This is a genomic window from Variovorax sp. RTB1 (assembly GCF_035018765.1).
Taxonomy (GTDB): domain Bacteria; phylum Pseudomonadota; class Gammaproteobacteria; order Burkholderiales; family Burkholderiaceae_C; genus Variovorax.
The window spans coordinates 1-56939 of sequence record NZ_JASJXG010000024.1; the positions used below are offsets into that span (position 1 = coordinate 1).

The 56939-nt window shown below is 63.5% G+C and carries 55 protein-coding genes and 2 pseudogenes (1 of these 57 running past the window's edge); 21 read left to right on the forward strand and 36 right to left on the reverse strand.

Annotated elements, in window-relative coordinates:
- Nucleotides 1-194 precede the first annotated feature (194 nt).
- From pglX to brxL, 3 genes are read left to right on the forward strand one after another with little or no spacing between them, the layout of a single operon-like run.
- Nucleotides 195-3707, forward strand: coding sequence for a BREX-1 system adenine-specific DNA-methyltransferase PglX (gene pglX, locus QN397_RS15555; RefSeq protein WP_323501358.1), 3513 nt, complete (start codon nucleotides 195-197; stop codon nucleotides 3705-3707).
- Nucleotides 3700-6318, forward strand: coding sequence for a BREX-1 system phosphatase PglZ type A (pglZ, locus tag QN397_RS15560; protein ID WP_323501359.1), 2619 nt, complete (start codon nucleotides 3700-3702; stop codon nucleotides 6316-6318). Before pglX ends, pglZ begins: the two co-directional genes overlap by 8 nt.
- Before the next feature lie 8 nt (nucleotides 6319-6326).
- Nucleotides 6327-8393 (forward strand): protease Lon-related BREX system protein BrxL, encoded by a 2067-nt coding sequence (gene brxL / locus QN397_RS15565; RefSeq protein ID WP_323501360.1) that lies wholly within the window; start codon nucleotides 6327-6329, stop codon nucleotides 8391-8393.
- An 18-nt stretch (nucleotides 8394-8411) separates the two neighbouring features.
- On the opposite strand, the gene QN397_RS15570 is transcribed toward brxL, so the two are convergent.
- The 4 genes and pseudogenes from QN397_RS15570 to QN397_RS15585 all read right to left on the reverse strand — a co-directional run bounded on the left by QN397_RS15570 (nucleotide 8412) and on the right by QN397_RS15585 (nucleotide 10579).
- A complete protein-coding gene (locus QN397_RS15570; protein WP_323501361.1) occupies nucleotides 8412-8810 on the reverse strand; it encodes a hypothetical protein in 399 nt (132 codons plus the stop codon).
- 12 nt (nucleotides 8811-8822) lie between these two features.
- Nucleotides 8823-9172, reverse strand: a pseudogene (locus tag QN397_RS15575) (phospholipase D-like domain-containing protein); the annotation flags it as partial.
- 281 nt (nucleotides 9173-9453) lie between these two features.
- Nucleotides 9454-9750, reverse strand: a complete 297-nt coding sequence (locus tag QN397_RS15580) for a hypothetical protein (protein ID WP_323501362.1) — start codon at nucleotides 9748-9750, stop codon at nucleotides 9454-9456.
- Between the two features lie 145 nt (nucleotides 9751-9895).
- Complete coding sequence (locus tag QN397_RS15585; protein WP_323501363.1) at nucleotides 9896-10579, reverse strand: NUDIX hydrolase; 684 nt, start codon at nucleotides 10577-10579, stop codon at nucleotides 9896-9898.
- An 80-nt stretch (nucleotides 10580-10659) separates the two neighbouring features.
- Between QN397_RS15585 and QN397_RS15590 the strand changes: the two genes are divergently transcribed.
- Entirely contained in the window at nucleotides 10660-11583 is a 924-nt protein-coding gene (locus QN397_RS15590) for a metallophosphoesterase (RefSeq protein ID WP_323501364.1), read from the forward strand.
- Between the two features lie 26 nt (nucleotides 11584-11609).
- Nucleotides 11610-11741 carry a hypothetical protein gene (locus QN397_RS15595; RefSeq protein ID WP_323501365.1) on the forward strand — a complete coding sequence of 44 codons (132 nt, stop codon included), beginning with the start codon at nucleotides 11610-11612 and terminating at the stop codon, nucleotides 11739-11741.
- Nucleotides 11742-12191: 450 nt separating this feature from the next.
- Here the strand turns inward: QN397_RS15595 and QN397_RS15600 are convergent, their stop codons facing one another.
- The 12 genes from QN397_RS15600 to QN397_RS15655 all read right to left on the reverse strand — a co-directional run bounded on the left by QN397_RS15600 (nucleotide 12192) and on the right by QN397_RS15655 (nucleotide 22543).
- Entirely contained in the window at nucleotides 12192-12845 is a 654-nt protein-coding gene (locus QN397_RS15600) for a hypothetical protein (protein WP_323501366.1), read from the reverse strand.
- A gap of 160 nt (nucleotides 12846-13005) precedes the next feature.
- The gene (locus QN397_RS15605) at nucleotides 13006-13641 is read right to left on the reverse strand and encodes a hypothetical protein (protein ID WP_323501367.1); all 636 of its coding nucleotides are present in this window, start codon (nucleotides 13639-13641) and stop codon (nucleotides 13006-13008) included.
- On the reverse strand, nucleotides 13638-15512 hold the full coding sequence (locus QN397_RS15610) for a DUF927 domain-containing protein (protein WP_323501368.1): 1875 nt from the start codon (nucleotides 15510-15512) through the stop codon (nucleotides 13638-13640). Before QN397_RS15610 ends, QN397_RS15605 begins: the two co-directional genes overlap by 4 nt.
- Entirely contained in the window at nucleotides 15509-16420 is a 912-nt protein-coding gene (locus QN397_RS15615; protein ID WP_323501369.1) for a toprim domain-containing protein, read from the reverse strand. The genes QN397_RS15610 and QN397_RS15615 overlap by 4 nt, the downstream gene beginning before the upstream one ends.
- On the reverse strand, nucleotides 16417-16608 hold the full coding sequence (locus tag QN397_RS15620) for a hypothetical protein (RefSeq protein WP_323501370.1): 192 nt from the start codon (nucleotides 16606-16608) through the stop codon (nucleotides 16417-16419). Before QN397_RS15620 ends, QN397_RS15615 begins: the two co-directional genes overlap by 4 nt.
- Nucleotides 16605-17102 (reverse strand): DUF3102 domain-containing protein, encoded by a 498-nt coding sequence (locus tag QN397_RS15625; protein ID WP_323501371.1) that lies wholly within the window; start codon nucleotides 17100-17102, stop codon nucleotides 16605-16607. The genes QN397_RS15620 and QN397_RS15625 overlap by 4 nt, the downstream gene beginning before the upstream one ends.
- A gap of 48 nt (nucleotides 17103-17150) precedes the next feature.
- The gene (locus QN397_RS15630) at nucleotides 17151-17282 is read right to left on the reverse strand and encodes a hypothetical protein (protein WP_323501372.1); all 132 of its coding nucleotides are present in this window, start codon (nucleotides 17280-17282) and stop codon (nucleotides 17151-17153) included.
- Nucleotides 17275-17409, reverse strand: a complete 135-nt coding sequence (locus QN397_RS15635) for a hypothetical protein (RefSeq protein WP_323501373.1) — start codon at nucleotides 17407-17409, stop codon at nucleotides 17275-17277. The genes QN397_RS15630 and QN397_RS15635 overlap by 8 nt, the downstream gene beginning before the upstream one ends.
- A complete protein-coding gene (locus QN397_RS15640) occupies nucleotides 17406-17657 on the reverse strand; it encodes a hypothetical protein (protein WP_323501374.1) in 252 nt (83 codons plus the stop codon). The genes QN397_RS15635 and QN397_RS15640 overlap by 4 nt, the downstream gene beginning before the upstream one ends.
- A 106-nt stretch (nucleotides 17658-17763) precedes the next feature.
- Entirely contained in the window at nucleotides 17764-18903 is a 1140-nt protein-coding gene (locus tag QN397_RS15645) for a hypothetical protein (protein ID WP_323501375.1), read from the reverse strand.
- 65 nt (nucleotides 18904-18968) lie between these two features.
- On the reverse strand, nucleotides 18969-20303 hold the full coding sequence (locus QN397_RS15650) for an integrase family protein (RefSeq protein ID WP_323501376.1): 1335 nt from the start codon (nucleotides 20301-20303) through the stop codon (nucleotides 18969-18971).
- Between the two features lie 503 nt (nucleotides 20304-20806).
- Complete coding sequence (locus QN397_RS15655; RefSeq protein WP_323501377.1) at nucleotides 20807-22543, reverse strand: molybdopterin-dependent oxidoreductase; 1737 nt, start codon at nucleotides 22541-22543, stop codon at nucleotides 20807-20809.
- A gap of 513 nt (nucleotides 22544-23056) precedes the next feature.
- Here QN397_RS15655 and QN397_RS15660 point away from each other — a divergent pair.
- Nucleotides 23057-23158: pseudogene (locus tag QN397_RS15660) on the forward strand (transposase); the annotation flags it as partial.
- Between the two features lie 215 nt (nucleotides 23159-23373).
- Here QN397_RS15660 and lplT read toward each other — a convergent pair.
- From lplT to QN397_RS15690, 6 genes are all read right to left on the reverse strand, one after another.
- The gene (lplT, locus tag QN397_RS15665) at nucleotides 23374-24543 is read right to left on the reverse strand and encodes a lysophospholipid transporter LplT (protein WP_323495298.1); all 1170 of its coding nucleotides are present in this window, start codon (nucleotides 24541-24543) and stop codon (nucleotides 23374-23376) included.
- Complete coding sequence (locus QN397_RS15670) at nucleotides 24540-24881, reverse strand: hypothetical protein (RefSeq protein WP_323501378.1); 342 nt, start codon at nucleotides 24879-24881, stop codon at nucleotides 24540-24542. The genes lplT and QN397_RS15670 overlap by 4 nt, the downstream gene beginning before the upstream one ends.
- Nucleotides 24850-25317 (reverse strand): GNAT family N-acetyltransferase, encoded by a 468-nt coding sequence (locus QN397_RS15675; protein ID WP_323501379.1) that lies wholly within the window; start codon nucleotides 25315-25317, stop codon nucleotides 24850-24852. Before QN397_RS15675 ends, QN397_RS15670 begins: the two co-directional genes overlap by 32 nt.
- Before the next feature lie 7 nt (nucleotides 25318-25324).
- The gene (locus tag QN397_RS15680; protein WP_323501380.1) at nucleotides 25325-26152 is read right to left on the reverse strand and encodes a hypothetical protein; all 828 of its coding nucleotides are present in this window, start codon (nucleotides 26150-26152) and stop codon (nucleotides 25325-25327) included.
- A gap of 278 nt (nucleotides 26153-26430) precedes the next feature.
- Nucleotides 26431-27372 (reverse strand): class I SAM-dependent methyltransferase, encoded by a 942-nt coding sequence (locus QN397_RS15685; protein WP_323501381.1) that lies wholly within the window; start codon nucleotides 27370-27372, stop codon nucleotides 26431-26433.
- 20 nt (nucleotides 27373-27392) lie between these two features.
- A complete protein-coding gene (locus QN397_RS15690; RefSeq protein WP_323501382.1) occupies nucleotides 27393-28238 on the reverse strand; it encodes an iron-containing redox enzyme family protein in 846 nt (281 codons plus the stop codon).
- 322 nt (nucleotides 28239-28560) lie between these two features.
- Here QN397_RS15690 and QN397_RS15695 point away from each other — a divergent pair, with 322 nt between their 5' ends.
- A complete protein-coding gene (locus tag QN397_RS15695) occupies nucleotides 28561-29403 on the forward strand; it encodes a hypothetical protein (protein WP_323501383.1) in 843 nt (280 codons plus the stop codon).
- Between the two features lie 15 nt (nucleotides 29404-29418).
- Here the strand turns inward: QN397_RS15695 and QN397_RS15700 are convergent, their stop codons facing one another.
- Genes QN397_RS15700 through QN397_RS15710 form a run of 3 tightly spaced genes read right to left on the reverse strand, consistent with a single transcriptional unit; the run spans nucleotide 29419 to nucleotide 32014 of the window.
- Nucleotides 29419-30756, reverse strand: coding sequence for an ATP-binding protein (locus tag QN397_RS15700; RefSeq protein ID WP_323495304.1), 1338 nt, complete (start codon nucleotides 30754-30756; stop codon nucleotides 29419-29421).
- Between the two features lie 4 nt (nucleotides 30757-30760).
- Nucleotides 30761-31417, reverse strand: a complete 657-nt coding sequence (locus tag QN397_RS15705) for a response regulator (RefSeq protein ID WP_323501384.1) — start codon at nucleotides 31415-31417, stop codon at nucleotides 30761-30763.
- 24 nt (nucleotides 31418-31441) lie between these two features.
- A complete protein-coding gene (locus QN397_RS15710; RefSeq protein ID WP_323501385.1) occupies nucleotides 31442-32014 on the reverse strand; it encodes a hypothetical protein in 573 nt (190 codons plus the stop codon).
- A gap of 155 nt (nucleotides 32015-32169) precedes the next feature.
- On the opposite strand from QN397_RS15710, the gene QN397_RS15715 reads away from it, so the two are divergent.
- The gene (locus QN397_RS15715; protein WP_323501386.1) at nucleotides 32170-32937 is read left to right on the forward strand and encodes a hypothetical protein; all 768 of its coding nucleotides are present in this window, start codon (nucleotides 32170-32172) and stop codon (nucleotides 32935-32937) included.
- A 43-nt stretch (nucleotides 32938-32980) separates the two neighbouring features.
- On the opposite strand, the gene QN397_RS15720 is transcribed toward QN397_RS15715, so the two are convergent.
- Nucleotides 32981-33256 (reverse strand): phosphopantetheine-binding protein, encoded by a 276-nt coding sequence (locus QN397_RS15720; protein WP_409053358.1) that lies wholly within the window; start codon nucleotides 33254-33256, stop codon nucleotides 32981-32983.
- A gap of 104 nt (nucleotides 33257-33360) precedes the next feature.
- Between QN397_RS15720 and QN397_RS15725 the strand changes: the two genes are divergently transcribed.
- The 11 genes from QN397_RS15725 to QN397_RS15775 all read left to right on the forward strand — a co-directional run bounded on the left by QN397_RS15725 (nucleotide 33361) and on the right by QN397_RS15775 (nucleotide 41953).
- Entirely contained in the window at nucleotides 33361-33978 is a 618-nt protein-coding gene (locus QN397_RS15725; protein ID WP_323501387.1) for an ABC transporter ATP-binding protein, read from the forward strand.
- A complete protein-coding gene (locus QN397_RS15730; RefSeq protein ID WP_323495309.1) occupies nucleotides 33975-34775 on the forward strand; it encodes an ABC transporter permease in 801 nt (266 codons plus the stop codon). Before QN397_RS15725 ends, QN397_RS15730 begins: the two co-directional genes overlap by 4 nt.
- Nucleotides 34776-34836: 61 nt before the next feature.
- On the forward strand, nucleotides 34837-35130 hold the full coding sequence (locus tag QN397_RS15735; protein ID WP_323501388.1) for a hypothetical protein: 294 nt from the start codon (nucleotides 34837-34839) through the stop codon (nucleotides 35128-35130).
- A complete protein-coding gene (locus QN397_RS15740) occupies nucleotides 35127-35696 on the forward strand; it encodes a cytochrome b (protein WP_323495311.1) in 570 nt (189 codons plus the stop codon). The genes QN397_RS15735 and QN397_RS15740 overlap by 4 nt, the downstream gene beginning before the upstream one ends.
- Nucleotides 35693-36394, forward strand: a complete 702-nt coding sequence (locus QN397_RS15745; RefSeq protein WP_323495312.1) for a VIT family protein — start codon at nucleotides 35693-35695, stop codon at nucleotides 36392-36394. The genes QN397_RS15740 and QN397_RS15745 overlap by 4 nt, the downstream gene beginning before the upstream one ends.
- Nucleotides 36395-36531: 137 nt before the next feature.
- On the forward strand, nucleotides 36532-36981 hold the full coding sequence (locus QN397_RS15750) for a hypothetical protein (protein WP_323495313.1): 450 nt from the start codon (nucleotides 36532-36534) through the stop codon (nucleotides 36979-36981).
- A gap of 83 nt (nucleotides 36982-37064) precedes the next feature.
- Nucleotides 37065-37658, forward strand: coding sequence for a phosphatase PAP2 family protein (locus tag QN397_RS15755; protein WP_323501389.1), 594 nt, complete (start codon nucleotides 37065-37067; stop codon nucleotides 37656-37658).
- The gene (locus tag QN397_RS15760) at nucleotides 37655-38719 is read left to right on the forward strand and encodes a glycosyltransferase family 2 protein (RefSeq protein WP_323495315.1); all 1065 of its coding nucleotides are present in this window, start codon (nucleotides 37655-37657) and stop codon (nucleotides 38717-38719) included. Before QN397_RS15755 ends, QN397_RS15760 begins: the two co-directional genes overlap by 4 nt.
- A complete protein-coding gene (locus QN397_RS15765; protein ID WP_323501415.1) occupies nucleotides 38719-40341 on the forward strand; it encodes a glycosyltransferase family 39 protein in 1623 nt (540 codons plus the stop codon). Before QN397_RS15760 ends, QN397_RS15765 begins: the two co-directional genes overlap by 1 nt.
- Entirely contained in the window at nucleotides 40338-41261 is a 924-nt protein-coding gene (locus tag QN397_RS15770; RefSeq protein ID WP_323501390.1) for a ChbG/HpnK family deacetylase, read from the forward strand. The genes QN397_RS15765 and QN397_RS15770 overlap by 4 nt, the downstream gene beginning before the upstream one ends.
- Nucleotides 41262-41551: 290 nt before the next feature.
- A complete protein-coding gene (locus tag QN397_RS15775) occupies nucleotides 41552-41953 on the forward strand; it encodes an HdeA/HdeB family chaperone (protein ID WP_323495317.1) in 402 nt (133 codons plus the stop codon).
- Nucleotides 41954-41983: 30 nt separating this feature from the next.
- Here the strand turns inward: QN397_RS15775 and QN397_RS15780 are convergent, their stop codons facing one another.
- Complete coding sequence (locus tag QN397_RS15780; protein WP_323501391.1) at nucleotides 41984-42436, reverse strand: PaaI family thioesterase; 453 nt, start codon at nucleotides 42434-42436, stop codon at nucleotides 41984-41986.
- A 287-nt stretch (nucleotides 42437-42723) separates the two neighbouring features.
- On the opposite strand from QN397_RS15780, the gene QN397_RS15785 reads away from it, so the two are divergent.
- Complete coding sequence (locus QN397_RS15785; protein ID WP_323501392.1) at nucleotides 42724-43092, forward strand: DUF4148 domain-containing protein; 369 nt, start codon at nucleotides 42724-42726, stop codon at nucleotides 43090-43092.
- 26 nt (nucleotides 43093-43118) lie between these two features.
- Here the strand turns inward: QN397_RS15785 and QN397_RS15790 are convergent, their stop codons facing one another.
- The 4 genes from QN397_RS15790 to chrA all read right to left on the reverse strand — a co-directional run bounded on the left by QN397_RS15790 (nucleotide 43119) and on the right by chrA (nucleotide 47833).
- On the reverse strand, nucleotides 43119-43973 hold the full coding sequence (locus tag QN397_RS15790; protein WP_323501393.1) for an AraC family transcriptional regulator: 855 nt from the start codon (nucleotides 43971-43973) through the stop codon (nucleotides 43119-43121).
- A 55-nt stretch (nucleotides 43974-44028) separates the two neighbouring features.
- Entirely contained in the window at nucleotides 44029-45231 is a 1203-nt protein-coding gene (locus tag QN397_RS15795; RefSeq protein ID WP_323501394.1) for an acyl-CoA dehydrogenase family protein, read from the reverse strand.
- 72 nt (nucleotides 45232-45303) lie between these two features.
- A complete protein-coding gene (locus QN397_RS15800) occupies nucleotides 45304-46359 on the reverse strand; it encodes a phosphotransferase (protein ID WP_323501395.1) in 1056 nt (351 codons plus the stop codon).
- Nucleotides 46360-46483: 124 nt separating this feature from the next.
- Nucleotides 46484-47833 carry a chromate efflux transporter gene (chrA, locus tag QN397_RS15805; protein ID WP_323501396.1) on the reverse strand — a complete coding sequence of 450 codons (1350 nt, stop codon included), beginning with the start codon at nucleotides 47831-47833 and terminating at the stop codon, nucleotides 46484-46486.
- Between the two features lie 323 nt (nucleotides 47834-48156).
- Here chrA and QN397_RS15810 point away from each other — a divergent pair, with 323 nt between their 5' ends.
- Nucleotides 48157-48891, forward strand: a complete 735-nt coding sequence (locus QN397_RS15810; protein ID WP_323501397.1) for a GntR family transcriptional regulator — start codon at nucleotides 48157-48159, stop codon at nucleotides 48889-48891.
- A gap of 12 nt (nucleotides 48892-48903) precedes the next feature.
- On the opposite strand, the gene QN397_RS15815 is transcribed toward QN397_RS15810, so the two are convergent.
- From QN397_RS15815 to QN397_RS15835, 5 genes are all read right to left on the reverse strand, one after another.
- Nucleotides 48904-50130, reverse strand: coding sequence for a serine hydrolase domain-containing protein (locus QN397_RS15815; RefSeq protein ID WP_323501398.1), 1227 nt, complete (start codon nucleotides 50128-50130; stop codon nucleotides 48904-48906).
- A gap of 32 nt (nucleotides 50131-50162) precedes the next feature.
- Nucleotides 50163-52346 carry a 3-hydroxyacyl-CoA dehydrogenase NAD-binding domain-containing protein gene (locus QN397_RS15820; protein ID WP_323501399.1) on the reverse strand — a complete coding sequence of 728 codons (2184 nt, stop codon included), beginning with the start codon at nucleotides 52344-52346 and terminating at the stop codon, nucleotides 50163-50165.
- Nucleotides 52347-52423: 77 nt separating this feature from the next.
- Nucleotides 52424-54037 (reverse strand): long-chain fatty acid--CoA ligase, encoded by a 1614-nt coding sequence (locus QN397_RS15825; RefSeq protein ID WP_323501400.1) that lies wholly within the window; start codon nucleotides 54035-54037, stop codon nucleotides 52424-52426.
- Nucleotides 54022-54825 (reverse strand): enoyl-CoA hydratase/isomerase family protein, encoded by an 804-nt coding sequence (locus QN397_RS15830; RefSeq protein ID WP_323501401.1) that lies wholly within the window; start codon nucleotides 54823-54825, stop codon nucleotides 54022-54024. Before QN397_RS15830 ends, QN397_RS15825 begins: the two co-directional genes overlap by 16 nt.
- A gap of 75 nt (nucleotides 54826-54900) precedes the next feature.
- Nucleotides 54901-56939, reverse strand: the 3' portion of a protein-coding gene (locus QN397_RS15835) for an acetyl-CoA carboxylase biotin carboxylase subunit (RefSeq protein ID WP_323501402.1). 4 nt of this gene lie beyond the right edge of the window; the window shows 2039 of its 2043 coding nt (coding positions 5-2043); the start codon falls outside the window, past its right edge; its stop codon occupies nucleotides 54901-54903.

Consider the following 56939-nt stretch of genomic DNA (forward strand, 5'->3'; position numbering starts at 1 on the left):
CACCCGCGCCGCCCGCCGCCAAGCCGATCCGCGTGGTTCGCATCGCAGACCTGGGCGCCAAGACCTACTTGGAAACCGAACAGGAGGTTGACGACTACGTGGCCAAGCTCCGTGCCGAGCTGATGGCGGCCATCGCTTCGGGTCACCGTGCCCGCATCCAGTAGGCACGACAAGAACGACAGCCAGGGACAGACGTGAACAAGGCCAACCTCAAGAGCTACGCGCCCAAGGCGCGGCTGGACTTCATCAAGGCGGTGACCGAGCGCGCCAACGTGCTTGGCATCTCAGCCGCTGGCACCGTGCCCGCCCAGCTGCGTGGCGATGTTGCCATCATCGACGGGCGGGAGTGGCCCGCAAAGGTGGCCGGGCAGTGCGATGAACTCGTCACCCGCATCAAGCGGCATGGCTTCGAGCAGACCATGGACGAGGTGGCCTACACCTGGTTCAACCGCTTCGCCGCGCTGCGCTATATGGAGATCCACGACTACCTGGGCCACGGCTGGCGCGTGCTGTCCAGCCGTGATGGTGGCCTGCCGGAGATCTTGCGCCATGCCAGCGAGCTGACGCTGCCGGGCCTGAACGCAGACCGTGCGCGCGAGATGCAGTTGGCCGGCAACCAGGACAACGAACTCTACAAGTTGCTGCTGGTGGCCCAGTGCAATGAGCTGTCGCGGGTGATGCCCTTCCTGTTCGAGCGCATCGACGACGAGACCGAACTGCTGTTGCCAGAGAACCTCCTGCGCACGGATTCCATCGTGGCGAAGCTGGTCGAGTCGGTGCCCGAGGAAGATTGGCAAGAGATCGAGGTCATCGGCTGGCTGTACCAGTTCTACATCAGCGAGAAGAAGGACCAGGTCATCGGCAAGGTGGTGAAGAGCGAGGACATCCCCGCCGCCACCCAGTTGTTCACGCCCAACTGGATCGTGCAGTACCTGGTGCAGAACAGCGTCGGCCGCCTGTGGCTGATGGCCAACCCGACGAGCACACTGGCTAGCATGTGGCCGTACTACATCCATCCGGCGGAGCAGACATCAGAGGTACAGGCGCAGCTGGATGCGCTGATCCAGGCGCGGATCAGCGAGGACGGCGAGACGCTGGACCCCGAGGCCATCACAGTGCTGGATCCGGCCTGCGGAAGCGGACACATCCTGGTGGTGGCCTATGACCTGCTGAAGGCCATCTACCTGGAGCGCGGCTACCAGCCCCGTGCTATTCCGCGCTTGATCCTGGAGAAAAACCTTTACGGTCTAGACATCGACGACCGGGCCGCCCAACTTGCCGCCTTCGCCCTGCTGATGAAAGCGCGAGCCGACGACCGGCGACTCTTTGACGATCCGCCCAAGGTCAATGTCTTGAGCCTGCAGGAGAGCAAAGGACTCGAACTGGATGAATTGGGCCGTTCCCTTACGCCTTTCGGACTCTCGCGCCCGTTGCTCAAGATGATGCTTGAGACCTTCGAGAACGCCAAGACATTCGGCTCGCTGATCGAAGTCCCGCCAGCGCTAGTCGGGCAATTGTCAGAGGTAACCGCAGGTCTGCAAACGGCGCTTCTGAATGGCGACCTGTATGCACAGCAGGCAGCGAGAGATGTGCTACCGCTAGTTCGCCAGACCTTGGTGCTGAGTACCCGGTTTGACGCAGTTGTTGCGAATCCGCCGTACATGGGGGGAAAGAACCTACCGAGTTTTCTGAAGGACTGGGCCGAGCAGCACTTGGGGCCAGGAAAGGCTGATCTGTTTGCGATGTTCATCCTCAGATCAATGGGGCTCGCGAAGGACGGCCTTGGCATTTCTTCACTCGTCACAATGCAGAGCTGGATGTTCATCTCCACGTTCGAAGAACTTAGGCGTCAAATCCTAGAAGGCGCCACGATAAGCTCGCTAGTGCAAGTTGGTTTCAATAGTTTTCCCGAGATGAACTCGAAGATTGCGCAAGCATGCGCATTCTCAATATTTGACTCAAAGTTGAAGGCCTATCACGGCTCCTACGTGAACCTGAATTCCGCGGCCAAGAACGCAGATAAGCAACAGGTCTTCCTAGATCGCAAAACGGATGACGACTTCGTAAGGCATCAAGAGAGCTTTTCCGATGTCCCCGGGCATCCCTTGGCTTACTGGGCTAGCGACAGAGTGCGATCTGCGTGGAAGGGCGGGGTTTTGATTCAAACCGTATCCGAGCCGCGGAAGGGACTGGACACCGGCGAGAACGACAGATTTTTGCGACGATGGCACGAGGTGTCATTTGCGGAAGTTACCCCGCTTGGGCCTGATCGCGCGGTTGCCCACTGGGTTCCAATTCAAAAGGGTGGTTCGTATCGGCGCTGGTACGGCAACAATGAATATGTTGTTGATTGGCGCAGGAATGGGGAGGAGCTGAGGGCCCACCCCGGATCGTCGATCCGCAATGAGAAATACTATGGTCGAGCCGGCGCCACGTGGTCCACCTTGACTTCAAGTGACTTCTCAATGCGCTACTCCCCGGAGGGATTCATTTTTGAATCAAAGGGGGCCGTCTGCTTCCCACGCAGTGGATTTGACATCAATGACTTGTTGGCATTTGGGAACACCAAGGTTGCACAGCAATTCTTTGGCGCTCTGTCGCAAACCATGGATTACCACGAGGGGCCCTTCGGCCTTTTGCCCTACATCGCGCCTGTTGATAGGAGCGATGTTTCGAGGCGCGCACAAGCGGCTGTTCAGATCGCAAAGGCGGACTGGGACTCAAGCGAGGAGTCGTGGGACTTTCAAGGAATTGTCGGGGCGTGGGATTGTGCAGGTTCTGAAAGTGTTGCTGGCTCATGGTCGCGATGGGAGCATCTATGTACTCAGCGACTTTCAGGCCTCCGAAAGATCGAAGAATCCAACAATCAGTCCTTCATCGAGGCGTATGGACTTCAGGATGAGCTTTCTCCAGCAGTTCTCGACACTCAAATCACTTTGGTGCGCGCCGCTCGCGACAAGGACTGCCAGCGACTGATTTCAAACGCCATCGGCTGCATGATGGGCCGCTACAGCTTGGACGAACCGGGACTGGTATACGCGCACGCCGGCAGTGCTAGGTTCGATCCGAGCCGCTATGAGAAAAAGTTCCCCGCCGACGCCGACGGCATCTTGCCGCTCACTGACGAACGCTGGTTTGAGGACGACGCCGCTAGCCGCGTGCGCGAGTTCGTTCTCGCGGTCTGGGGCGCCGCCACATTGGAGGAAAACATGACCTGGGTGGCCGAGAGTCTCGGTGCCAAAGGCAGTGATGCGCCCGACCACACGATCCGCCGCTACCTAACCGACAAGTTCTTCAAGGATCACCTGCAGGCCTACAAGAAGCGCCCGATCTACTGGCTCTTCTCCAGCGGCAAACAAGGCGCGTTCCAAGCCCTGATCTACCTACATCGCTACGCCGAGGGCACCCTAGCTCGCCTGCGTACTGGGTATGTGGTGCCGCTTATCGGCAAGATGGTTTCCAGGCTAGAGATGCTGGAGGAGGACCTGGCAACGGCCTCGTCGGCAGCGGCCCGTACCAAGGTGCAGAAAAAGATCGAGTTGCTGAAGAAGAAGCAGATCGAACTGCTGGCCTACGACGAGAAGGTGCGCCACTACGCCGACATGCGCATCACGCTGGACCTCGACGACGGCGTGAAGGTGAACTACGCCAAGTTCGGCGACCTGGTCGCGGAATCCAAGGCCATCACGGGCGGCAGCGATGAGTAGTGCGCCTGTCTTCCTCGCAGCGTTGACGCGTCTGTTTCAAGAGGGCCATGCCTTGGTCTTCTGGAACGATGCCGGCGGCGAGTTCGCCACACAGATCGAAGGCATCGACATCGAGGGCGTCAAGGTGCTGCGGCTCGACCGCACACCTGCGTTACAGGCCAAGATCTGGATCGAGCGCGAGGCGGGTGCGCGCTGGCTGGTCTATGCGCCGTTTGATGAGCCCGAGCCCGCGCAGGACTGGCTGCTGGATGCGCGCTTGCGGTCCAAGCCCTTCAGCGCGGACACGGCTTCCATTCAATTGGAGGAGCTGGGCCTGACCACCAGGGCGTTGCGCGATCACCTGAAGGACCGTTCCAAGTACCTGCGCGCCCGTGACCGCTTCGACCGCATCAAGCGCTGGGTGCAGCCGGCAGACACCGCCGACGACCTGGACCGCAAGATGATCGCCGCTGTGGCGCGGGCAGAGACAGCGGACCCGTCGGCCATTTTGCTGAAGGTGTTTGCGGCCGTGGCGGCGGAAGGCGGTGACTTGGGCGGCCGCCCCAAGGTGCTCGACGAGTTGGTGGCGTTCGACCTGGAGCCTGCGTTCTGGAGCTTGGTGGAGCGCGAGTTCGGGTATCGGGAACCCGGCAGTGACGAGCCGACGCTGCGGGGCCTGCTGTACCGCCTGTTCGCCACGGACTTCTGTAACGGCATCCACAGCACCGCCGCGTCACTGGCGCACTTCGTGATCGACGCGCGCGCAAAGGCGGCGCAGGCATCGGTGTTTGCCAGCCGCTGGCGCACTGACATGGCCAACTACGCCAGCTACGACGTGCTTTCAGGCCTGGTGGCCGACGAGCTGAAGATCGCCACACTGCTGGCATCGATGCAGGCCGAGGAGCTGGCCGACGCGATGACGTTCGAGGCCATCGAGAAGCGCGTGATCGGCGATCTCAAGGCTCGCATCATTGGCGGCAGTGGCGCCAACATGGATTCGGTGCGCGACCTCATCGCACGACGGCGCGATGGCCATTGGGCCAATCCTCTGTTGGCGGGGGCCAATGACGCCACTCGGGCCCTCGCGGCCAGCTACGGCGCGCTGGCAGCCGCTGCAGGCTTCTTCGAGCTGCAGGCCAAGCACGGACAGGGGTTCAGCTTCCCGAATGCCGCGGCGGCGTTTCAGGCGTATCGCACCGAGCTGTTCCGGTTTGACCTGCTGTACCGTTGGTTCATGCGGGCGACGGAGGCTGTGGAGCCGATGGGCTGGTCGCTGTTGCATGAGTTGCGCGACCGCATGGAAGATGCCTACTCCGGCTGGTTCATCGGCCAGCTGGCGTCCGCTTGGGGTGCCGTCGTCGAAGGGCCGGCGGGCCTGCTGTCGACCTGGAAGCTGAACGACGTCGTCAACCAGCAGCACTTTTATGCCCAGCATGTCGAACCGGCCTTCAATGGCGGGGCTAAGCGCGTGTTCGTCGTCATCTCCGATGCCTTCCGCTTCGAGGCTGCGGCTGAGCTGGTGGCCGACCTCAACGCCCGCAACCGGGTCAAGGCGCGCTTGGACGCGATGCTGGGCGTGTTGCCCAGTTACACCGCGCTGGGCATGGCCAGCCTGCTGCCGCACCAGCGGCTGGCTTACAAGGGCAATGCATCGCTGGACGTGACGGTAGATGGGAAACCCTCGTCAACGCTGGAGCAGCGTTCGGCCATCCTGGCCGGGCATGGCGGCGTAGCCATTGGCCGGGACGACCTGATGGCAAAGGGCAAGGACAAGGGTCGCGAGTTCGTAAGGCCGCACAAGCTGGTCTACGTCTATCACGACCTGATCGACATGATTGGCGACAAGCGAGGCTCGGAGGCCAAGACCTTCGAGGCCACGGCGCAGGCCACTAAGGAACTGTCGGAGTTGGTGAGCTTCATCGTCAACAACCTCAACGGTTCGACGATTTTCGTCACCGCTGACCACGGCTTCATGTACCAGGAGTCTGCCCTGGACGAGGCTGATCGGCACACGGTGGAGGAAGGCATGCCGGGCGTGTTGAAGCCTAAGAAGCGCTACATCCTGGGCCGAGGCATGTGGCCGATGCAGAACGCCTGGGCGGGCAACACGGCCACCACGGCCGGCACCGATGAGGGCGCCGGCAGCGTCGACTTCCTGGTCCCCAAGGGCGCCGGCCGCTTTCACTTCGTGGGCGGGGCGCGTTTTGTGCATGGCAGCGCCATGCCGCAGGAGGTGGTGGTGCCGGTCATCGTCGTCAAGGAAAGCGAAACCGAGAAGGCTCGGACCAAGCAGGTGGAAGTGAGCCTGCTCGGGTCTAGCAACAAGGTGGTCACCAACAAGCAGCGCTTCGAGTTCATCCAGACCGAGGCGGTGTCCGAGCGTGTGCTGCCGATCACCTTGCTGTTCACCATCCGCGATGGCGACAAACCCATCAGCGACGAGCTCGCCATCACCTTCGACAGCACGTCGCCGATGCTCGACGAGCGCAAGCGTTCGGCCATGCTCACGCTGGCTGCGGGCACATACGATCGTGCGAAGGACTACTTCCTGGTGGCCCGAGACGCCAAGACAAAAGCCGAGGCATGGCGCGCTTCATTGCGCATCGACCTCGCATTCAGCAATGACTTTTAAGGGCCGCTATGGCTGACGAAACTGCACCGGCTGGTTCTGAATCTGCCGCCACCCTCGACGCGGGGCTGGACAAGCTGCTCAACGAGCACTTTGCCGGCCGCGTGGTGCGCAAGGACCTGACCAAACTGATCAAGGAAGGCGCGAACGTTCCCGTCTACGTACTGGAATACCTGCTCGGAATGTACTGCGCGTCGGACGACGCCGAAACCATTCGCGCCGGCCTGGTCACGGTCAAGAGCATCCTGGCCGAAAACTACGTGCGACCGGACGAGGCCGAGAAGGTCAAGAGCAAGATCCGGGAACGCGGGTCTTTCAAGGTGATCGACAAGGTCACGGTGAGGCTGAACGAGAACCGCGATGCCTACGAGGCACTGCTGTCCAACCTTGGCATCAAGAATGCCGAAGTGCCCGACTCGTACGTGCGCCAGTTTGAGAAGCTGCTGGTCGGAGGCATCTGGTGCATCGTGACGCTGCAGTACCGCTTTGAGGAGAACCAGCGCACATCGCCATTCGTGGTGTCGGACCTGAAGCCGATCCAGATGCCCAACCTGGATATGGAGGAACTGTTTGCGGGCCGCAAGGGGTTCACCGAGGAGCAGTGGATCGATGCCCTGCTGCGCTCGACGGGTATGGAGCCCACTTGCTTCAAGCAACGCGTGAAGTGGCACTTGCTGGCGCGGATGATTCCGTTGGTGGAGAACAACTACAACCTGTGTGAGTTGGGTCCCCGTGGCACCGGCAAGAGCCACCTCTACAAGGAGATCAGCCCGAACTCCATCCTGGTGTCCGGCGGCCAGACCACGGTGGCCAACCTGTTCTACAACATGAGCGCCCGCAAGGTGGGCTTGGTGGGCCTGTGGGACGTGGTGGCCTTCGACGAAGTTGCCGGTATCAACTTCAAAGATAACGACGGCGTCCAGATCATGAAGGACTACATGGCGTCTGGCTCATTCAGCCGGGGGCGAGAGTCCATTAGCGCCGGCGCCGCAATGGTCTTCGTCGGCAATCTGCCTCAGGGGCAGTCGGTCGAATCTCTGGTCAAGACCAGCCACCTGTTCGCGCCGTTCCCGGACGTGATGATCGACTCGGCCTTCTTCGACCGCTTCCATGCCTACGTGCCGGGATGGGAGATCCCGAAGATGCGGCCCGAGTTCTTCACCGACCAATACGGTCTGATCGTGGACTACCTCGCGGAATGGACGCGTGAGATGCGCAAGCGCAGCTTTGCCGACGCGATCGACAAACACTTCAAGCTGGGCAACAACCTCAACCAGCGCGACACCATCGCCGTGCGGCGCACCGTGTCGGGCCTGTTGAAGCTGATCTGTCCGGACGGGGCCTACACCAAGGACACGGTGCGCAAGTGCCTGGAGTACGCACTGGAAGTGCGCCGGCGCGTGAAGGAGCAGCTCAAAAAGATCGGCGGCATGGAGTTCTACGACGTGCACTTCTCCTATATCGACCTGGAGGACATGCAGGAGCGCTTCATCTCGGTGCCCGAGCAGGGCGGTGGCGGGCTGATTCCCGAGGGTCGGCTCAGCCCTGGCGTCCTGCACACCATCACCATGGGCGAAGGAGGCATGCCGGGCGTGTACCGCATGGAGATCCAGGCGATGGCCGGCGGTGGCAAGCTGTCGGTTTCAGGCCCGATCTCGCGCGAGCCCGTGCGCGTGGCCTTCGACTTCTTCAAGGCCAACGCCGGCCGGGTGAGCGCGTCGATACATCCGACCGAGCGCGACTTCCACCTTCACCTGGTCGAGTTGCAGAGCGCCGGGGCGCCGGATGCGTTGACCCTGGCCAGCTTTATCGTGCTGTGTTCGGCCGCGTTGGGCAAGCCGTTGCAGAGCCAGATGGTCGTGATGGGCGACATGTCCTTGGGCGGCACGATCACGCCGGCGCGTAACTTGGCGGAGAGTCTGCAGGTTGCCTTCGACGCGGGCGCGAAGCGGATCCTGCTGCCGATGTCGAGCGTGACCGACATTCCGTCGGTGCCGGGGGAACTGTTCGCGAAGTTCCAAACCAGCTTCTATTCGGATCCGGTAGATGCTGTTTTCAAAGCGCTAGGCGTTGAGTAGCAAATGCGATGGACTGATTTACAAGACCAGTCGACTCGCCGGTGCATCGGACCTTTGTCGCAGGATTTCGTAGGTACGGATGATGATCGGGATCTCGCAGATGTGCCGCGAAAAGGGCGGAGCTCCAGTGAATATGGCCGACAGGTGGCGTTCCTTGCTTGTCACGCGCTTGTCGAGCGAGTCGGCCCACTTCGCGAACGCTGTTTCTGCACCGGCCGCGAGCGCCTTCTCGGGGAGTCCCTCCGAGGGGTCACCGACTTTGATCGACGCGCAAAAGCGTTTGGCGTCCGCCTCGGCTATGGGCTCTCGGTACATGCCATAGCCGACGTAGGCACCGAAGATCACGACCATCCCGAGCGCGATCTTCATGAACGCCTTGAGCGTTTCGGCACTGATGCCTGCGAGTGAGGTGTTCAACCCGTCCGCCGCTTAGAAGGTGGACGTGACGGGCACGCCCTTCGCCCAACGGCTCTCCCAGTGCACGAGGTAGCTGGCGGCGACCTGGGGGTGTTCCAGACGACCAGGACGTTCGCGCTGTTTGAGCGGGCGGCGGCTTGGCTGTAGTTGAAGGACCCGGTCTCGGTGGAGCGCCCATCGACCACGATGTACTTGTCGTGGTGGATCGCATAGGCGGAGATTGTGCGGATCGGGATGCCCGCGTTCACGATCAGGTTCTGAGCGGCGATGCTGGCCTTGCTTCGGTTGCCCCGGTCGTCGATCAGGACCTGCACGTCCACGCCCCGCTTTTTTGCGTCGAGGAGCGCCTGCACGGTAAGCGGCCAGTCACCCCACCTTGAGAACTGAGGCCAAGCCGGAGACGATCGTGGGTGTCGCTGGATTCCATGGTGCAGCGAGGGTACGGGGGCCGGTTGGTCTGGATCTACCCAAAATTGAGGACGGCCCTGAAAGTGATTCTCTAGGCGTGCCAAGCAGGCTGCCCCCGGCAAGAGATCGTATTTGCAATCACCAGCGCTGCGCCTACATCAACTCAAGGAGTGGAGCATGGCGCTCATCGCCGTAAGCTAAGGCAGCACCGCCAACAGGCGCTCCGATGCGCCTCTCACGGCAGCACCATCTCCAGCGGCTGGGGGCAAAGCGAACCGTCCTTGGCGTCGTCGCCGGGGTCGCGGATCGGGCGAAGGCGCCAATCCTGAACCCACCCCGTGTCGGACAGCTTGCCATTGTCGCCCCACGCCGTCCGCGGCGGACGGACAAGGCACCCCGGGAAGACACCGCCGAACTCCTCGAACTTGAAGCCCGGGGAAACTTTGAGCACCTTGACGATGGTGCCGAGCAGTTGCGGGTTTCGCGGCGGCGCGCTGATCATGATCGCCAGATCACCAGGTTTGCAGTTCATGGCCGACCTCCGAAATGGGGGCCCAGGCCCATCAGGCTGGCAAGGATCTGGCCGCGGTTCAGGAGGATCGGCATGGCATGGGCTTTCGTTGGGGTCTGATGGATCGATCGGTTCAAGCCGGAAGGTGCGTGACGCGGGCGCCCGGTCAGGGCGCCTTCTTGCGATAGAGCTGCGCCGGCCTGAAGGCGCCAGTCTTCATCGCGCCCTCGACCGGCTCCAACAGATCGCGGTCTGCCAACCGGCGCCTAAAGCTGGACTTGTCCAGCGGCCGCTCCAGCAACTGCTCGCAGGTGAGTTGCAGTTCGCCCAGCGTGAATTGCCCGGGCAGGAACCCAAACGGAAGCTGCAGGTCGTCCACCTCGGATCGCGTGATTCGGGCCGCCTGCTCGACAAGACTCGCATGATCGAAGGCGAGCGCCCGATCGGCCACGGCGTCTTTCACCAGGCGCCACCCCAAGGCCTCGATGCGCTTGCCTGCCTCGGGTCGGATGTCGTCCGCAGGCACCAGCGCGCGGTACACGATGCTCACGGCCCAAGGCGCTCGAGGATCACGCTTCGGGCCACCGACGGTCGTGAGCTGCCGCAGGAACGGCATCTCGAGGCCAAGGCGTTCGCGCATGACGCGCTGGGCCGCGTCGTCGAGAGATGCATCCAGGTCGATCCTCAAGACCCCGCCGGGCAGTGCCCACTTGCCTGCATACGGCGCCTCGGCCCGGCGAGCCAGTAGCACCCGCAGCTTTCCTTCGATCAGACTCATCACCGCGATCTCGATGCGCGTGAATGGCATCGGGTAGAAATTGGGCATCGATCCAGTTGATTGCGTGGCCATGGATTCACTTAGTTGCATTTGTCAACGAAGCGGATCATACTACATTCGTTGCATCATGCAACTAACAAAGAAAACGATACATGGGCTACGACTTCATCGGCGACATCCACGGCCAAGCCGGCAAGTTAGATGCGCTGCTGCGCAAGCTGGGGTATGCGCCCCAAGGAGTCAGTTGGGTGCCACCCCAGGGACGCCAAGCCATCTTCCTGGGTGACCTGATCGACCGCGGGCAAGACCAAGTCGAGGTGGTCAACATTGTCCGGTCGATGATCGATGCCGGGCACGCGCGCTCGGTCATGGGTAACCACGAATTCAACGCGATCGGGTACATGACTCCGCGCCTGGACGACCCGAGCGAATTCCTGCGCGGGCACAGCGCGAAGAACGTCTCGCAGCATGCCGAGTTCCTGCAACAGGTCGGGCTGGGGTCCTCCCTGCACCTCGAGCTTGTCAAGTGGTTCAAGACCTTGCCGCCGGCGCTGGACCTGGGCGGCGCCCGGGTGGTGCACGCCTGGTGGCACCAGCCCTATGTCGACTTGGTCGCCGAGCGGTTGCGGCCCGGCATGCCGATGAGCGAGGACTTCTTGCGCGCGGCCTATGTCCGGGGTTCGCCCGAGTATCTGGCGATGGAGGGCCTGACGAAGGGGTTGGAGATCGCCCTGCCCGATGGCCACTCCTTCGTGGACCACGGTGGCATCGAGCGGTACGACGTGCGGACGAAATGGTGGCACGAAGACGCGCGCAGCTACCGTGACGTCGCGATCGTCGGGGCCAACCAGCGTGATCGGGTGCCTGACTGTGCCCTTCTCGACGGCTATCCGGGAGCGCCGGTCACGGGCGCGCCGGTGTTCATCGGGCACTACTGGATGGAGGGCACGCCGCACCTGCAATCCGCGAAGGTGGCGTGCCTGGACTGGTCGGCGGCGAAGGCCGGGCCGCTCGTGGCGTACCGCTGGGATGGCGAGCAGGAGCTGGACAGCGGGCGCTTCGTCGCGGCGGGGTGAACTCGGACCCACAACAAGGAGACGACATGAGCTACGTGGTGATGGTCGACGACAACTTCCACTACATGGACGAGAGCGAGCGCTACCGCCTGGGCGAGATCGATGAGGCGGAGGTGGCCATCGGGCACTGCAGGCGCAATCGCGCCGAGTCACTATGACCTACGCTTTCGTGCACTCGACACGGGCTTCCCGGTTCGGACCGAGGCATTCGATCTGACGGAATCCAAACTGCCTGATGGCGTCGAGTACAGCAAGATGATCATGACCCCGTACAAGATTCCGTACGGGAACGCGCAAACATACGAACCATCAGAAAATAAGTTCTAGAAGATGAGTTCCAACCCCAATTTACCGAGAGCGCATGTCCGTTTTCCTCGGAGCTTCGCGACGACGCCGGCATCCAACTGCCTCCTGATTTGGCGCGGCTGCAATCCTTCCTGGGCAACGTTTGGGGATACCAAAGGTACTCAAAAAGCTTTGGCTTTGCCCCACACGAAGCTGCCGCGAAAGGGCCTTTCCCGTCAACGCAGTTCATCAATGGGGCGTCGCTCGAACGCGGGACAAGCGAGCCCAGTTCGAAAGCGCCTTCACGTGACGTTTGACTGGCTTCAACGCCCGCCCTCTGCTTTTCGCAACAACACTTCGATGCGCGCATCAAGTTCCGATGCCTTGATTTCGACCCTCGCATTGACGTCGACCGCGGTACGGTCGCCGTAGCTCCTTGGGTTCACAGCCTTCGCGCGCCAGCGGTAGTGCACCGCGAGCTCCCTCGCCTTTGCGAGCTCGAACAGGTCGGTTGCTGCAAGGATGACTGCCTCCGCCATCTCGTCATTGGCCTGCCCCGAGGCCTCGCGCGCACGCGCGCACGCGCGAGAGCGGTCGGCATCGATCCTGATCCAATCCTGCAGCGCGCCATAACTGACGCCCGCTTTCTTGGCGACTTCGCGATAGCTGGTGCCCGATGCGATCAGGTCCGCCACGGCGTTGAGCCCCAGCGCATCCAACTTTTCGCGCGAGACGGGCCGTTGTCCGGCCTTTGCGGACGCGGCGCCCCCGATCGCGACGATGTTGGCTTGCAGGGATGCGGATTTACCGCCTCGCTCCACCAGCCCTGACTGGACTTGATTGCGGGTCTGAGGGCCGCGTCGCGCTCGCTGGTCTGCGACGTCAACGACCTCGTCATGTTGGATCTTGGAAGACGGCCGCCGCGGGCGTTTTGCCGAGGGCGGCGATGAACTGGAATCGGTCTTTGCGGTGGTCACGGTCGCGGTCCTTCCTCCGATGTCGGCGAAAGCGTTGTAGGCCAGGCAGTCAGCGTCGTCGCCGCTCGTCCAAGCTGACCTCCGGTGCCGGGGCCCTCGTCCGCAGCGTCGAGGCGCTCCGCGGCCACCGCGCGCGCGCGCATTGTTGTCGAAATTGGGCTCATGATTGGATGCGGTCACGGTAGGCCGGGCAGCGTTGAAAGAAGATCAGAAGCTCGCCAACGGAAGATCCTCCGATGTCCGCGCGTTGCCATGCGGCACACCGACGCCCTGAACTGAGGTTTCCGCATTCGACGCACATGCGGCGGTCGTCGCCCTCGCGATCCCGGATCGCCAGCTTGTCTGCGATGGCTTCGGCTCGGTCGGGCGGCAGCCCCAGTTGGGCGGATCGGTCCACCCTGGCCGTGAAGGTGTCGATCTCCGCCGTGTTCATGGCCGAGCTGTGCGGACAGCATGAGCGGTCGGGGTCGGTGGAGCCACCCTCAACGGCAATCTGCCGGTCCAGCGCCTGGGTGGCGGCGCGGAACTTCGCCACCGTAGCGGGACTGGCACCCTCCAGGCCGCTGACGCTCCAACCGACCAGGACGGGCTCGGGGTCGTTGGCGGCCGGCTCTACGACCTGATTGCCGGAATAGTCCGAATTTGCCGTTTCAGACGTTTCAGGCGTACGGGCCAACACTGGCGCGGGTTGCGCTGAAACGGCTGGTGAAACGCCTGCCGTTTCAGGCGTTGCAGAGCTTGGCGCGTGGCGCTGCTCCAACTGGTCGAACAGGTCTTTCAGGACACCCATGCTCATGATGTCACCTCCAGTCGGGCTACGTCGATGGCGTACACCCTGACCGGCCGCTCGCAAATACGGCGCATCCGCGAGCGCTCGGCGCTGGCGCCGGGTTGCGGCAGCGCGCCGACTTCCTGCAACACGTCTAGCCCTCGGGCGAAATCGAAACCCTTGAGGGCCTCGCGCATGCCATCGGCAGTGAACAGGTAGACGCGCCCGGCGTCGCTGTCCTCCCACCAGCCCGCGCGATCGCGAACGGTCACGTCATGGGCCGAGTCCACACCCGAGAAGCGGCTATCTCCGTGGCGCTCGATGAAGCCCGACACCTTGGTCAGCACCTGATCGCGTTCCAGGTTGCCGAGCACGGGACCACGCAACGCTCGCCAGGACGCGAATGCTTGGGCGGCGGCGGCGGTGGCTTCGCCTGATGACCAACCGGTGATGCCGTATTCCGTCGCCAGCTCGCCAGCCAGCGCCAGAAGCGCGAAGCGCGCAGCGGCACGCTTTTCCTGCCCATCGGGAGAATGAAACTCCGGCTGCGCCTTCATGGCCTCTAGCGCGGCGGCAATGTCAGTCTCTGCGTCATGCGTCAGCGCCCGCAGAAATTTGCGACCCGCGTGGCCGTAGTTGGCTTTGCTGGCGGCGCGCAGGGCGTCGGAGAAGGCCGCACCGCTAGCGTGCCCGTGTAGGCTGTTCCATGCCCCATGGCGCCGCTGCGCCGGCACATCCAGCAGGCGCACGGACTGCCCCGCCTTGATGCGGTGCCCGCCCTCGGCCATGGTAGTGCCAATAGTGCGCTCGCCGCTGGACAGCACGCTGCAACGCCACCGGGCTACGGAGCGCGCGGCGCCGGTCTTGCTGGCGCGCTGCTTGCCACGGCCATTGCCCAGGCTGTAGACGATGGCGCCCACCTCGCGCGGGTCGCATTCGCTGATTTCATCCAGTGCCAGCAGCGAGTCGTTGAAAAGCGCCGCCACGCCCTCCATGCCGTTGCTAGTGGCCCGCCAGGATCGGCGAAAGTTAGTCCCGCCCCACACGCTGCACGCCGCTTCGATGGCAGTGGTCTTGCCGGTGCTGCTGTCGCCCACCAGGTGAATGCCGCCGCTCTCGGCGTTGGCGCGCGCCAGCACCGGGCCGGCGAAGGCGGCGGACAGTGCCAACATCAACAGCGGATTGCCCACTGCCAGTGCCGCAACTCCAGCACGCCAGCCTTCGAGCGTGCCGCGCTGGGCGTACTCGTCCGCACCGCGCTCGCCGGACTGGTAGGCCACGCCGGCAGCGCCGGGGCCGATCACTTCGTCGGGCAGCACAAACACGCGATCGCCAGCCCAGCCGGTTTGCAGCGCGCAGCGGATGCGCCGCTGCGGCGTGGTGGCCTGCAGATACTGCGCCAGGATGCGGTGGCCGTTCGGGTCGATCTCCAGGCCCATCGCCAGCAGCTCGCCGCGCAGGTCGCTGCCATCGGCGCGCAACAGCTCCATCGGCATGGCCCAGGTGCGCCATTGGCCGAGGGTAGTGCGAAATCTCAGCAGCCGCCCGAAGTTGCCTTCGGTGGCGTCAGTGGTCACGGCCTCGATGTGCAGGGGACTGCAGACCCACTGCTGAGACAGCACGGGCGGCGCGTCCTCCCTCTTGCCGGCCTTGATGCCGAAGTGCCATACACCGGGACGCAGCACTTGGCCGTCGTGTTCGGTCCAATCGTCCAACACGCGGAAACGCGGCCGGTCGGCCTCGCCGGGGACAAGGAAGGCGGGCTCGGCTTGCTCGGTTGCAACGCCTGCAACGGCTGTCGCTTTCGGAGCCGTTTCATCGGAACCTGCATGGCTGTTGGCTTGAACGGCTGCAACGGCTGAAACGTCATCCAAGATCAGTTCCGACAAATCGCTCATGGCAGCGCCCCCGCTTCTGCAAAGCAGGCGCGCACGGCACCAAGACCGGGCAGCGCCGCCAAGTCGTTGAAGTCACACGAGCGGGCGGGATCGCGCGCCTGGTGCTGGGGCAGTACGACCACACCGCCGACGGCGAGCGCAGCCTGCTCGGCGCAGGCACGCCCCGGATTGCCCGCCGTGGCTGCGTCGTCGTCGGCAGCGATCAGCAAATCAGCGCACGGGAACCGGCCGCGCAGGGCCCGCGCCACCGGCATCAAGTTGCTCGCCGAGAAGGCCGCAGCCGTCGCGATGCCGGTGGCCTCGAAGATCGTGTGAGCTGTCGCCACGCCTTCAGCGATCACGATTCGGCCGCTGGGGCGACCTACGCTGTAGTAGCAGCCCGTCACCCGACCGCCGGGCATGAAGCGCTTGGTGCCGTCGGGCGCGATGGTCTGAAGGCTGTGCAGATTGCCCGAGCTGTCGCGCATCGGGATCAGCAAAGAATCTCCGTCGACCCGCACGCCGTGAGCGCGAACACCCTTCGTGGTCAGGTACGGATGGACCATCGCAGGCATAGCAGCCCCCCAGCGAATCGCAGCCGTCGCCGCCGCATCGGCATGCCGTTGGTGTTGCTCGGCATCGCGTTGGCGCTTCACCGCCTCGACGCGCCGGGCCAGCGCTGTCCGCTCTGCCGGCGTCATCTCGCGCTCGGACTTCGAGCACCAACACTGCGCGAGACCATCTCGCCAGTTGCCGAAGGCACCAGCCGGCGTGCCGTCCAGATGCATCACGTACCACGCTGCATCGTCACGGCGTTTGCCTGTGGGGCTGAAGCGATAGATCTTGCCGTCGCCGTGAATGTCGGCGGGCGGCTCCATCCCGGCCGATGCTATGGCGTGCCTGAAGCTGTCGATCGGATCGCGGATCATCGTCCACCTCCGATCTGGCGCACATGCCGCTCGGCAGCGTCCAGACTTTTCAAGGGCTTGATCCCGCCCCACCGGCACGCATAGAAAGGCGCCTGTTTGTCGTCGGGCCTGTCCTTGACGAGCGCATGGCCACAGAACGCGAATTGCGCCGCCAAAGTGGCGAATCGCTTCTTGTCGACCGTGTTCATGCTGCGTCGCGCCCCTGCAGGGGATCGAGCTCGCTCAGAATGGCTTGAAGTTGGTTGCGCAGCGTCGTCACCTTGCCGCCCTCGAGGGGCTTGCCGTGGGAGATCCACCGCGAGGCCTCGCGAACAATCTTGGCCGTCGCCTGGAACCTCTCGACGACACGATCGCTGTCTTCGCGATTCGCCCCCAGCGCGGCCCTCGGCCGCGCCGGAGGGGACGGGTGGGTGGCAATCGCCTTGACCGCCTCCCGCACCGGCAAATCGGCAACGCGCTGCGGTTCTGACTCTGGCAAGGTGGGGTAGGCCGTCGCCAGACGCATGTAGCCGCGCGCCGTCCGGGGAGCGACTTGGCAGTTGACGGCCAGCCACTCGTTCCACTTGCCGTGCGCGATTCTGGCCTTTGCCTGATTGAGCAGCGCTCCTGCCTCCAAGGCGTGTTGGAGTGCTGCGCGCCATCGCTTCGGCCGCCAGCACCGTGGTGTTGATCTTCTCGGCAATCTCCGACGGCGAGAACTGGCCGGCGTCGATGATCTCAGTTTCGTCTCTCACGTCGCACCTCGCGTCACCTGGGTCAGGAAGGTGTGGGCGTCGTTGATCGTGCTGTGGGAACGCAACCGAAGTGCGGCGATGATGCGGGTGCGCTGGGCATTGCCTGCGCTGGATTTGCGGTCAGACATGGCTGAGTCCTCCACGCTGGATCAGCCAGTCGGCCACGCTTTGGGGCAGCCAGCCGCGAAGGGCCGACTGCACGATCACGGCCTTCATGAAGCGCCGGCCCTCGAAGAAATGGGTGCTGTGTTTCACTGCTGCACCCCCAGCAAGCGCTTGATGTCGGCGACCGGCCAGGCGAGACGGCCGTTGATGCGCATGGGGCGGAACGGGCCGTCCTCCTTACAGGCCCAGCCGCGCAGAGTCTGCGGGCGGCGGTCCAAGTAGTACCCGGCCTGGTTTGTGGGCACCGTGGGGCGGTTTACGTCCTCCAGCGGCGGAAATGCCGGGTGGTCGGTTGCAGCGTGGCGGTTGCCGGAGCTGCGAGTAGCTTGCGATTCCATCTGTTAGCACCTCAAGTAGTTGATGTGCGTTGATGGTTTCCGGGCAGCTATCCTCCCCCGCAAGTCTCCCCGTGTCCCCAATTTGGGGGGACACCCGTGGGCAGTCCTAGATCACGTCGACGATCTCCCCGCGCTGGCGGAGACGCTGCCACGCTTTGCCGAAGATCGTCGAGCCGATGAACGGGGGTTGGCCATCCAAGGTGGAACGAATCTCAGCCTTCGGACCAGGCTGTCCCGCCTCGTTCTTCGGAAGCGCCAGCGGGTCTAGGCCCTTGGCCCGAATGGCCGACAGGATGGCGGCGTCCTGCGCCGCAGTTGCGGTGATGCGCTGTAGGGGCGCTGGAGGTGGCTCGGCGGCCTGTGCTGGAGAAGGGGCCATCGGTGCTGGGAACCGGTACGTGATGCGCGTGTGAGCCTTGAACCAGTGGTTCAAGTCGTCCCAGAAGGCCTCGTCGTAGAACGGGCGCACGCGCATGTTGTCGTCGCACTCGCGCCGCGCGTTCTGCCCAGGTTCATAGACGGGCAGCAGCCCAGATTTCGCCGCCGCCTCCAACTTTGGTTGGATCGCTTCCTTTCGCTCGCCGGCTGCGGATTTCAATATCTCCGCGGCCCTTTCGAGCGTGTACCGGCCGACCTTGGCCGCCTCCATCGCCAGCCATTCATGCATTGGTGCGAGCGGTTCGGCTGCGAGGTGCGGCGGCTTACCGAACTCAAACGCGAATCCACAGAGTTCGAGATATTTTCGAACATCCTCGATGGGCAGGAGCACATGTTTGGACAACGACACGGCGCGCGGCCCGTCGGCCCGCAGCGCATGGACCTCTCCGCCCTTGATCAACTTGCCCAAAGCACAGACGTGCTTCTTGTACGCCTCTTTGCACCCTCGCTCAGATAGCTCGCAAGGGCCTTCGAACTGGGCCTGAACACTCCAGTCGGGCGCGTCCTTGCCTGCCGCGCGGATCGCATGGGCGAATGCGTCCTGGTACTTCGGCCACTCGGCCCTCGTCGCATTCTTGATGCCCGGCAACATTGCCCATGCTGCCTCAAGAAACATGAGGTCGTCGGGACCCAGGAGTTCCAAGAAAGAGTTCGTGTTCTGCTTTTTGCCGACCGTACTTTTGCGAAGCAGCGCGATCCGGGAAGTCGCCGCAAGGGGAGCCACGGCCCTCGTCGCGAGCCACTCCAGCAGGACGCGTGCCGACAACGCGGTGCTGCCCGGCTCGGCGTAAAAGATTTCGGCGGACATCGTTCGTCTCCTCGTTCTGTTGCTTCCGTGAGCAGCGTTCGGGCAGTCGTCGGGCGCTATCGCTGCTATGCGACGGCGCGAAGCTTGCGCGGCGCAGCAGAATCGAATTTCACGCCGGCTTGTTCTAATACGTAGGCCTCGATCTGCTCGAGGAACGGGCGCAAGTCGTCGATGGTTCGCGGCCTGTAGCCTTCGGCGGTCGCACTCGGCTTGTGCCCCATGACCTGCGCGATGGCGCCGGCCGGCGCGCCAGCACGCTCACCAAGCAGCGAAAACGAACGACGCAGACCATGAATCGTGAGGCCGCTGATCGCAGCGCTCTTCAGGGCCTTGGCGTGGCTGGCGCGGGTGTCGGCGATGCGCCCGGACTTGCTGCTGGACGCGAAGACGAAGGAATTCGTGCGCGGCAGCGCGGCCAGCATCTGCGAAAGGTAAGGCGTCAGCGGAATGGTGCGGGTCGCGTCGATCTTGTCGGCCAAGGTGAGCTTGCGCCACTTAAAATCCACATTCGCCCAGGTCAGCGCGGCCAGCTCTTCGCGGCGGGCGCCAGTCAGCAGCAGTGCGCGCAGGTAGGCGGACGAGGTGCGGTTGCCCAGTTGCTCCACGCCGACCCACCAGCCGGGCACCTGGGCGGCTTCGAGCGCATCCGTTCGGTGCGTGTTGGTCGGCAGGCTCTCCAGGATCGCGGACGCCCTGCCCGCGTCACGGTCTGCCAGCGCGCGATATTCCGGCCGTGTCGAGCACCAACGCAGGAAGCCGCGAAACATCATGAGCGCCCGGGCGGCCTGATGCCTTCCGGCTTTCGCCTCGCGGTCGAACCAGGCCTTGAGCACGTCCTCGTTCACCTGGCCGAGCGGCAACGCCAGCAGCGGGTAGAGGGGTCCTTGCCGGGTGAAGCCCTCGCCGCGCTTCTTGGGCTTGCCGCCTTCCGAGGCCATCAGCTGGAGGTCGGCCAAGTACCCCGGCTTCCAGGCATCACGGCGCTTGGGCTTGCCTTCTGCGAGATAGAGCGGCCACACCTCGGCGACGATCAACGCCTTCGCGGCCCTTTCGACCTCGCGCCGCGCCTTGGCGGCGGCTTGCTCGCGTTCGAGTTCGCGCGGGTCGATGCCGCCGTCGAGCGTGACGCGCAGCCGGTTGGCCTCTACGCGCGCATCATCGATCGACCAGGCCCGCACGTCGCCGATGGTGCGGCGGATGGTCTTGCGGTCCAGCTTGGCCTCGAACACGAACGACTTCGCGCCCGCCGCGGTCACGCGTACACGCAACCCCGGTGCCTTGGCGTCGCGCAGGAAGGCCTGATCCTTGTCGGGGGGGCACGCAAGTCGCGTGATCGCGCCGGCCGTCAGATCGACGGGGCGGGTGAGGTCCGGGGCGCTGTCTGTGCGCGGTCTTGCCATGCGGGCTCCGATCCATGTAGCCACCATGTAGCCACTTTTTCGCTATTTTGGGGCATATCGATCAACAACCTGCCTCGAAAACTTCTCGCAATTAATTGCTAAGTTGTTGATTACATGGATTATATCGACAGAAGCGAACACCCCCGAATATTGCCATCGCATCATTCGTAATGAGAAGGTCGGGTGTTCGATTCATCTCTCCGGCACCACAAATACGCGGGAAACCGCGATAGTGATCGCTAACCTTTAAACGGGTGCTAGCAAATTCACAAGAGAGCGTTTTTTCGTTTTCTTAAAGCCTCCGCAAGGAGGCTTTTTCTTTGGTCAATGGCCGAGCTTATTCCTGGCGTCTTGCATCAAGATTTTCAGCACCATCGGGCACGCATAGCCGCTTGATGCTCATCGACTACCAGAGCTGGCACGCGTTGCGTTGGCTGCGAAGCAAGACGATATCCGCTCTGGGCCACCAGAAATTGACGCTACGGATGCGGCGTCAGACCCAATCAGATCGGCACGCGGTAGCCAAAGAATTCGTGGTCTTCGTTGTAGCCGCCTTGGCCCGCGCCGAGATCGGCGAAATCGTGCACGAGCTCGATGGCCGCAATCCACTTGACCATCTTGAAGCCGACCTCGTTTTCGCAGCGCAGCCGAAGCGGTGCGCCATGCAGCACGCTGACCGGGGCGCCGTTCATTTCGTAGGCGAGGATCGTCAGCTCGTGGCGCATGTTCGCCAAGCTGTGTGTGTCGTAGTAACGGCCGCCGTCGCCACCGTCGGCCAACGAGTAGAGAACGACGTAGCGGGCCTCGGGTGTCGGCTTGACGAGATCGAGGATGTCGCGCACCGGCACGCCACCCCACTTGGCTACGCCCGACCAGCCCTGGATGCAGAAGTGGGTCGTGATCTGCTCTTGCTTGGGCATCGCCTTCAGCTCGGCGAAAGACAGCTCGACAGGGTTTTCGACCAGGCCGCCGATCCGCAGCCGGAAATCGGCGAATTCAGTCGCGACCAGCGCATCGAACTCGGTCGAGTTTGGCATCGTTCCGTTGGGCCAGAAGTGCGGCGAAATGTCTTGCTCGGTGAGCTGGCTCTTCGCGTCCCACGACTGGGTGGCAACACCGAACGGCCGGCTCATGAATTCGCCGATCCTTTGCACGAGCCGTGCATGGCGCAAGGTAAACGGCGAGGCCCACCACCAGGCGACAGCAACCAGCGAGATGGCGGGGACAAAGATGGCAAAGCCGCTCCACGAGTTATCACGCACACCGGCCCACATCATGTTCAGGTTGACGCGAGCATCGGTGATGAAGACGAGAGTGACATGGGCGAGGATAAAGAGCAGAAACCACCAGAGCGCGATGAAATGGATTGAGCGAGCCTTCTGCCGGTTCAGTGCGCGGCCGAACCAGCCGAGCCGGTTCGAGATCGCCGGGCTTTGCATCAAGCCGGTAACGATAGACGTGGGTGCAGCTACGAATACGGTCATGAAATAAGCGAGCTGCTGCAAGCCGTTGTACCGAGTCCAACTCTCATCGACGGGAAACGTAAGTGAGAGATATTGCAGCGCCGTCGAGACGGCGTTCGGAAAAACGCTCCATGTCGTCGGCACGATGCGCAGCCACTGGCCAGTGGTGAACAGAAAAACGTAGTAAAGGATTCCGTTGATCATCCAGAGCAGCGTCACTGAAAAGTGCCACCAGCGCGCGAGGCCTATCGAGTGACGGATCCCGGGTATGCCAAGCCAGGAAGGCAAGGTGACCGAGTCGTCCTTCGCGGTCCAGATTCGACCGGTCGGCACTGCGGCCTGGAAGCGAAACCATTCGGTCCCGGGTGTGCAGTCGCGCTTCCAGTACAGCCGCGGGTGGTCGGCAAGAATTTGCACGCCGGCACGGATGATGAAAGCCATGAAAAACAGGTTGAGGAAATGCAGCAACCGCAACAAGGCTGGGAAGCCCGTCGTAACCGGCAATGCGGAGGTCGAAATGCCCGGATAGCGCACTAAAAATTCCTGCACCACCGGGACGTGTCGCAATGCTTGAGACGCGGCCACGCCAATGACGATCAGTACGAAGACCAGCGGCAAAGCCCAAAGCGCATTCACCCAATGCCGGCCGAATCGAACCTTCGGCACTACGCCTGCCTGTGGCGGCAACCATTTCGTAAGCAGGACGCGATCATCGGCGGCGCTCAGCTTCGCGGCCAAGGGATCGTGTGTGTGCGGGATCCGGGGCGCGCCGCTCATGCCAGCTCCTTCATTTGATTGGCTGCGTACACCGAGGTATTCACTTCAACGCGTAGGCTGCGACCGCACCAGTGCGAGTAGTGCCGAACGATCCGTGGTCGCCTGCCGGAGGCTGGCATTGCCGAAACTTGCTCTGGTCGCGCCTCCGGAAGGCCTCCCCGACCCAACGTCTCGGTAGCCATGTTGCATGCGGCGCGGCTGCCAGAGTTGATCGGGCGGCGGCATTTCCCTCGCAAAGGCAACGCCTGAGGCTATAAAGCGCGAAACGGTAAGCCTCGGCGACCTCGGCAACGAGAGCACTTCGTTGAAACATGAAGGCGTCGGTTAGAGAGGGGCAGAACGGCAAGCAAGCAGACTGCGACTTCCCGGTGCTCCTGTCTGTGCGGCAGGGCACCGATCGGTCAGCGTGCATACACACAGTCCATACAGATGGCCTGTTCCGCCTACGTGTCTCCGCGCGCAAAAAATTGGCACCTTGCGCAGCTCTACCCAGGCGAAGCCATCGCGCTCGGGGAGTTTGCAGCGTGGGTCGGATTGGTCCCTCGCCAGACCGGCACCGGTGGACGGGTAGCGCAGCTGGGCACCAGCAAGCGCGGCGATGCTTACCTGAGCACGGACGACCACAACAGAACGAAGACAACGGAACAAGCAGTTTGAAGGAGAGCAAGCGAACACGCGTGTGATGGGACAGAGCGTTCGGCCCTTGACGGCGACACTCCGATAGGGATCAAGAGCGGAGAGCTCGATCTGCGGATGGGAAACTCGTCAGCGAAAACCATTGGGGCCAGCAGGCATGTGAGCTTGCACTACAGGCGAGCACAGGCATGTCGTTAGCAGATAGCGCGGCTGGAATCGGCGCCGGCGAAAATCAGGCAAGTCGACGCCATGATTAACAATGCGCCGAAGCCCACCAATATGCCGATGAGAGGCAGTTGCATCGCAACCAGCAGCCCGTAGAGCCCGAGCATCAACAACGACGCCAGGCTCTCATAGAAATGTTGGGCTGCGATCGATTGGCCGGGTTGCATTAGCAGCAAGCCGCGGCTCTGCAGCACGGCATTCATTGGCACCAGCAGCAACCCGGCCAACGCTCCGATCAGCAACAGCAATGCGAAAGCGACAGTGACGTCTGTCGCGAATGCCATGAGGGTGACAAGTGCCCCGAGCAGCAAGCCGAGTGGCAGTGTGCGCAACGCTCGCTTCAGAGTTACGAAACGTACCGCTCCAATGGCTCCAGCCACCATTCCGATCGCTACGGCGAGTTGCAACAACGCGGCTCGTGAAAGGGGCAGTCCTAGTCGTTCGCCAGCCCAGCGCAACACCATGAATTGAAGTACTGCCGCCGCCGCCCAGAACAGGCTGGTGACGGCCAGCGAGGCGCGTGCTTGCCGGTCGTGCCACAGCAGGGCAAGTGCATCCACAAAACACAAAATCAGTTGGCGTGGATTCGCCAGCGCTGCGCGATTTCGGGCGTGGCTTCGCGGAATCAAGACCGTGACGATGGCGGAGGCCAGGAAAATTGCAGCAATGACCGGTAACGCGCTTTGCGTCTCGACCAGCACACCGCCCAGTGCCAGACCGGCCACGATCGATACGACCGTAGTCGCCTCGATCCAGCCATTCGCCGCAACCAGATCTTCAGGCAACAACAATTCAGGCAGGATGCCGTATTTGGCCGGTCCATAGCCGGCCGCCCCAAGGCCCACCAGCGCATAGCAAAGCAGCGGCTGTACGCCCCAAGCCAAAAGTCCGCAGCCAACGAGTTTGACCAGATTGGTGATCAGCATGACCTGGCCTTTTGGGGCGGCATCCGACACTGCGCCGGCAAAAGCCGCCAGCAACACATAAGAAGCATAGAAAGCTACGCGGAGCGCGGGTGTCATCCAGTCCGGTGCACCTCGCGAGATGAGTAGCGCAATGGCAACTGTCAGCAGTGCGTTGTCCGCGAGTGAGCTGAAAAATTGCGCCAGCAACACTGGCAGCAGCACCCGCTTTTTCACAAGACCGCACTTGTCGTCATGTCGAAAAAGTGCCGGCGATACCTCGACGTCACGTCGTCCATTCGCAGGATCAGCGGCAGGTCCGCGGTATTGAACTTCACGTCGAATGCGGGAGGGCCGAGCAGACGGGCCCCGCATCTCAGATACCCTTTGATCAGTGGCGGCGCATCGCAGGGCGCGTCGCTGCGATCGCCGTCGTTTGCAGCGGCAAGCGGCAAGGGAACGCGCGGCTGGACTCGCCACTGCTGCTCGACCAGATGGGTATGACACAGACGGCGCCACAGCCGGCTGGCCGTCGCGCCGTGATCATCGAGGCCAATGCTGGCGCAACCGATCATGGTGTCCAGTCCGCGCCTGACCATGTAGTGTCCCAGCGCAGTCCACAAGGCCATGATCACGGCTCCAGAACGCCAGGCCGGATGCACACACGAGCGGCCGAGTTCTCACTGCACGACTGCGCAGCGCGTGCAACGGTGCGAGGTCGAACTCGGTGTCAGTGTAGAAACCGCCGGCGCGTTCAGCGGCCATTGGCGTCAGCACGCGGTAGGTTCCGATGAGCAGCCCTGCGGCATGGTCGGAACCGACTGCACGCACCAGCAGGTGGTCGCAGTAAGGATCGAATCGATCCGCGTCGACCCCGGACGGGGTGCCTTCCGGTGGTGTGAGGCGCGCGCCCATTTCCTGTGCAAACACCAGATACCGCAGGCGCTGAGCCTCCCGAACTTCGGCTTCGGAGTCGGCCCACTGTGTGATCAAGGTGGCGTGGGTGGGCACTCGGCACTCAATTAGAAGGCGGATAGAGCCTGATCAGTCGGATCTGGCGCCGGTTGAGTCTTGCAAGTTCCAACAGGCCGATCGGCCGTGTTCCGGCATTGCGCTGCGCAGCACCAATCGCAAACAAAAGTCGCTGCTTGGCAAATATCATGCGAAACCCTTGCAGCACATCCGTGCCGGGGTCCCATGCCTCGATCGCTTCTGATCCTGCGCCGTTGATCTCCATGACAGTAAAACCACGCCCGGCAGAGAGTTCCTCCAAGTTGTCGAATCGCACGTCGAAGCGTCCGAAGTGAAATTCGGGCATGTCGCGGGCCACCGCATCGATGGCTTTCGTGAGTTGCTGCGTAATGTGCGCTGCACCGTCGCGATACAGTCCACCGACACGAGTCGAGCCGATGGTCGCCAGACGCACCTCTTCACCAGCGCATGGCACCGCCGTCAGCGGCACGGGACATACATGTCGCGGCGAAGATCTGACCCGTTGTGCACGTGGATCCGCCGCGATCAGCTCTGCCACAGTGCTGTACCCATCCCCAATCACACGAGGAAAATAACGCAGTGCCAAGCCGATCACGCGGCCGCGGTCACTGAGGGGATCGCGCGCATAAAAAATGCCTGCCTCGCCCTTTTGCGGCAAGTAGCGCTGAAGCACGGCGGTTTCTCCGATGGGAAATCGCGAAAGATAGGTCCTGAGCGCAGTCAAGTCTTCAAGCAGCTGAACGCCATAACCACACAGCCCAAGATCCGGCTTGACCACGATCGGAAAGGCCAAGCCGGCACTCTTCATTGCGATCGCCAACGACGACTCCGAGAGCGCACCGTCGTTGAACACCGCGCAGTGCGGGGCGATGACGGAGCTCGCTAGCGGCCCCATGCCTTTGAAGTACTCGAGCTTGCCTTCGCCGACCAGACCGCCTGCGGTGATGTTCGGATTGGCGGCCGAGGGCAGCGTAGCGCTGCCGTACCGAAACGACAGCCAGAGCCACTGCGCAACGATAGGCACGCAGATAAGCCATTTGGGCATGCGCTCGAGCAAACTGCACTCCGATGTCCCAGCGACGCGCGCATCTCCGCCATTCATCGGCGCATGCTCAGTGGCAATCACGCGCGTCAATTGGCCTGCTCGAACGGGCACGTGGCGACCAGGCCGACGGCCGCAACGCGGTCGATGTGCGCATAAATTGGCCGTTCGATTTCTTCGCCAAATACGTCCGGATCGATTTCTTCGTAACGCCAATCGCAGCGGGCGGCCGTCAGCAATGGAACCATTTCAGCCAGGAAGGGGTCCTCACCGTCGACCATGGCCACCCCGGTGTAGAAGAGCAACTGCCCGCCAGGCGCCAACCGCTGCAGCGCGGCCGCCGCGATGCGCAGCCCGAGCGCGCGACCAAGGTTTGCGCCGCCATGACGGTAGCTTCGCTGTCCTTCGTCGTCCAGGTACGGCGGGTTGCACACGATCAGGTCGAAATTACCTTCAACCGCCGACAGCGCATCGCCGAGCGCCAGCGTCACCGCGACGCCGGCAACCTCTGCATTTGCGGCGGTGAGAGCCAATGCGGCCGGATTGATGTCGTTCATGGTCAACGTCGATGTCATCCCCGCTGCCGCCAGTGCACGCGACACCACAATGCCCCCGGCACCGCTGCCACAACCAATGTCCAATACGCGCACGAGCGTGCCACGGCGCATGCTCGCAACACGCTGACCCAGCGCCTGTTTCATGAAACGGGCAAACCGGTAGGTGTCGGGCCCAAAGAACACAGCATCAGCCCCGACAGTAGGGTAAGCCGAGTGCAGAAACAAATCGTCGTCGATGCTGGCGATTCGGAGGGTACTGCGCCAGAGCGAACCCACCTGCTGCAGCAGGCCTGCGCGGGCCATCTCGCTGAAAAGCGCCGGAGGCAGGGCTCGCGCCGAGAAGGGCGTGTTCCAACCGAAGACGTCACGCAGGGTCTGGCCGGGATCCGCGCCGCGCTTATCTTTCACGCGTTGATGGGTGAGTGGTGTGACCGCGGTAAAACGGTAGCCTCTGTCCGCAACCAGACGCAGCACAGCGGCTGCGCTTATGGTGCTCAGCACAGGGCAAGCCCAACCGCAGGCGCGTGGCCGGCCTGCTTGTCACAACGCAAGTCTTCAAAATAGCGCTCGAAGCAACGCTCGCCGCACCGAAGCCGCATCAATGCACCCTCAGCCAGCGCCTGCGCGCACGCCGGGTTGGCCTCAACTAACGGACGGATGACTTCGCGAATCCACGCCCTTGCGTGCGAGATGTCCAGCGCTGCATGCAAATCGAAATAGGCGCGGGTGTGGCCGCTCAATCCGAGACGCCGCATGCCAGCTGCCACCTGCTTCACGCGAGCTGGCGCAGTCAGTTCGATGACCCCGAGAGCGCCGAGCGCGTGGTACGCATAGCGGCGCGTGGTCGCAAGACCGACCATCGTGTTGGCCAGCGCAAGGGATTCCCAAACGGTCGTGGCAACGGCGGGTTGAAGACCGAGTTCGTTCACCATGTTGTCCAGCATTTGGCTGTGCATGGCGCCTTGCTTGCCGTGGCCCATTTCATCCCAGAAGTTGCGCGCGCACTCCAGCTTCGCACGAGCCGGGAGCTTCACCTGCGCGTAGGCAAGCAGGTCTTCGAATCCCGCCTCGCCAGACGCTTCCTGCGTGAGGAACCATCGCATTTGCGCGAGGTCGGCCTTTTCCGCAAGCCAGGCGAAAAGCGGGTGTCCTTGCCCAGGACCGACGACAGCAAGATTCTCGAACCAACGAACAAAGTGGTCAGTGTCACCTGCGGATTCGAAACCTAGCGGTGCGACTGCAAGACGCAGTGTTTCCAGATCGCGCCCTTCAGCGACGCGATGCGAATGCTCCCGATGGAGATCGTCTTCCCAGTCCGATGACGGCAGGCCTGGCGCCAAACGACTCGCATTGAACGCAGCCAAATGACGATGGAGTCGCTCATTCGACATGCGATCGGGTTTAACAGCCATTCTTTTTTCCTCTAAACGTCAAAAATGAGCGTGCTCCCTATCCTCCCTTGTCGTCGTGGGACAGGATGCTCTGTATCTGTCCGGCTACTCGTTGTGGGAGCAGAGCGGAGATGAGATACGGCGGGCAGATTAAGTGTTCCTTAAGCCGAAGCTTCCGACACTGCCCAGCCCTCATGTCTGTCCCTTTTTGCTTTCAATGCGAGTCCTTGCGTTCCTGTGTCGAACTGGCCCCGTTTTAGACCGCAGACCGATGCGACGCTGGCCCGGTGCCATCGTCGCGTGCGCGGTCTGCGCCTTGGCTCTGCCTGTTCGTGCCTCCGATGGGGCGCGTCTTTCGACCTTGCTGGGTTTGATGCGGGCCGAATTGGCCGGCTCGTCCTTGAAGCGGCCGATGCTGCTCAAGTCCAGCGAGACATCTGACGGGCTTAAAGGCGACGTCTATGCCATCGTCGATCAGCCCATGGGAGCGCTTGTGACGTTGCTGGGGACGCCTACTCAATGGTGCGAAACCATGCTGTTGCACATCAACAATCGCAAGTGCACTGTGGCGAGTGGTCCCTCGGGCGCGGAGATCACTCTGAGCGTTGTCCGCAAGTACGACCAGCCTGTCGAAAACGCATTTCAGCTCCCGTTCGTATTCAACCTCATCGACAAAACGGCGCAGCATCTGGAGGTGCGGCTCGCGGCAAACTCCGGGCCTTTGGGGACGAGCAACTATCGCATCGTGGTGGAGGCCGTGCCCGCCGATGCATCACACAGCTTTCTGCATTTCTCGTATTCGTATGAGGAGAACTTCTTGGCACATACCGCCATGCAGGCATACCTCGCGACGTTCGGGAGATCGAAGGTCGGCTTCACCGTCATCGGCCAGACTCCCGAAGGAACGCCCGAGTACGTCGGCGGAACCCACGGGCTCGTCGAGCGCAATGCAATGCGCTACTTTCTGGCGTTGGACGCCCATGTCAATGCGACCAAGGACCCCGAAAGCGCGCGCAATGCATGGTTCTCAGACACTGAGAAGTATCCGCGGCAGCTGCACGAGATCGATCGAGCGACCTACCTCGAACTCAAGGCGAACGACGCGCAACATTGAGGGCACGACAACCGGCTAACCGAACGTGACCCGGACCTCGAGGCCCGGCGACACCTCCAGGCTGGAGTGCAGACTCACGATGGCGCCATGGCGTAGCGCGATGGCATGCACGATGGCCAGGCCCAGGCCGCTGCCAGCGGGATCGCCTTTGCGCACATGCGATGCACTGCCGCGACGGAAGCGCTCGAAGACGTGGTCTCGGTCAGTCGCCGAAATACCAGGACCGTTGTCGATCACCCGCAGCACCGGTCTCCCCTCTTCGATGGCGGCGACGACATCGACACGGCTGCCGTCGGGTGAGTACCGCAAGGCGTTTCGCACCAGATTGTTGAGCAACACTCTCAGCTGCATGGCGTCGCCATCCACTGAGATGCCTTCGGTCGTCGACGCGCCGAGGTCGATGCCGCGTGCCACGGCCTCACGATGGAATTCCGCGACGACGGAGCGCACCAGATCGCCGAGACTCAGACGCTCGACATGGTGCAGGTCCACATCGGGTTGTGCGCGTGAAAGCTGCAGCAGTTGCTCGACCAGACGCTCGGAGCGTTCAATGCCCAGCCGGAGGTCAGCGGACGCGGCGACGCGCCCCGCAGCATCGGCCGCGCGGTCCAGCAAGGTGAGCTGCAGCCGCAGCGCCGTGACGGGCGAGCGAAGTTCGTGTGCAGCATCCGCCACGAAGCGCCGCTGCATCGAAAAGGCATTGGACAGCCGCTGCATCAGTTCGTTGAACGCGGCGACCAACGGCTGCATCTCGCGTGGCATGTTTTCGCTGGCGATCGGCTCCAGACTGAGCGCGCTGCGCCGCGCGATCTGGCCGGTGGCTTCGTCCAATGGACGCATGCCACGCCGCAGCGCTACAACGATGAGTCCGGCGAGCAAGATGATCAGCGCAACCAATGGAATGAAAAGTTTCGACGCCGATTCAACGGCCATCTGGTGACGCGCGGTCGTACGCTGCGCCGCCTGCACCACGGTGTCGGTCAGCACGACGGTGTAGGTCCGCCATTCCTGGCCAGCGACCTCGAAACGGCCCGGCCCCGGCACATCCGTGAAACGCAAAGCGAAGCGCGGATTGGAAGAAAAAACGGGTGTGCCGTCACGTTGCCAGACCAGGCTCACCAGGTCGCCGTCATCGTCGCTTTGGCCGCCTGGCATCGCGGGCAGCGGCTTGGCCGTCACCTGCGCGCTCGCGTGGTACTGCGCCACCGCCTCGGCGACCTCTCTGAGGTTTTCGTCCAGCACCTCGTTCATTTCGCCGAGCGTCACGACGTACGCGACCATCACGAGCACGAGAGAGCCGAAGCCCAATGCCCCGAGCAGCCACTTCATCAGGTCGCCACGCAGTGATCTCACCGGGCTACTCCGCCAACCTGTAGCCAACGCCACGCACGTTCACGATGGCTTGTGCGCCCAGCTTCTTCCGAAGGTTGTGCAGGTGCACCTCGATCGCGTTGCTGCCGATATCGTCGTCCCATCCGTAGATGGATTCCTCGAGTTTCTCGCGTGAGAGCACCGCTCCGGGCTGCTGCATCAAGACCTCGAGCAAAGCGAACTCCCGCACCGACAACGACACCGGGGCGCCCTCCTTCGTGACGGACTTGCGCACGGTGTCCAGACTCAAGGCGCCTGCCGTCAAAAGCGATGAACCGACGCCGGCGCGTCGTCGCAACAGGGCGCGCACACGAGCAATTAATTCATCCAGATCGAAAGGCTTCAACAGGTAGTCGTCGGCACCCGCATTGAGTCCGGCAATGCGCTGGTCCACGGCGTCCCTGGCCGTCACGATGATGACCGGAACATGGTTGCCCGCGCGACGGAGTTCTTCGAGCACCGTCATGCCATCGCGTGCCGGCAGACCCAGATCGAGTACCACCAGGTCGTAGACACCGTTGGCCAGCGCGAGCTCCGCGATCCGTCCGTCCTCCGCCCAGTCGACTGCATAGCCGGCCGCGACGAGTCCCTGACGTATCGCTCGTCCAATCATCGGGTCGTCTTCAACAACGAGCAGTCGCATGGTCGCAGTATCGGGGATCGACCTTCAGGCGTGGCGCCAGGCAGTCAATGCAAGGGAGCGACGAACCAGACGATGACAGGCCGGCCTGACCAGAGCGCGCAAGGCCCACGTGACGAGCGCTCCGGCCGCGGCAGCCGGAAACGCGCTCAGCACGTCGAGCGGGAAGACCTGTCCCAGATACACCAGGCTCCAGCCCGCGCCGAGCCCGACCGTCAACAGCGGGAAACTCAACCAGGCGAGCCGGCCGAACGGCACCAAGGCCAGCGCGACGCTCCACCAGAGCACGACCTGTGCGTTGGGAGATCCCGGGCCCATCCAGCATCCTGAGAAGGCGGTCCAGCTGGCGCTCGCCAACCCGGGCACACAAACGCTCGTGCGGATGACGAGAACCACTGCGTAGGCTATTGCTGCTGAAAGCAGCACACACAGCAAGTCAACGCGCAACCGTCTGTCCCCTCGGCTCCACGCAATCACTGCGGCGAGAGGCAAGCTCCAGTCCGCAAGACGCGCGAGCACAGAAGCCAAGGCGAGCGTGACCGCCGAGGCGTGCGAGCCCGCGGACATCAACTCGAAGACAGCCAGGTTGTCCAGCGTCATCCCGATCTTTGAAGAAGCATGGCGAAGATGGTCCCGCACGAATCATTAAGGGCGCCTTAAGCCAGAAATCGCCGCCTTAAGGATTTCATAAGCACAGGTCGACGAAGCTCGGTTCGCCGCCCAAACCTTGACCCACCGCTCGCAAAGACCCATCCATGAAACAACTCCCCGGAATAGAACTCGGAAAGGTCGCCGAGGTCACCTTCGGGTTCTGGGTGGTGAAGATCGCCGCGACGACACTCGGGGAAACGGCTGGCGACGCCGTGACCATGTCGATGCACCTCGGCTACCTCATTGGGACGGCCATCTTCGCGACCGTCTTCGTCGTCGCGGTGGCCGCCCAGATCAGGACGACGAAGTTTCATCCATTTCTTTTCTGGGGCGTGATCGTGGCCACCACGACCGTTGGAACCACCCTCGCCGACCTGCTCGATCGATCGCTGGGAATCGGGTACCTCGGCGGGTCCACGATTCTCTTGTTGCTGGTGATCGGCACCTTGGCGCTGTGGCATCGGGCTCTCGGATCGGTTTCCGTCTCAGCCATCACGACGCGCAAGGCCGAATTGTTCTATTGGGCAACCATCATGTTTTCACAGACGCTGGGCACCGCGCTCGGTGACTGGACAGCCGATCCGGATGTCGGACTGGGACTCGGCTACGAAGGGGGCGCCATCGTGTTCGCGGTGGGGCTGGCGCTCGTGGGAGCGGCCTACTTCTGGACGCGTATTTCGCGCACGGCCTTGTTTTGGGTGGCGTTCATCCTGACGCGGCCACTGGGCGCCACCGTGGGCGACCTGCTGGACAAGCCCCATGCGGCCGGTGGCCTCGAAATGAGCCGCTACACCGCGACCGCCGCACTGGCTGCCTTCATCCTTGTTTGCGTTGTCCTGCTGCCGCAACGTGCGGAGCGCATCACCCGGTGAGCAAGAAGCTCATGCAGAGTCCGGCGAACTTACCGTCAGTCGGTCATTTGGATTTTGTCGCAGGCTCTGGTCGTGCGGCTACCAACCCGTCGATCACTTCGCACAAGCGCTGCAACGTGATGCCCGCCTCACGTGGATCGAGGCGATCCTCTGGAATGCGAAGTTCGAACTCGTCTTCCACCGCGAAGACAAATTCCATGAGTGCCAGCGAATCCAGGCCGAGTTCAGCAAGCGCAGTCGACGGCAGTACAAGCAGCGGGTCGGCATGGAAATCTTTTTCGAGAATGGATGCGATACGGACGAGGGTTGTCGAAGTCAAATCGGTTTCCTATGGCAAGCCAGCGCAGCTTTTGGGCAACTGCGATCTCGGCAAATCGGAATGTTCGCTCTGCTTTGCTTAAGGTTCACTGAAGTTGAGACGGCATGACTGACTTGCCTTTACCGCAGCTGAGCGTGCGCGGCTTGCGCTCGGCCCATGGCGGCCCTTTCGATCTGCACATCGACCGCGGCGAATGTGTGTCGCTCATGGGCCCTTCAGGCGCGGGCAAAACTCTCTTCTTGCGCCTGGTTGCCGATCTGGACCCGGGCGTCGGCGAGGTTCGGTTGAACGGCCGTGAACGCGACACGTGGACTGCGCCGCAGTGGCGCAGCCAGGTGGTGTACCAAACCGCCGAGCCGGTCTGGTGGGCAGCGAAGGTGGCTGCGCATTTTCCACGGCCCATGCTCGACGCGATGCGTTTGCTGCAGCCCCTGCTTGGGCTTCCGAACGCAACGCTCGATGCCGATGTCGACCGGTTGTCAACCGGCGAACGTCAGCGCATTTCGCTGCTCAGGTCGCTCGCGCGCGAGCCCAAAGTGCTGTTGCTCGATGAACCCACAGCGTCACTGGATGCGACTTCGGCGATGGCAATGGAATCGTTACTGCAGAAGTATGTGGACCAGGGCTTGTCGGTGCTGTGGGTCACGCACTCACGGGACCAGGCCCATCGCGTGGCGCAACGCCACTATGCGGTCGTCGACCGGCAGCTGCGCGCGTCATGACCACGGTCCACCTTGAGTTAACCGACGTGGCGCTCGCCGCCGTGTTGGTGCTGGCGAATGCAGTTGCTTCGATGGTTCTGCGGCTGCGCCTGCATCGACAGGTGCTGTGGGCGGCCGCGCGAATGGTCGTCCAGCTCCTTCTGGTGGGGCTGCTCTTGCGAGTCGTCTTTCGCCTGCAGTCGCCGACCGTCACGGTCGTCGTGGTGCTCCTGATGATCGGTGCCGCAGCGCGTGAAGTGGCGGTACGGCCAGAGCGCCGTCTGCAGCAACATGGCAACTACCGCATCGGCCTTGCTGTCGTCGGCATCTCAAGCGTGGCAACAGTTGTGATGGCGTTGATGACCGCCATCCGGCCGGAGCCTTGGTACGACCCGCGCTATGCCATTCCGTTGATGGGCATCGTGCTGGGCAGCGTTCTGAATTCGGCAACGCTCGGGCTCGACAGCTTTTTCGAAGGCGTCGTGAATCGCCGGCAAGCCATCGAAGCGCAGCTGGCGTTAGGGACCACCATGCGCGAGGCGCTGGGCGAACTGACACGATCGTCCATCCGGCGCGGCATGATTCCGATCATCAACCAGATGTCGGCCGCTGGCATCATCACGCTGCCCGGAATCATGACCGGCCAACTGCTCGCCGGCATGGACCCGATCGAGGCTGTGAAGTACCAGATATTGCTGCTCTTTCTTCTAACCGGCGCGGGGGGACTGGCGTCGGCCGGCGCCGTGTACCTGGCGGCGCGCGCAGTCACCGACAGTCGACAGCGGCTTCGCACCGATCGTCTGGAAATGAAGCGGTGACATCGATTGGATCAACAGGCATCACGCTCGCGCGGTACCACCCCGCTTCTAGAATCCGCCGGTGATCACCGCCCGACTTCGTCGACTCGTCGCAACCCACTTCTTCTGGTGGTGCCTTGCCGGCGTGCTTCTGTCGGCGCTGCAGCCCTTCCTCTTCACGCACTTCTGTCAGGACGGCTGGGAAGACGAACCAGGCTTTCGCATGGCGCTGGTGTCGCTGCTGCTGCCCCTCGCCATCGCGTTACTGCGGTGGCTGTTTCCGCCGGACGCATCTCTTGCGAGCGCGTTCCGCATACCAGCGGCGCGCCCCCGCGCGCGCCTTTCCACACCTCTTTTCAGGCTTCGAATTTCATGACCCTCAGAAACTCCACCCGACGCTACGGCTCACTATCGATCGCTTTGCACTGGCTGATCGTGCTCCAGTTGATCGCGGTCTACGCCTGCATCAATCTCACCGACTTCTTCCCCGAAAACAGCGACCCGCGCCAAGCGCTGCTGATGTGGCACTACATGCTTGGGCTCTCGGTACTCGCCGTCGCCGTGCTGCGAGTCGCAAACCGTTTGTCTGGCCCTGTGCCCCAAGCGTTGCCGGGAATTCCTCGCTGGCAGAACGCCGTGGCGACCGTGACGCATCTCGCGCTGTATGCATTGCTGCTCGCCATGCCCGTGCTCGGCTGGCTCACGCTCAGCGCATCGGGCCAGACGATCCCGTTCTTCGGCGCGACCCTTCCTCCGCTCATCGGACCCGACAAGACGCTGGCGCACCAGATCGAAAAAATCCACGAGACGCTGGGCGTTGTCGGTTACTACCTGATCGGTCTGCACGTTGCCGCGGCACTGTTTCATCACTACCTGCGACGCGACGGCACGTTGCGGCGGATGCTTCCGTTTCTGCGCTCCGAAGACAAGGTGGGCGCATGAAGGCATTCACTCGACACCACGAACGGCATCGGAGCGAGAGCATAGGCTGGCTGCGTGCCGCCGTGCTCGGCGCCAATGACGGCATCGTGTCTACATCGAGCCTGATCCTCGGCGTTGCCGCAGCGCACGGGACGCCTCACAGCGTGTTGGTAGCCGGGCTCGCCGGCCTGGTCGCGGGCGCCATGTCGATGGCCGCCGGCGAATACGTTTCGGTGCACTCGCAGGCCGACACCGAGGCCGCCGACCTGCGAAAGGAAATGGCCGAGATCGATGCAGATTCGAGCGCCGAACACCGCGAACTCGCTGCAATCTATGTCGGGCGCGGACTCGACAGGCCACTCGCTGCAGAGGTCGCGCGCCAGCTGATGGCACACGATGCGCTCGGCGCTCACGCGCGCGACGAGTTGGGCATCTCGACCACTCTGAGCGCCCGGCCGGTCCAGGCTGCGCTGGCATCGGCGGCGAGCTTTTCGATCGGTGCGGCGCTGCCGCTGCTGGTCGCCTGGCTCGCGTCGCCTGCGCTGTTGATCGCGCTGGTGGTCCTGGCGTCGCTGGCGTTCTCTGCGCTGCTGGGCGTGGTGTCGGCGCGGGCCGGCGGGGCGCCGGTGCTGACTGCGGCATGGCGCGTAACCTTCTGGGCGGGTTTGGCGATGGCGATCACCTTCGGTATTGGCTCACTCTTCGGGGTCGCGGCATGACCGACTCATCTTGCGCAACTGCCGCAGCTGAAGGCGCGCAGACGGCCCAAGCCGGCACCAGCAAGCCCTGCAAATTTATTTCCCAAGCTGACTAGCACGTTCAGGTACCAATTGGAAGTGCCTCATAGAATCTCTTCGTGCTTACCGTTCTTCTTCGTCGCCTTGTCGCAACACACTTTGTGTGGTGGTGCTTGGCGGGTGTCGTACTGACCGTTCTGCAGCCCTTTCTCTTCACGCATTTCCGGCAAGACGGCTGGGAAGACGAGCCGGGTTTTCGCGTGCGCAACGTCGAAGCGATGGCGCTGTTTTCGCCAGACGATCGGGACGATCACAGCAAAGAGCTGGAGACCACGCTGTATGTGCCGGCCGCCGCGCACATCGATGTGCCCAATGCCTTTGCGCATGGACTCGATGTGTTGATGGCACTGGTGCTCTTGCTGCTGCCGCTTGCAGTCGCGCTGGTCCGGTTGCTCGTCCCCATCGAGCGCACGATTGTCGAGCGCGTGCCCTACACCAGCGGCGCGCCGCCGCCCACTGTGCTCTGGCGGACCCAGCCGCCGCACACCGCCCCACCTGTGACGACCTGACAAGCGACGTCGCCTGACGTCGACTCCTGTCCGCGCGCGTGTGCAGACAGATTCCTTGTTTTCGGTCGAAAGGTTTCGAGATGATGAATGCCACCAACACGGCGTTGTTGCAATGGATCGCCGCAGGTGACGATCCCAATTCATGGGCACTCCTTGCGGGAAGTGTCTTCGCGTTGTGGGGCAGTGCGCTGTGCGCCGCGGCCGTGCTGTGGGCCGGCTGGCATGCGCGCGCCGAGCGGCCTTACCTTGCAGCAGTGGTCGTCGGTGCGGCACTGGCATCCCTGCTCTCGCATCTGATCGCGGCCTGGCTCAACATGCCTCGCCCGTTCGTGGCCGGACTCGTGCCCGCCTACATCGTGCATGGCCCGAGCGCCGCGCTGCCGAGCACGCACGCGACCGTGATGTTCTTCATCGGCTTCGCTTTCATGTTGCGCGCCGCGTTGCGTCCTGTCGGTGCGGTGGTGCTGGTTCTGGCAGCACTGACCGGATGGGCGCGCATCTATGTCGGGGTTCACTCGCCGATCGACATCGCTGCAGGCATGGCACTGGCGGCTTCGCTCACCGGCGTGCTCGCGTTGCTGGAGGTGCGCCTGGCGGCGTTGATGGCGGCCCGTCTTGTTGCACGACGATCGCGTCCCGGCGAGCTCGCCAACGATGCCGAGTGGAGGGCTTCATGAGGCCGCCGATTCACGCCGGGCCAAGACTGGTCCGCGACGTCACCATCGACGCCATCGACGCGGCCGCGTCGAAGACCGACGTAACGCCGGCTCCCCAACACATCGACGCATCCGAAGCACGCAGCGTGTCATGCGTGATCCCTTGCTTCAACGAGGCGGCCAATCTGCGCGTGCTGTTGCCCCGCCTCGAAGAGATCCTGTGGGCCACGCGTCTGCGCTGGGAGATCATCGTTGTCGACGATGGCAGCACCGACAACACCGCTTCGGTGGTTGCCGCATGGTGCGAGCTCGAAGGCTTTTGCTGTGTCTCGCTGTCACGCAACTTCGGCAAGGAGGCAGCGTTGACCGCAGGCCTCCAAGCAGCGCGTGGCGACGCCGTCATCCTGCTCGATGGTGATCTGCAGCATTCGCCGTCGCTCATCGGCTCGATGATCGAGAAGTGGTCGGCCGGCGCCGATGTCGTCTACGCCGTGCGAGAAGCACGCACCGACGAGGCCGCTCTGAAGCGCTGGGGCAGCCAGCTCTTCTACAAGCTGGTCAACTCGTCTGGTCGCTTCGAACTGCCGGAGGATGCCGGCGATTTCCGGTTGATGGATCGCAAGGTGGTGGATGCGCTGCTGAGCCTGCCCGAGCGCAGCCGGTTCATGAAGGGCTTGTATGCATGGGTCGGCTTCAAGGCGGTGCCGTTGCCCTACACGCCGGCGCCTCGGGCGCAAGGCGTCAGCACCTTCAACATGCTGCGCTTGGTACATCTGGCAGTCGATGGACTGACGTCTTTCACCACCTGGCCACTGCGGCTGGTCAGCATTTTCGGGCTGCTGATGGCTGTGCCTGCATTCGCTTACGGCGTGTTCCTCATCATCGATCACTTCGTGGTCGGGGACGCCGTCTCGGGCTGGTCAACCATCGTGGTGAGCCTGATGTTCTTCATCGGCGTGCAGATGATTTCGACCGGCATCGTCGGCGAATACGTGGCCCGGGTTTTCGAAGAAGTGAAAGGGCGGCCGCTCTACATCGTCAGGAGCGTCACAGGCACCGGGCTGGAAGGCGACAAGAAGTGATGCGGTCGATCCAGAACTCACTCCGACAGTCCTCCTGGCACCGCACCCTCCTCTCCATCGCGATCATCTTCCTATGGCTTGCGGCCACCGCGGGCTTGCGGCGCTTCACCGCGCCGGACGAAGGCCGCTACGCCGGCGTCGCGCTCGAGATGCTGAGAACGGGCCACTGGCTGGTGCCACGGCTCGACGGCCTTCCGTTCTTCCATAAACCGCCGTTGTTCTACTGGATCAGCGCGGCGTCGATGTCGGTCTTCGGCGTGTCGGAGTGGCCGGCGCGCTTGCCATCGGTACTGGGCGCCACGCTGGCCGCCAGCGCGCTGCTCATTTTCGCGCGGCGCTGGGCCGACGGCGTGAGCGCATCGGTCGCCACGGTCGTGCTGTTGACGTTGCCGTTCTTCTACGTCGGTGCGCAGTTCGCCAACCTCGACATGCTGGTGGCCGGCTGCATCGCCGCGACGGTGCTCGCAGCGGCGCACGCTGCACTCGCAAAAGAGCGCGGTGGCGCCTGGCGCGGCGCACTCGCCCTGGCCTTTGCGATGGCAGCGCTGGGCGTACTGGCGAAAGGGCTGATCGGGTTCGTGCTTCCCGGCGCTATCTTCGTGACATGGTGCATCGTGACCCGCCGGTTTCGCGCCGCAGGAATGCTCGCGTGGTGGCCTGGCTGGTGCATTTTTCTGTTGATCGCAGCGCCGTGGTTTGTTGCCATGCAGGTGCGCTACCCAGGCTTCTACGACTACTTCGTCGTGACGCAACACTTCAGGCGCTTCGCGACAGCGGGGTTCAACAACGCGCACCCTTTCTGGTTCTATGGGCCGGTGATCGTCGGGCTGACCTTGCCATGGATTGGCTGGATGGGTTGGCAAGCCGTTGCGCGTCGGCATAGCGGCCACACTCCGATCGCTACCACTGCAAGCGCCGCATTTTCCGATGTCGACTGGCTGATGCTCGTCTGGTTCATCGTGATCGTGGTGTTCTTTTCGTTGCCGAAATCCAAGCTCATCGGCTATGTGCTCCCAGCCCTTCCACCACTCGCATGGTTCATCGCGCGAGCCTTGCGTGCCACGACACCGACGCGGTGGATGACGAGCCCTAAACTGCAATGGACGACCGGCATTGCCGCCGTCATCTGCGTTGCTTCGGTGATCGTTGCAGACCGGCTGGGAACGCCGCCCGGTGCGCGGCTGTATCTGCCCGCCGAGGAGCGCATCGCTGCAGACGATCAGGTCGTGATGCTCGATGCCTACTACTACGAGATCCCGTTCTACTGGAAGCTGAAGCACACGGTCATGGTCGTGAGCGACTGGCAAGACCCTGCCTTGCCGCTGCATGACAACTGGCGCAACGAGTTGAGCGACGCGGGCCGATTCGAGCCCGCCAGGGCGGCCACCACGCTGGTAAATCGAGAAGATCTCCCGCGCGTGCTCTGCATGCCGAAGCGCACCTGGATCGTCGGCTCGTCGGCTTCGTTTCTCACCTCGCCCTGGCTCCTCGACCAGCGCTTTGTTCCGGTTGCGCACAACCAGGAGGCAGCCATCTGGCGCTTCGATGGCCCGCAGCGTCCAAGTGCGGGCTGCGTCGAATTCGGCAAGCCAGCACGCCCATCGACTGGAGATGCGTCATGAGCGACGAACGCTTCTTGTGCATCTGTGCCGACGACTTCGGCCTGAGCGAGGGCATCGATGCGGCGGCACTCGAACTGGCCGAACTTGGCAAGATCTCCGCCATCGGTTGCATGGTTCGGCGCAATTTCTGGCACACCGGATCTCGCAATTTGCGGCGTCTGGACGCCGACCATGTCGACATCGGGCTGCACCTCGACCTGGACTTTCCATCGGCGCCGGGCGGCCGCGATGGCAGCCTGGTGTCGCTCATCGCCATGGCCTATCTGGGTCTGCTGCGCGGCAACCGGTTGCGCGACGAAATCCGTTTTCAGTTGAACAGCTTCGAAGACCGGATGGGTCGGGCGCCCGCCTTCGTTGACGGCCATCGTCACGTGCACCAGTTGCCCGGCGTGCGCGATCTGCTCATTGCAGAACTGATGGGCCGGTACCGGGCGGCACCGCCGTGGTTGCGCAACACGGCGCCTGCCGAGCCAAGCTGGCTGCTGCGCGGCAAGACCGACGCCAAGGCGAGAGTGATCCATGCGCTGGGCGGTGGCGCGCTGCAGCGTCTCGCGGAACAGCACGGCGTTCCGATGAGTCGGTGCTTGCTCGGCGTGTACCCCTTTCCCGCCAAAGAGGGCGACTACCAGCACGCCTTTGCGCAATGGCTGCGGCAATGCCGCAGCGGCGACGTGCTGATGTGCCACCCTTCGCTCGGCGACGCACCGCATGGGTTGCAAGGCCAGTCCACGCCCCACGATGAATCGCGCCGGCGCGAGCACACGACACTCCGGGCGCTCGACCTCGATGCGCTGCACGCAACGACCGGCATCGTCGTGGCACCCCTGTCGCGCGCATTCGGCCGCCACGCGGCGAGCTCGGAAATGCCAGTCGACTTGACAGACTCCCTGCGCGGCGCGCCAGAAGAACTCCGATGGTGACGCAGCCGATCGTGCGGCCGACCATGGCCTGAGCCTTGCATCCGCTACGGTGAAGTTCACTCTGTCATGGGCCTGCATGATCGAGCTTCCCGCGCCAACCGCTGTCGGCATCACCCGCGAGCGGCTCGCCGGAACAGTCGGGACTCTTGCTCACCGACGTCTACGACGCACGCTGGGTCGTGGCGACGATGCATGCACCGGCTGCAGCTCGCACTGGCAGCACGCGAGTCGACTCCGCCAAGGCAATGATGGCGAATAATCGATACTGAAATTGAACTTCAAGGAGACGCATGCTGAAGACGAAGGCTGCAACGGCGTTGTCGACCATCCTGCTGACGGCGATGCTGGCAGTGTGTGCCAACAGCGCGCAAGCCCAGCAAATGAACGTGCAGGGCTTCGCCGTCAAAGGCTGCAACGAGTACCTGCAAGCGCGAGCTGCGCGCAAGGAAGATCCGTGGATCTATTGGGTGCAAGGCTACCTGTCGGGCGCCAACATGGCGAGACTCGACTTCATCATGACGAGTGCCGCGCTGCCGCCGCCGGAGTCGATGGCGCAGTCGATCGAAAGATACTGCCGTGCCCATCCGCTCGGCACGATGCTCAACGCTACCGAAGCGCTCTACAAAGATCTGCTCGCAACCAGTCCGATGCAATTGCCCGCACCGAGCACCAGTCAGCGTCGCAGGCCCTGACCTAGCGAGCGCTTGCGCGCGGTGTGAACCTCAAGCGCCCGACTTCACATCGGCCGGAGCGGGCGGCTTGCTTGCCGCTTCTTCGACCGGCACCAGCACCGCGTTCCCCGTCGCCACCAGCTTCAGTTGACCACCGCCTTCAGGCTCCGCGAACAGCTCCGCAGCCGCAAAGACCTGACGACGTCCGGCCTTGATCACGCGTCCCCTGGCGACGAAGCGGCGCCCCACCGCTGGGGCAAGGCAGTTGACCGAAAAGTGCGATGCCAACACTCGGCCCGACGTCGTTGCCGCAGCAAAACCACAAGCGGTGTCGAGCAGTCCGCCGATGAGCCCTGCATGCAGAAAGCCGGCGTACTGGCCCATGTCGTCGGCGCGCCAGAGCATGCTCAGCTCTGCCTCGCCGTTGCCTGCATGCACGACTTCGAAACCGGCCCATCGATTGAACGAAGCGGTTTGATTGATGGCGTCGAGTGCGTGTCGCATGAGTTTGCCTTTCAGAAGAATCAGGGCTTCACTCTACGAATCAAGACACTCGCGGTGCGTCTCGTGTGCGACCGAAAAGCCATTGGCGGACGCATTTGGGACAGGCCCTTCGAAGCGCAACGGCAATGCCATCGAAACCCGCATCGATTGTTGCCCGCACAGAAACACCGTGTCTCTGATCGGTCGAGTTCAAAAGGCCCCGACGCCCGGACACTTCTCCGCACAGACCTGCAGTCAGCAAGGGCTGTCGAAGCGAACCCAGTCAAACAACATCTTCCGAGGACCGTATGAACAAGCTCCAGATCATCACCGCCGCAGCCGCACTCTCCCTGCTTGCCATCACCGGCGCACAGGCTGAAAATTACACCGGGGTGCACACCCATGTTTCGTCGAAGAACCGTGCCGACGTCGATGCAGAAGCTGTCAGCACCGCGGCTGCGCCCAACCAGAACGTGGCGCGTGGCTCACGCGGTGCGGAAGCCTTCAGGCCGGTCGCCAACCCCGACGCGGTGTACGAAAGCGCGGTCGCAACCGCCCATGCACCCGATCAAAACGTGAGCGGTGGATCCAAGTACAACAGCCGCTTGCTCTCGACGATGGCGCGCCCTGCACCGGCGGTGCAAGCGCAGCAAAGCACGCCTGCTATTGCCAAGTAAGCCCGTCGAGCAGCCGCGCCACAGGTTCAGGGGAACCCGTAGCGCGGTGTTGCTGCCGCACCGCTGCCGTACAGCGCGAGCTTGCGGCAGCCGGCAAAAATCGACTTGGGCGTGAGCCCGTAGACCTGCCGGATCGAGTGACTGAAATGCGTCGAGTCCGGGTAGCCGACATCGAGTGCGATGTTGGCCAGGTTCGCGCTTTGCGTCACGTAGTAAAGAACACTGCGCGCACGCTGCCAGGTTCTGAAACTCCGAAACGGCGACCCCACTTCTGACTTGAACAGATGCAGAAAGCGCGACACCGATAAGTGCGACGCCACCGCACAATCTTCAGCCGAGGTGTGGCTGTTCGGGTCTTGCTTGATGCGGTCCAGCACCGCACGAATGCGGCGATCGATCGGGCGCGTCGGCAAGGCACATCCAAAGAAGTTACGATCGAAATCTTCAGTTCGCCCGTACTGCCGAAGCGCGCAGCGCTTGAAGCGATCCAGCGCGTCGCGCATGGCTCGAAGGGCCGCTGGCGCATCGACCGCACCGCGACCGTTGCGAATGTAGTCAGGCAAGCTTTGGAGATCCACTGTCTCCGATTCGATCAGCACATTGCAGATCATGCGTTCACCCGATGCGATGCGATGCGGCATACCGGCCGGCACCACAGAAAACTCAGTCTCTTGCCACGTCTCACCATCGATGCAGATCTTGTGCGGACATTTGAGCGATACATAGATGGAGATCGCACCGAGTGTGCGCAACGACGGTTCGCCATGCAGCCCCACGTAAAGAACGCGATCGGCGTTGAGCCACATCACGCGCTCCGACGCAGACGATGAAGAAGCCGAAGTCCGCAGGGACGTCCGGGCGTCGATTCGAATCTGTTGCATGTTTGTCTCCTTCGTTTTGATCTGATCGATTTCCGCGCTTCCGCGCGGTCGAAGATTAACGGTACTTCGCCAATTCGAGTTTGCCGATCTGGTTGCGGTGCACTTCATCGGGGCCGTCGGCGAGCCGTAGCAGCCGCGCCGTGGCATAGGCCGACGCGATGCCTTCGTCGTTGTTGGTGCCGCCCCCGCCAAAGGCCTGAATGGTCCAGTCGATGACCTGGCACGCCATCTGCGGCGCCGCCACCTTGATCATCGCGATGTCGGCCTTGGCGACCTTGTTGCCCACGGTGTCCATGCGGTGCGCCGCGTTGAGCGTGAGCAGTCGCGCCTGCTCGATGAGGATGCGCGACTGCGCGATGCGCTCGATGGTCACGCCCTGCTGCGCGATCGGTTTGCCAAACGCCACGCGCGACAGGCTGCGCTTGCACATCTTCTCGAGCATGCGCTCGGCCAGGCCGACGAGGCGCATGCAGTGGTGAATGCGGCCGGGCCCGAGGCGGCCCTGAGCGATCTCGAAACCGCGACCTTCGCCCAGCAACATGTTGGACGCCGGCACCCGCACATTGTCGAAAGTGACCTCGGAAGCACGGTCGGGCACGCCGTAGAAACCGAAGACGGCAATGGCACGTACCACCGTCACGCCGGGGGTGTCGAGCGGCACGAGGATCATCGATTGCTGCTTATGGCGATCGGCATTGTCCGGGTCGGACTTGCCCATGAAGATGGCGATCTTGCAACGCGGGTCGGTCGCGTTGGTCGTGTACCACTTGTGGCCGTTGATGACGTAGTCGTCACCGTCGCGCACGATGCTCGACTCGATGTTGGTCGCATCGCTCGATGCAACGTCGGGTTCGGTCATTGCAAAGCACGAGCGGATCTCGCCAGCGAGCAAGGGCTTGAGCCAGCGCTCCTGATGCTCGGGCGTTCCGTAGCGCGCCAGCACTTCCATGTTGCCGGTGTCGGGCGCCGAACAGTTGAAGACTTCGGGCGCCAGATGCGAGCGGCCCATGATCTCGCAGAGCGGCGCGTATTCGAAGTTGGTCAGGCCCGCGCCATGCGAGGACTCGGGCAGAAAAAGGTTCCAGAGTCCGGCATCGCGCGCCTTGGGTTTCAGCTCCTCGAGCACCGGCGCGACTTTCCACGGGCCCAACTGTTCAGCCTCTTTGTAATAGCGCTTCTCGTTGGGATAGATGTGCTCTTCCATGAAGGCCGAAAGGCGCTTCTGGAGATCCTGGACCTTGGGGGAAAACTCGAACACGAGAACCTTTCGGAGGGTGTTGCAAACAACTACGTTGACTGAAGAACCTGATGCGTTTTCTATGGCGTGCCGCTAGCGCTCGCCGCGCGAAAAGTGCGCTTCGACCTGTCGCCAGGCCGCCTCCGCTATCGGCCGTGCCCGCGCTCCCGTTTCAATGGCTTCGGCGCTGGAGGCCGTGCCATCGCGCGCACGCTTCGAGATGCCATGAAGAATGGCGGCGAGCCGGAACATGCTGTACGTCAGGTAGAACTCCCAATGCGCCGGGTCGATCGGCTCGCGTCCGACACGCTTGCAGTACGTCATCAGGTAGGTGGCTTCATCAGGGATGCCAAGCGCTGCATAGTCGGTTCCAGCCATGCCACGAAACTCAGCTGCCGTGAGGCGCCACGGCAGTGCGTGGTACGCGAAGTCCGCAAGCGGATCGCCGAGCGTCGACAGCTCCCAGTCGAGCACCGCCAGCACACGCGGCTCGGTCGGGTGAAAGATCATGTTGTCGAAGCGCAGGTCGCCATGAAAGATGCACGTCTCGTCTTGCGCACCGGGTGGAACCTGTGCCGGCAACCACTCGATAAGCCGCTCCATTGCAGGGATCGGATCGTCGGCCGCGGCGGCCTGGTATTGCCTTGTCCAGCGGCCGATCTGGCGATCGAAAAAGTTGCCGGCGCGACCATAGTCCGCCAGGCCGACTGCCTTGTAGTCGACGCGGTGCAAGGCGGCGACCACGCGGTTCATGTCGTCGTAGATCGCGGTGCGCTCGACATTGGCCAGGCCCGGCAGCGCTGGGTCCCAAAGGATGCGGCCATCGACGAAGTCCATGACATAGAACGGCGTGCCGATGACATTGGCATCGTCGCAATACCCGCGTGCGCCGGCGACCGGCACATCGCTGCCGCGCAGCGCATCGATCACACGGAATTCGCGGTCGACCGCGTGGGCCGAGGGCAACAACGCGCCCTCGGGCTTCTTACGCAGAACATACCGGTTGCCCGTCGCGTCGAGCACCAGATAGGTGGGATTGGACTGCCCGCCTTTGAATCGACCGAGCGTCAGCGGCGGGCGAAAGCCGTCGATGCGCTCGCGCATCCAGACCTCGAGCCGTGCGACATCGAAGTCACCAAAACCATTCATTACGCACGACCTTGCATGCCAAAATGGTACGAAGAGATTGTCCGACAATCAACTAGGGTTTGTCCGACACCTGACAGATATGCGTGGCATCTACCGAACGGGCTGACCGGCGCAAACGCGGGCCTCAGCGCATCAATTGCCACCCCATGCCGAGCAGCCCGGCGGCCGCGATGACCTTGATGACGCCAACCTTGAAACGGAACAGCGCGATCGCCGCCAGCACGCCGATCACTGCCGCCGCCCATTCGAAGCGCCCCGCCACTCCCAGCGGCCACAGCACATGGACCGCGAAGAACACCGCCAGGTTCACGATGACGCCCACCACGGCAGCGGTGATCGCCACGAGCGGCGCGGTGAACTTGATCTTTCCGTGCGTCGATTCGATGAAGGGCGCGCCGACGAAGATGAAAAAGAACGACGGCAAAAAAGTAAAGAACGTGACCAGCGTCGCGGCGGCTGCACCGGCCAGAAACGGCGAGCCCGCACCAAAGATCTCCTTGCTCCAGCCACCGACGAATCCGACGAATGCCACGACCATGATCAGTGGACCCGGCGTGGTTTCGCCCAGCGCCAGCCCGTCGATCATCTGCGACGCCGTCAACCAGTGCTGCGTCTCGACCGCGCCCTGGAAAACATAGGGAAGAACGGCGTACGCACCGCCGAAGGTGAGCAGCGCGGCCTTGGTGAAGAACCACGCCATCTGCGTCAGCACCGCATGCCATCCGTAGGCCACGGTCAGCGCGCCGATGGTGGCAACCCACAGGCCGATCGATACCGCAGTGACCCGTCGAATGCGCGACCAGCTGAAGATGGCGTGCGACGGCACCGGCGTGTCGTCGTCGATCCATGCCGGCGCCGATGAAACCGCGCCTTGCCCGTGGCCACCGCCGCTCGAAAACTTGCCCGGCGCCCTCCGCCCACCGACATAGCCAATCACGGCAGCCGCCAGCACGATCAGCGGGAACGGCATGTTGAACGCGAAGATGGCGACGAACGCTGCGAGCGCGATGCCGTACAGCCACGCGTTCTTCAGCGTACGCGAGCCGATGCGGTACGCCGCGAAGACGACGATGGCGGTCACCGCGGGCTTGATGCCATAGAGCACCCCGGCGATGGCCGGCACGTGACCAAAGGCCATGTAGACCCACGACAGCCCGATCAGCACGAACAACGAAGGCAGCACGAAAAGCCCGCCTGCGATGACGCCCCCCCACGTGCGATGCATCAGCCAGCCAATGTAGGTGGCCAGTTGCTGCGCTTCCGGCCCGGGCAGCAGCATGCAGTAGTTGAGCGCATGCAAAAAGCGCCCCTCCGAGATCCAGCGGCGCCGCTCGACCAGTTCCTGGTGCATCAGTGCGATCTGCCCCGCCGGTCCGCCAAAACTGATGAAGCCGAGCTTCAGCCAATAAGCGAAGGCCTCGCGGAAAGTCAGCGGAGGCCGGGCTGGCGATGGGGCTGGGGTTTCATCGGTCATATGGACCGCATTTTGGAGGGCGGCGTGTTGCAACGTCCCTAGAGCCTAGGCAGCACCCGATGCTCAGTCTTGTGTCGACACGCTGCGACCCTGCCTTGATGCCCTCAGGGAAACACGGAGGACCGACCCGCGACGGCCGGGCTGAGCCGTACACCCGGCAGGGTTGAACCTGATTCCGCCTGGCACAAGTGTCTGCAAATATTGCCAGACAATTAATTCGCTAGTCGCTGTGGTTTCCCTAGCAGAGCCGACGCGACAGACGCACTCTTCTAGAGTCTGTCGCTGCCTGCCCGCCCCCCATTTTTTGTACTGCCCGAGCCCGAATGAAAGACACCCCAACAGCCCGCGCGACCCGTGCTGGCGCAGCAAAGGCCGTCAAAGCGCCAGCGCCGCTCGCTGCGCAGCATCCGCGCAGCACGCCCGACCGCGTGGCCGACGCCATCAGCAAAGGCATCCTGATGCGCCGCTTTACCGTCGGGCAGCGACTGGTCGAGGCTGACCTCACGCGCGATCTCGGCGTAAGCCGCAGCACGGTGCGCGAGGCCTTGCGCATCCTGGCGTCGAGCGGCGTGGTCGACCTCACGCCGCACCGCGGGGCCGTGATCCGCTCGCTAGACCGCGAAGATGCAGCCAGCCTGCTGGGTGTGCTCGAAGTGCTCACCGGCCTGGCAGCGCGCCTGGCCGCCGCCAATATCCACATCGGCAACAACGCCAAGCGCTTCGAGGCGGCGGCGCAAAAGCTCATCAAGGCCAACACGCCCGAGGCGCTCGACCGCGTGCTCGACGAGCGCGCCAACTACTACAAGGTCATGTTCGACATTGCCAACAGCGGCGAGCTGAATCGCGTGCTGCCGCAAGCACGCGCCCATCTTTTTCGGGCGCAGTTCTATCAGTCCCTCACCACCGCCGACCTGCGTTCGATGGTGGCCGAGTACCGCGCCATCACCGAGGCGATTCTCGAAGGCGACCAGGCCAAGGCGGAGGCGCGCACCCGCAAGCACTTGCAGAAAACCGGCGAGCGCACCCTGCCGCGCATGACCGCATTCTCGTTGGCGTAAGTCGTCTTCGTCTCAAGCCCTGGAGTCGATGACGGCGGCATTGATCATGGTGCGCAATTCACGCCGGATCGGATACAGGCTGGACGGAATCAGTTGCGTGAGGAACACGACGCAGAGGTCCTCCACCGGATCGATCCAGAAAGCCGTCGAAGCCAATCCACCCCACCAGTACTCACCGACCGAGCCGGCCAGCCCGGTCTTTGCCACGTCGGTGGTCATCGCAAAGCCCAGTCCGAATCCCACGCCGGCATAGGTCGCTTCGGAGAACATCGAGACCGCCATATCGGCCAGTTCGCGGCCACCGGGCAGATGGTTGGAGCGCATCAGCTGCAGCGTCTTCGGACCCAGCAGGCGCACATCGCCCAAGGCACCGCCCTGGCGCAGCATCTCGCAGAAGCGCATGTAGTCGCTGGCCGTCGAGACCAGTCCGCCGCCGCCCGAAGGCGCTGCGGGAGGCTCGCGAAATGTGCGGCCGGGTGCTGGCGCCAGCGCACCCACAGCGGACTTCACATAGCACTGGGCAAGACGCGCGGCCTTGTCTTCGCCGACATGAAAAGCCGTGTCCACCATCCCGAGTGGTTCGAAGATGCGCCGACGCAAAAACTCGTCGAACGGGACGCCGGAAATCTTCCCGATCAGGTAGCCCAGCACATCGGTGGCGACTGAATAGTTCCACGCCGAGCCCGGAGAAAATTCCAGCGGCAGCTGAGACAACTGGTCGATGAATCCGTCCAGTCCTTCAGCCTGTTCGAAGGGCTCGACCCTGCCTCGGCGGTAGGCAGCGTCGACGCTGGTGCGCATCTGAAAGCCGTAAGTCAGCCCGGACGTGTGCCGCAGCAGATCGACCATCCGCATCGGCGCAGCAGTCGGTTTCGTCTGGAAATTGCCCGGCAGTCCCGACTGGTAAACGCCCAACTCACGCCACGCCGGAATGAAACGATGCACCGGATCGTCGAGCGCCACCAAGCCCGCCTCGACCAACATCATGAAGGCGACGCTGGTGACCGGTTTGGTCATCGAATAGATGCGCACGATGCTGTCTTCACGCAGCGGCGTGCCGCTTTCGAGCGAGGCATGCCCCAGCACCGACTGGTGCACCAGTTGTCCCCCGCGTGCGATCTGCAGCAAGGCACACGGCATCTTGCCGGGCGTCACATACTGGTCGGCCAGGAACTTGTCGATGCGGGCCAGGCGTTTCGAGCACATGCCCAGCGATTCAGGCGATGCGGTGTTTGTCATGTCAGCGGCTTTCAGGTCGTATCGCTGAAATGCTAACGCCCCTGCCAGACCGCCGCACGTTTCTCCGCAAATGCCGCAGCGCCTTGCCAGTCGGAGACGCGCTGGCCGCTGTTCGCAAGACGCGCCAGCAATGGCGATACCGTCCAGTAGCCGAACGGGTTGCCACGCACCTGGGCGTAATGCGCCAGCCGCTCTGCGATGGCTGTGAGCCCGATCCGGTCGGCCATCCACATCGGGCCGCCCTGGTGGTCCGGAAAACCGTAGCCGGCGGTCCACACGATGTCGATGTCTCCCGGTCGATACGCGATACCCTCTTCCAGAATCTTTGCGCCCTCGTTGATGAGCGGGTACAGCAGGCGCTCGACGATCTCCTGCCGGCCGATGTCGGCGCGCTGCGCGATGCCATGCGCTTCTGCCTGCTCTTTGGCGATGCGCGCGGTCTCCGGGTCGGTCACGGGCTTGCGGCCGTCGTAGCGGTAGTAGCCCGAGCCCGTCTTCTGGCCGAAGCGGCCGAGCTCGAACATCTTGCGCACCACCGCGCGGTAGCTGTCGTCGGGCGGCAGGCCGCCGGCCTTGCCGTACTCGATGACCGTCTTGGCGCCGACGTCGATGCCGGCCATGTCGAGCATGCGGCACGGGCCCATCGCCATGCCGAGCGCTTCGACCGCACTGTCGATCTCCGCCGGGCTGGCGCCTTCCATCATCAGGAACTCGGCCTCGCGCATGTAGACCTCGGCCATGCGGTTGCCGATGAAGCCGTAGCACACGCCCGACACCGCCGCCACCTTGCCGATCCTGCGGGCCACCAGCATGACGGTCGCGAGCACGTCGGGCGCCGTCTTGGCACCGCGCACGACTTCGAGCAGGCGCATCACGTTGGCCGGGCTGAAGAAGTGCATGCCGACCACGTCGGCCGGGCGACCCGTGGCTTCGGCCAGCACGTCGACATCGAGTGTGGAGGTGTTGGTCGCGATGATGGCGCCGGGCTTGCAGACCTTGCCCAGGCGCGCGCACACCTGCTTCTTCAGGTCCATGTTCTCGAACACCGCTTCGATGACGAGGTCGCAGTCGGCCAGCGCCGCGTCGTCGAGCGAGCCGCTCAACAGTGCCATGCGCTGTTCGACCTGCACGGCGGTGAGCCGGCCCTTGGCGGCACTGGCTTCGTAGTTGGCGCGGACCAGCCCGAGCCCACGATCCAGCGCGGCCTGCGACGTTTCGACCAGCACCGTCGGGATGCCGGCGTTGGCGAAGTTCATCGCAATGCCGCCGCCCATGGTGCCGGCGCCGAGGATGCCGACCGACGCGATGGGCCGCAGTGCCACATCCTTGGCCAGCCCCGGAATCTTGGCAGCCTGACGCTCTGCGAAAAACAGATGGCGCATCGCCTGCGATTCGGGCGAGACGCGCAGTTCTTCGAAGAGCCGCGCCTCGACCGCCTCGCCCTCGGCGAAGGGCAGCGTCGATGCCTGCACCGCGAGCACGATGTTGCGGGCCGAGGGATAGAAGGCCTTGCGGCTGACGGCGTCGGCCAGTGCCTTGTCGAAGAAGTCGGCGGGCAGGTCGGCGGTGGATGCGACTTCCGCACTGAGCCGACGCGGCGCGGCGTCCCGGGCGACCAGCGCTTGCGCGTACGCGAGCCCGACGTCCAGCGGCTTGCCTTCATGCACCTCGTCGACGATGCCGGCCTTCAGCGCCGTGGCCGTGTCGATGCTGCGGCCGCTGGAGATGAGGTCGAGGGCCAGTTCGATGCCGGCGGCGCGCGGCAGGCGCTGCGTGCCGAGCGAGCCGGGGAGGATGCCGAGCTTGACTTCGGGCAGGCCCAGCTTGGTGCTGGGCACCGCGACGCGGTAGTGGCACGCCAGCGCGAGTTCCAGGCCGCCGCCGAGCACGGTGCCGTGCAGGGCAGCCGCCACCGGACGGTCGAGCGCCTCGATGCGGCCGAGCGTGCCGTTGTAGAGCGCCGCCGAAAAGTCAGGGTCGTCGAACGACGTGATGTCGCCGCCTGCGACGAAGGTGCGGCCTTCGCAGTGGACCAGCAGCGCGGCATAGGAGCGGTCGGCCTCGAACGCGTCGACGGCAGCGGCCAGGCCGGCGACCACTTCGGACGACAGCGCGTTGACGGGCGGGTTGGCGATGCGCAGCACGGCGATGTCGCCGTGGCGGACCAGGGACACCAGCGTGCCGGAAGCGGCCGTCGAGTTCACGTTTTCAATCATTGGAAATCACCTAGAGCGCGCCGGAAAAGCGCTTGAAGAGGTTAGCAAACGCGATTTCGCGGTGCTTGCGTCCATGTTCATGGACTCCCGGTCGCAGTTGCGACGTTGTGCACGCGAAGCGTGGCCTTCAGCACCTTGCCGGTCGAGTTGCGCGGCAACGCGTCGACGATGCGCAACTCTTTCGGCAGCTTGTAGCGCGCGAGCTTGCCTTCGGCAAAGGCGTGCAGCCCTTCCAGCGTGATCGACTTGCCAGGGCACGGTGCCACCACCGCCACCACGCGCTCACCCCAGCGCGCGTCGGGGGCACCGATGACGGCGACCTCGGCGATGTCCGGGTGGTCGTACAGCACGCTCTCGACTTCGGCCGGATAGATGTTCTCGCCACCGCTGATGACCATGTCCTTGATGCGATCGCAGACGTAGAGAAAGCCTTCGGCGTCGCGGTAGCCGATGTCGCCACTGCGAAACCAGCCATCGGGCGTGAAGCTCGCCTGGGTGGCCTCGGGCCGGTTCCAGTAGCCGGGCATGACGTTGGCGCCGCGCACGCAGATCTCGCCGGTGGCGCCGGGGGCAGTCACCGGCTCACCCGACGCATCGATCAGCTTGATCTCGGTCATGAGCGGCGGCGTGCCGCTGGAGCCGAGCTTGTCTGAAGATCTGTCGGGATGCAGGAAGGTGATCATCGATGCGGTCTCGGTCATGCCATAACCTTGGTGCACCGGGATGTTGCGAGCGCCGTACAAACGCAACAACGGCTCGGGCATCGGCGCACCACCGACCGCGATCAATCGCAGCGACGAGAGGTCCGCCGCCTCGAAAGCCGCGTGCTGGCTGATGAAGAGCAGCATCGCCGGCACCGCGAAGCTCACCGTGATGCGGTGCGCCGCAACCGCATGCAGCACCGCCTCTGCATCGAAGGCGCGTTGCAGCATCAGGTGGCCTCCCGCCAAAAGCGTCGCCATGCTGCCGCACAGCAAACCGCCGACGTGGAACATGGGCGCGAAGTTGAGCGTGACGTCGGTCGACACCATGTCCCACAGGAACATCTCGTTGAGGTTGTTGGCCCAGAAGTTCCCGTGCGTGAGCATCGCGCCCTTGGGGTGGCCGGTGGTGCCGGAGGTGTACATGATCACGGCGACGTCGTCGGCACGCACCGGAACGGCGACGGGCAACGACCGCTCGGCACGAGCCCCCGCCATCAGCGCATCGGCAGACTCCCACCCCGGTACAGCTCCACCGCGATGGATGAAGCAATGACAAGCGAGGTCGGTGCGCACCGCGTCGATCACCGCGATGTGCTCTTCACCGACGACCAGCGTGTGGACGCCGGCGTCGCCGATGATGAAAGCGAGTTCTTGACCGCTGAGCCTGAAGTTGAGCGGTACGCAGATCGCGCCGATGCGCGCGGTCGCGAACAGCACGACGACGAACATCGGATCGTTGAGGCCGAGGTAGCCGACTCGTGCGCCGGGCGTCACGCCACCGGCCGCCAGAACCGCCGACATGCGCTCGATGCGCTCGATCAGCTCGCCGTAATTCCAGGTAATGCCGTTGCAGGTCAGCGCGGGCTTGTGCGGAGCGCGCGCGGCACGGCGGGTGAGCCATTCGGCCAGGCCGACCGCGTGAGCGCTGCCGGCGGTGGCCGCATCGGCGATTTTTGCGGTGGTCGCGGTGGTCAGCGTCCGGTCCATACCGGCCTTCTCTTTTCGTTGAACGAGGCCAGGCCTTCTTTCGCGTCTTCGGTCATGGCGAGCAGCGCGATCTGGCTTTCGGTGAACGCGATGCCTTCGTCGAAGGACATCGACGACAACGCGCGCATGGCGTACTTGCCGCGGCGCAAAGCGGTCGGCGATTTGCTGACGAGCCGGTCGATCAACCACTGCGTCTTGGCATCGAGCTCGGCCGTGGGCACGACATGGTTGAGCAGCCCTGCTTCCTTCGCCTCGGCGGCACTGAAGGGCTCGCCGGCAAGACACCACTCGCGCACCGTGCGGCGCGGCACGATGGCTTGCAGCAGGCTCAGCACCTGCATCGGGAACAGGCCGATCTTGACTTCGGGCAAGCCGAACTGAACATGGTCGGCGGCGATCGCCATATCGGTCATGCACAGCAGGCCGATGCCGCCGGCCATGCAAACGCCGTTGATGCGCGCGATGCTGGGCAGGGTCGAGTTCTGCACTTCGCGCAGCATGTCGGCGTAGTCGATGTTCGGCTGCGACAGGTCGAACGAGAAGCCGGCGCCGGGCTGCAAATCGCCGCCGGCACAAAACGCCTTCTCGCCCGCAGCGGTCAGCACGACGACGCGCACGTCCTTGTCGGCTTGCGCCTGCCGCCAGCCGTCGCGGATGCCCGCAACCACGTCCTTGTTGATGGCGTTGCGCTTGTCGGGCCGGTTGATCGTGACCCACATCGCGTGGCCGCGCTTTTCGGTCAGCACGGCCGCTCCGGCCGGCTGGGTTCCAAGTGTCGTATCGGTCATCGCTCGTCTGTCTCCTTCGATTTCGTTCGTCGCTTGGCGGCTTGGCGGCTCGGCGGCTCGGCCGGCCTCGCATCTTCAGGCCGGCGTGGCTGCAGGTTCTTTCACCGCTGCTTCGATCTCCACCACCACGCGGCTCGCCGCCACCTGGTCGCCGGTCTTCACATGCAATGCGATCACCTTGCCGGCCATGGGTGCGGCATGGATGTGCTCCATCTTCATGGCCTCGAGCGTGACCATCGGCTGACCGGCCTCGACCATGTCACCCACCGCCGTCATCACCGCGACCACCCGGCCGTTCATCGATGCACGCAACTTGCCGTCGCCCGCCGCATCGCCCTGCTTGGCGGAGGCTGCGCGCGTCTTGTCTTCGATGCGGACGGGCACGCCGCGGTAGTGCAGCAGCAAGAGCGTGCCGTCGCGATGGAAGGCCGCGCTTTCGAACAGACCATCGCAGAGGAAGTGCGCTTCGTTCTCCGCGACCTCTTCCAGTTCGATGACGAAGGTCTGCGCGCCGATGGTCACGTCGAAGTGCCGCTGGCCAATGAGCACAACGCCCGCGGTCGACAGCTTGCCGCCGACTTCGAAGCGCAGCGAGATCGGCAGGCTGTGCGTCATGCGCCGGCCCGAGGCGCGGGTACGCCGGTCGCCGGCCATCTCGTACAACAACACGGCGGCGATGGCGGCCGCGCGCCCTTGCAGTTCGACATCCGGCGCCAGCAGCGCGTCCTGGTTCTGCGCGATGAAGGCGGTGGTGGCGCCGCCGACCGCGAACACCTCGTGGCCGAGGCACCGCTGCAAAAAATCCTGGTTGGTCGTCACGCCCAAGGCGACCGCGTCTTGGAGCCCGGCCATCAGCTTGCGGCGCGCGGCCTCGCGGTTGTCGCCGTGGCCGATGAGCTTGGCGATCATCGAGTCGTAGTAAGGCGGGATTTCGGCGCCCGAGCGCATGGCATGCTCGACGCGCAACTGCGTCGGCATGTGCCACAGCGCCATGGTGCCGCTCTGCGGCATGAAGCCTTTGTCTGCGTCTTCGGCGCACAGGCGCACCTCGATCGCGTGGCCGGCGAAGGTGACTTGCTCCTGCGTGATGGGCAATGGCTCCCCCGCTGCCACGCGCAATTGCATTGCCACCAGATCGAGTCCGGTGATGGCTTCGGTCACCGGATGCTCGACCTGTAGCCGCGTGTTCATTTCCATGAAATAGAAATTGCCCTCGCTGTCGAGCAAAAATTCGAGGGTGCCCGCGCCCTCGTAGCGGATCGCCTTGACCGCGGCCACGGCTGTGGCGCCCATGCGGGCCCGCAGGTCGGCATTCACTGCCGGCGACGGTGCCTCCTCGATCAGCTTTTGATGGCGGCGCTGCACCGAACAATCGCGCTCGCCGAGATGGATCGCATTGCCGTAGCGGTCGGCGAACACCTGAATCTCGATGTGGCGCGGTTCGACGATGGCGCGCTCCAAAATCACTTCCGGATCGCCGAACGCGCTCTGCGCTTCGGACCGTGCGCTGCGCAGCAGCTCGCCGAATTCCTTGGCCGATGGCACGAGTCGCATGCCGCGACCGCCACCGCCGGCAGTCGCCTTGATCATCACCGGGAAGCCGATGCGCGACGCTTCCTTGGCGAGGCGTTCTTCGCTCTGGTCTTCACCTTGATAGCCCGGAATGCACGGCACACCCGCCGCCATCATCAAGGTCTTCGCACCCGCCTTGTTGCCCATCGACACGATGGCCTCGGCCGACGGGCCGATGAAGACAAGTCCCGCGTCTTTGCAAGCCTTTGCGAAGTGGTCGTTCTCCGCTAGGAAGCCATAGCCGGGATGCACCGCGTCGGCACCACTCAATCGCGCCGCCTCGACGATGGCCGGGATGCGCAGATAGGACAGGGCCGGCAACGGCTCGCCGATGCACACTGCCTGGTCTGCCTCCCGCACGTGGCGCGCATCGGTATCGGCCGTCGAGTAAACCGCCACCGTGCGGTAGCCGAGCGCGCGGGCGCTGCGGATGATGCGCAGCGCGATCTCGCCGCGATTGGCGACCAGCACTTTTCGGAACGGTGTCAACGACGGCGCGGAGGACGATGAGGCAGACGCTGCGGTACTGAAATTCGTTGCGG

Excerpts from the sequence above, each read along its gene's own strand:
- pglZ (WP_323501359.1), top strand. The coding sequence starts at position 3,700 with ATGAGTAGTGCGCCTGTCTTCCTCGCAGCGTTGACGCGTCTGTTTCAA.
- brxL (WP_323501360.1), top strand. The coding sequence starts at position 6,327 with ATGGCTGACGAAACTGCACCGGCTGGTTCTGAATCTGCCGCCACCCTC.
- QN397_RS15580 (WP_323501362.1), bottom strand. The coding sequence starts at position 9,750 with ATGAACTGCAAACCTGGTGATCTGGCGATCATGATCAGCGCGCCGCCG.
- QN397_RS15585 (WP_323501363.1), bottom strand. The coding sequence starts at position 10,579 with ATGGCCACGCAATCAACTGGATCGATGCCCAATTTCTACCCGATGCCA.
- QN397_RS15590 (WP_323501364.1), top strand. The coding sequence starts at position 10,660 with ATGGGCTACGACTTCATCGGCGACATCCACGGCCAAGCCGGCAAGTTA.
- QN397_RS15595 (WP_323501365.1), top strand. The coding sequence starts at position 11,610 with ATGAGCTACGTGGTGATGGTCGACGACAACTTCCACTACATGGACGAG.
- QN397_RS15605 (WP_323501367.1), bottom strand. The coding sequence starts at position 13,641 with ATGAGCATGGGTGTCCTGAAAGACCTGTTCGACCAGTTGGAGCAGCGC.
- QN397_RS15610 (WP_323501368.1), bottom strand. The coding sequence starts at position 15,512 with ATGAGCGATTTGTCGGAACTGATCTTGGATGACGTTTCAGCCGTTGCA.
- QN397_RS15615 (WP_323501369.1), bottom strand. The coding sequence starts at position 16,420 with ATGATCCGCGATCCGATCGACAGCTTCAGGCACGCCATAGCATCGGCC.
- QN397_RS15620 (WP_323501370.1), bottom strand. The coding sequence starts at position 16,608 with ATGAACACGGTCGACAAGAAGCGATTCGCCACTTTGGCGGCGCAATTC.
- QN397_RS15630 (WP_323501372.1), bottom strand. The coding sequence starts at position 17,282 with ATGTCTGACCGCAAATCCAGCGCAGGCAATGCCCAGCGCACCCGCATC.
- QN397_RS15640 (WP_323501374.1), bottom strand. The coding sequence starts at position 17,657 with ATGGAATCGCAAGCTACTCGCAGCTCCGGCAACCGCCACGCTGCAACC.
- QN397_RS15645 (WP_323501375.1), bottom strand. The coding sequence starts at position 18,903 with ATGTCCGCCGAAATCTTTTACGCCGAGCCGGGCAGCACCGCGTTGTCG.
- QN397_RS15650 (WP_323501376.1), bottom strand. The coding sequence starts at position 20,303 with ATGGCAAGACCGCGCACAGACAGCGCCCCGGACCTCACCCGCCCCGTC.
- QN397_RS15655 (WP_323501377.1), bottom strand. The coding sequence starts at position 22,543 with ATGAGCGGCGCGCCCCGGATCCCGCACACACACGATCCCTTGGCCGCG.
- QN397_RS15670 (WP_323501378.1), bottom strand. The coding sequence starts at position 24,881 with ATGATCGGTTGCGCCAGCATTGGCCTCGATGATCACGGCGCGACGGCC.
- QN397_RS15695 (WP_323501383.1), top strand. The coding sequence starts at position 28,561 with ATGCGACGCTGGCCCGGTGCCATCGTCGCGTGCGCGGTCTGCGCCTTG.
- QN397_RS15705 (WP_323501384.1), bottom strand. The coding sequence starts at position 31,417 with ATGCGACTGCTCGTTGTTGAAGACGACCCGATGATTGGACGAGCGATA.
- QN397_RS15710 (WP_323501385.1), bottom strand. The coding sequence starts at position 32,014 with ATGACGCTGGACAACCTGGCTGTCTTCGAGTTGATGTCCGCGGGCTCG.
- QN397_RS15715 (WP_323501386.1), top strand. The coding sequence starts at position 32,170 with ATGAAACAACTCCCCGGAATAGAACTCGGAAAGGTCGCCGAGGTCACC.
- QN397_RS15725 (WP_323501387.1), top strand. The coding sequence starts at position 33,361 with ATGACTGACTTGCCTTTACCGCAGCTGAGCGTGCGCGGCTTGCGCTCG.
- QN397_RS15730 (WP_323495309.1), top strand. The coding sequence starts at position 33,975 with ATGACCACGGTCCACCTTGAGTTAACCGACGTGGCGCTCGCCGCCGTG.
- QN397_RS15740 (WP_323495311.1), top strand. The coding sequence starts at position 35,127 with ATGACCCTCAGAAACTCCACCCGACGCTACGGCTCACTATCGATCGCT.
- QN397_RS15745 (WP_323495312.1), top strand. The coding sequence starts at position 35,693 with ATGAAGGCATTCACTCGACACCACGAACGGCATCGGAGCGAGAGCATA.
- QN397_RS15755 (WP_323501389.1), top strand. The coding sequence starts at position 37,065 with ATGAATGCCACCAACACGGCGTTGTTGCAATGGATCGCCGCAGGTGAC.
- QN397_RS15760 (WP_323495315.1), top strand. The coding sequence starts at position 37,655 with ATGAGGCCGCCGATTCACGCCGGGCCAAGACTGGTCCGCGACGTCACC.
- QN397_RS15765 (WP_323501415.1), top strand. The coding sequence starts at position 38,719 with ATGCGGTCGATCCAGAACTCACTCCGACAGTCCTCCTGGCACCGCACC.
- QN397_RS15770 (WP_323501390.1), top strand. The coding sequence starts at position 40,338 with ATGAGCGACGAACGCTTCTTGTGCATCTGTGCCGACGACTTCGGCCTG.
- QN397_RS15775 (WP_323495317.1), top strand. The coding sequence starts at position 41,552 with ATGCTGAAGACGAAGGCTGCAACGGCGTTGTCGACCATCCTGCTGACG.
- QN397_RS15780 (WP_323501391.1), bottom strand. The coding sequence starts at position 42,436 with ATGCGACACGCACTCGACGCCATCAATCAAACCGCTTCGTTCAATCGA.
- QN397_RS15785 (WP_323501392.1), top strand. The coding sequence starts at position 42,724 with ATGAACAAGCTCCAGATCATCACCGCCGCAGCCGCACTCTCCCTGCTT.
- QN397_RS15790 (WP_323501393.1), bottom strand. The coding sequence starts at position 43,973 with ATGCAACAGATTCGAATCGACGCCCGGACGTCCCTGCGGACTTCGGCT.
- QN397_RS15800 (WP_323501395.1), bottom strand. The coding sequence starts at position 46,359 with ATGAATGGTTTTGGTGACTTCGATGTCGCACGGCTCGAGGTCTGGATG.
- chrA (WP_323501396.1), bottom strand. The coding sequence starts at position 47,833 with ATGACCGATGAAACCCCAGCCCCATCGCCAGCCCGGCCTCCGCTGACT.
- QN397_RS15810 (WP_323501397.1), top strand. The coding sequence starts at position 48,157 with ATGAAAGACACCCCAACAGCCCGCGCGACCCGTGCTGGCGCAGCAAAG.
- QN397_RS15815 (WP_323501398.1), bottom strand. The coding sequence starts at position 50,130 with ATGACAAACACCGCATCGCCTGAATCGCTGGGCATGTGCTCGAAACGC.
- QN397_RS15820 (WP_323501399.1), bottom strand. The coding sequence starts at position 52,346 with ATGATTGAAAACGTGAACTCGACGGCCGCTTCCGGCACGCTGGTGTCC.
- QN397_RS15825 (WP_323501400.1), bottom strand. The coding sequence starts at position 54,037 with ATGGACCGGACGCTGACCACCGCGACCACCGCAAAAATCGCCGATGCG.
- QN397_RS15830 (WP_323501401.1), bottom strand. The coding sequence starts at position 54,825 with ATGACCGATACGACACTTGGAACCCAGCCGGCCGGAGCGGCCGTGCTG.